The organism is Mycobacterium sp. PTI7, assembly GCF_056679845.1.
Genome location: NZ_CM155252.1, coordinates 2,444,884 through 2,501,783, shown reverse-complemented (window position 1 = coordinate 2,501,783; position 56,900 = coordinate 2,444,884). Strand labels below are relative to the sequence as shown.

Annotated in this window: 52 protein-coding genes, 1 tRNA gene and 1 other RNA gene (2 of these 54 only partly in view); 29 read left to right on the top strand and 25 right to left on the bottom strand. The window is 70.3% G+C overall.

All coding sequences use genetic code 11. The features are described from left to right. Both AC1MEY_RS12060 and AC1MEY_RS12055 read left to right on the top strand, forming a co-directional pair. Window positions 1-25, top strand: the end of a protein-coding gene (locus AC1MEY_RS12060) for an Hsp70 family protein (protein WP_480230849.1). It extends 1,739 nt beyond the left edge of the window; only the last 25 of its 1,764 coding nucleotides appear in the window; its start codon lies off the left edge, out of view; it ends in the stop codon at window positions 23-25. A gap of 10 nt (window positions 26-35) precedes the next feature. Beyond that, window positions 36-1,775: an acyl-CoA dehydrogenase family protein gene (locus AC1MEY_RS12055; protein ID WP_480230848.1), complete on the top strand. Its 1,740-nt coding sequence runs from the start codon at window positions 36-38 to the stop codon at window positions 1,773-1,775. A 22-nt stretch (window positions 1,776-1,797) separates the two neighbouring features. Here AC1MEY_RS12055 and AC1MEY_RS12050 read toward each other — a convergent pair whose 3' ends face one another. Continuing rightward, window positions 1,798-2,889, bottom strand: a complete 1,092-nt coding sequence (locus AC1MEY_RS12050) for a class I SAM-dependent methyltransferase (protein WP_480230847.1) — start codon at window positions 2,887-2,889, stop codon at window positions 1,798-1,800. A gap of 67 nt (window positions 2,890-2,956) precedes the next feature. Here AC1MEY_RS12050 and AC1MEY_RS12045 point away from each other — a divergent pair, with 67 nt between their 5' ends. Next, complete coding sequence (locus AC1MEY_RS12045) at window positions 2,957-3,658, top strand: SHOCT domain-containing protein (RefSeq protein ID WP_480230846.1); 702 nt, start codon at window positions 2,957-2,959, stop codon at window positions 3,656-3,658. A 4-nt stretch (window positions 3,659-3,662) separates the two neighbouring features. On the opposite strand, the gene AC1MEY_RS12040 is transcribed toward AC1MEY_RS12045, so the two are convergent. After that, the gene (locus AC1MEY_RS12040; protein ID WP_480230845.1) at window positions 3,663-4,289 is read right to left on the bottom strand and encodes an MBL fold metallo-hydrolase; all 627 of its coding nucleotides are present in this window, start codon (window positions 4,287-4,289) and stop codon (window positions 3,663-3,665) included. Continuing rightward, on the bottom strand, window positions 4,286-5,371 hold the full coding sequence (locus AC1MEY_RS12035) for an S-(hydroxymethyl)mycothiol dehydrogenase (protein WP_480230844.1): 1,086 nt from the start codon (window positions 5,369-5,371) through the stop codon (window positions 4,286-4,288). The genes AC1MEY_RS12040 and AC1MEY_RS12035 overlap by 4 nt, the downstream gene beginning before the upstream one ends. A gap of 110 nt (window positions 5,372-5,481) precedes the next feature. On the opposite strand from AC1MEY_RS12035, the gene AC1MEY_RS12030 reads away from it, so the two are divergent. Next, window positions 5,482-6,306: a serine hydrolase domain-containing protein gene (locus AC1MEY_RS12030; protein WP_480230843.1), complete on the top strand. Its 825-nt coding sequence runs from the start codon at window positions 5,482-5,484 to the stop codon at window positions 6,304-6,306. Window positions 6,307-6,416: 110 nt separating this feature from the next. After that, window positions 6,417-6,929, top strand: coding sequence for a DUF3145 domain-containing protein (locus tag AC1MEY_RS12025; protein WP_480230842.1), 513 nt, complete (start codon window positions 6,417-6,419; stop codon window positions 6,927-6,929). Between the two features lie 3 nt (window positions 6,930-6,932). Here AC1MEY_RS12025 and AC1MEY_RS12020 read toward each other — a convergent pair whose 3' ends face one another. Both AC1MEY_RS12020 and AC1MEY_RS12015 read right to left on the bottom strand, forming a co-directional pair. After that, complete coding sequence (locus AC1MEY_RS12020; RefSeq protein WP_480230841.1) at window positions 6,933-7,826, bottom strand: diacylglycerol kinase; 894 nt, start codon at window positions 7,824-7,826, stop codon at window positions 6,933-6,935. Next, window positions 7,823-9,403, bottom strand: a complete 1,581-nt coding sequence (locus AC1MEY_RS12015) for an FAD-binding oxidoreductase (RefSeq protein ID WP_480231440.1) — start codon at window positions 9,401-9,403, stop codon at window positions 7,823-7,825. The genes AC1MEY_RS12020 and AC1MEY_RS12015 overlap by 4 nt, the downstream gene beginning before the upstream one ends. A 50-nt stretch (window positions 9,404-9,453) precedes the next feature. Between AC1MEY_RS12015 and AC1MEY_RS12010 the strand changes: the two genes are divergently transcribed. Beyond that, the gene (locus tag AC1MEY_RS12010) at window positions 9,454-10,038 is read left to right on the top strand and encodes a TetR/AcrR family transcriptional regulator (protein ID WP_480230840.1); all 585 of its coding nucleotides are present in this window, start codon (window positions 9,454-9,456) and stop codon (window positions 10,036-10,038) included. Further along, on the top strand, window positions 10,035-11,570 hold the full coding sequence (locus AC1MEY_RS12005; protein ID WP_480230839.1) for a glycerol-3-phosphate dehydrogenase/oxidase: 1,536 nt from the start codon (window positions 10,035-10,037) through the stop codon (window positions 11,568-11,570). Before AC1MEY_RS12010 ends, AC1MEY_RS12005 begins: the two co-directional genes overlap by 4 nt. Before the next feature lie 462 nt (window positions 11,571-12,032). On the opposite strand, the gene AC1MEY_RS12000 is transcribed toward AC1MEY_RS12005, so the two are convergent. The 7 genes from AC1MEY_RS12000 to aceE form a co-directional block, all read right to left on the bottom strand. Then, the gene (locus AC1MEY_RS12000; protein ID WP_480230838.1) at window positions 12,033-13,454 is read right to left on the bottom strand and encodes an acyl-CoA carboxylase subunit beta; all 1,422 of its coding nucleotides are present in this window, start codon (window positions 13,452-13,454) and stop codon (window positions 12,033-12,035) included. A gap of 58 nt (window positions 13,455-13,512) precedes the next feature. Continuing rightward, entirely contained in the window at window positions 13,513-14,766 is a 1,254-nt protein-coding gene (locus AC1MEY_RS11995) for a KasA/KasB family beta-ketoacyl-ACP synthase (protein ID WP_480230837.1), read from the bottom strand. A 36-nt stretch (window positions 14,767-14,802) separates the two neighbouring features. Then, complete coding sequence (gene kasA, locus AC1MEY_RS11990; RefSeq protein WP_480230836.1) at window positions 14,803-16,053, bottom strand: 3-oxoacyl-ACP synthase KasA; 1,251 nt, start codon at window positions 16,051-16,053, stop codon at window positions 14,803-14,805. Continuing rightward, complete coding sequence (acpM, locus tag AC1MEY_RS11985) at window positions 16,050-16,343, bottom strand: meromycolate extension acyl carrier protein AcpM (protein WP_163802061.1); 294 nt, start codon at window positions 16,341-16,343, stop codon at window positions 16,050-16,052. The genes kasA and acpM overlap by 4 nt, the downstream gene beginning before the upstream one ends. Window positions 16,344-16,419: 76 nt before the next feature. Beyond that, on the bottom strand, window positions 16,420-17,328 hold the full coding sequence (locus tag AC1MEY_RS11980; protein WP_480231439.1) for an ACP S-malonyltransferase: 909 nt from the start codon (window positions 17,326-17,328) through the stop codon (window positions 16,420-16,422). A 148-nt stretch (window positions 17,329-17,476) separates the two neighbouring features. Further along, window positions 17,477-18,748, bottom strand: a complete 1,272-nt coding sequence (locus tag AC1MEY_RS11975; protein ID WP_480230835.1) for a PucR family transcriptional regulator — start codon at window positions 18,746-18,748, stop codon at window positions 17,477-17,479. Window positions 18,749-18,796: 48 nt separating this feature from the next. Then, a complete protein-coding gene (gene aceE / locus AC1MEY_RS11970) occupies window positions 18,797-21,586 on the bottom strand; it encodes a pyruvate dehydrogenase (acetyl-transferring), homodimeric type (protein ID WP_480230834.1) in 2,790 nt (929 codons plus the stop codon). Window positions 21,587-21,735: 149 nt separating this feature from the next. Between aceE and AC1MEY_RS11965 the strand changes: the two genes are divergently transcribed. From AC1MEY_RS11965 to AC1MEY_RS11940, 6 genes are all read left to right on the top strand, one after another. Further along, complete coding sequence (locus AC1MEY_RS11965; protein ID WP_480230833.1) at window positions 21,736-22,311, top strand: hypothetical protein; 576 nt, start codon at window positions 21,736-21,738, stop codon at window positions 22,309-22,311. A gap of 92 nt (window positions 22,312-22,403) precedes the next feature. Next, window positions 22,404-22,826 carry a DUF3052 domain-containing protein gene (locus tag AC1MEY_RS11960; protein ID WP_480230832.1) on the top strand — a complete coding sequence of 141 codons (423 nt, stop codon included), beginning with the start codon at window positions 22,404-22,406 and terminating at the stop codon, window positions 22,824-22,826. A gap of 6 nt (window positions 22,827-22,832) precedes the next feature. Next, on the top strand, window positions 22,833-23,294 hold the full coding sequence (locus AC1MEY_RS11955; protein WP_480231438.1) for a redoxin domain-containing protein: 462 nt from the start codon (window positions 22,833-22,835) through the stop codon (window positions 23,292-23,294). A 46-nt stretch (window positions 23,295-23,340) separates the two neighbouring features. Continuing rightward, window positions 23,341-23,415, top strand: a tRNA-Val gene (locus AC1MEY_RS11950). A gap of 585 nt (window positions 23,416-24,000) precedes the next feature. After that, the gene (locus tag AC1MEY_RS11945; protein ID WP_480230831.1) at window positions 24,001-25,815 is read left to right on the top strand and encodes a cellulase family glycosylhydrolase; all 1,815 of its coding nucleotides are present in this window, start codon (window positions 24,001-24,003) and stop codon (window positions 25,813-25,815) included. Between the two features lie 76 nt (window positions 25,816-25,891). After that, window positions 25,892-26,854, top strand: coding sequence for a cobalamin biosynthesis protein (locus AC1MEY_RS11940; RefSeq protein ID WP_480230830.1), 963 nt, complete (start codon window positions 25,892-25,894; stop codon window positions 26,852-26,854). Here AC1MEY_RS11940 and AC1MEY_RS11935 read toward each other — a convergent pair. From AC1MEY_RS11935 to AC1MEY_RS11925, 3 genes are read right to left on the bottom strand one after another with little or no spacing between them, the layout of a single operon-like run. After that, window positions 26,836-27,717: an SURF1 family cytochrome oxidase biogenesis protein gene (locus tag AC1MEY_RS11935; protein ID WP_480230829.1), complete on the bottom strand. Its 882-nt coding sequence runs from the start codon at window positions 27,715-27,717 to the stop codon at window positions 26,836-26,838. The two genes, AC1MEY_RS11940 and AC1MEY_RS11935, sit on opposite strands and share 19 nt — an antisense overlap. Further along, window positions 27,714-28,208, bottom strand: a complete 495-nt coding sequence (locus AC1MEY_RS11930; protein ID WP_480230828.1) for a low molecular weight protein-tyrosine-phosphatase — start codon at window positions 28,206-28,208, stop codon at window positions 27,714-27,716. The genes AC1MEY_RS11935 and AC1MEY_RS11930 overlap by 4 nt, the downstream gene beginning before the upstream one ends. Further along, window positions 28,201-28,848, bottom strand: a complete 648-nt coding sequence (locus AC1MEY_RS11925; protein WP_480230827.1) for an HAD-IA family hydrolase — start codon at window positions 28,846-28,848, stop codon at window positions 28,201-28,203. The genes AC1MEY_RS11930 and AC1MEY_RS11925 overlap by 8 nt, the downstream gene beginning before the upstream one ends. A 42-nt stretch (window positions 28,849-28,890) precedes the next feature. Between AC1MEY_RS11925 and cobC the strand changes: the two genes are divergently transcribed. The 4 genes from cobC to AC1MEY_RS11905 are packed head-to-tail and all read left to right on the top strand — an operon-like array spanning window position 28,891 to window position 32,877. Further along, window positions 28,891-29,901 carry an Rv2231c family histidinol phosphate aminotransferase CobC gene (gene cobC, locus AC1MEY_RS11920; protein WP_480231437.1) on the top strand — a complete coding sequence of 337 codons (1,011 nt, stop codon included), beginning with the start codon at window positions 28,891-28,893 and terminating at the stop codon, window positions 29,899-29,901. Next, window positions 29,898-31,019, top strand: a complete 1,122-nt coding sequence (locus AC1MEY_RS11915; RefSeq protein ID WP_480230826.1) for a Nif3-like dinuclear metal center hexameric protein — start codon at window positions 29,898-29,900, stop codon at window positions 31,017-31,019. The genes cobC and AC1MEY_RS11915 overlap by 4 nt, the downstream gene beginning before the upstream one ends. Continuing rightward, complete coding sequence (locus AC1MEY_RS11910) at window positions 31,016-31,753, top strand: zinc ribbon domain-containing protein (protein ID WP_480230825.1); 738 nt, start codon at window positions 31,016-31,018, stop codon at window positions 31,751-31,753. Before AC1MEY_RS11915 ends, AC1MEY_RS11910 begins: the two co-directional genes overlap by 4 nt. Beyond that, window positions 31,750-32,877, top strand: coding sequence for a bifunctional RNase H/acid phosphatase (locus AC1MEY_RS11905; RefSeq protein ID WP_480230824.1), 1,128 nt, complete (start codon window positions 31,750-31,752; stop codon window positions 32,875-32,877). The genes AC1MEY_RS11910 and AC1MEY_RS11905 overlap by 4 nt, the downstream gene beginning before the upstream one ends. Here the strand turns inward: AC1MEY_RS11905 and AC1MEY_RS11900 are convergent, their stop codons facing one another. Then, complete coding sequence (locus tag AC1MEY_RS11900) at window positions 32,878-33,465, bottom strand: helix-turn-helix domain-containing protein (RefSeq protein ID WP_480230823.1); 588 nt, start codon at window positions 33,463-33,465, stop codon at window positions 32,878-32,880. Window positions 33,466-33,512: 47 nt separating this feature from the next. Between AC1MEY_RS11900 and AC1MEY_RS11895 the strand changes: the two genes are divergently transcribed. Together AC1MEY_RS11895 and rnpB are read left to right on the top strand one after the other, a co-directional pair. Further along, on the top strand, window positions 33,513-35,057 hold the full coding sequence (locus AC1MEY_RS11895; protein WP_480230822.1) for an FAD-dependent oxidoreductase: 1,545 nt from the start codon (window positions 33,513-33,515) through the stop codon (window positions 35,055-35,057). 120 nt (window positions 35,058-35,177) lie between these two features. Continuing rightward, an RNA gene (rnpB, locus tag AC1MEY_RS11890) (RNase P RNA component class A) lies at window positions 35,178-35,589 on the top strand. A gap of 16 nt (window positions 35,590-35,605) precedes the next feature. On the opposite strand, the gene AC1MEY_RS11885 is transcribed toward rnpB, so the two are convergent. Beyond that, entirely contained in the window at window positions 35,606-37,084 is a 1,479-nt protein-coding gene (locus AC1MEY_RS11885; protein ID WP_480230821.1) for a CYTH and CHAD domain-containing protein, read from the bottom strand. A 164-nt stretch (window positions 37,085-37,248) separates the two neighbouring features. On the opposite strand from AC1MEY_RS11885, the gene AC1MEY_RS11880 reads away from it, so the two are divergent. Beyond that, the gene (locus AC1MEY_RS11880) at window positions 37,249-38,028 is read left to right on the top strand and encodes an enoyl-CoA hydratase/isomerase family protein (protein WP_480230820.1); all 780 of its coding nucleotides are present in this window, start codon (window positions 37,249-37,251) and stop codon (window positions 38,026-38,028) included. Here AC1MEY_RS11880 and panB read toward each other — a convergent pair whose 3' ends face one another. Then, window positions 38,029-38,883, bottom strand: a complete 855-nt coding sequence (gene panB / locus AC1MEY_RS11875) for a 3-methyl-2-oxobutanoate hydroxymethyltransferase (RefSeq protein ID WP_480230819.1) — start codon at window positions 38,881-38,883, stop codon at window positions 38,029-38,031. It abuts the gene before it with no gap. A 156-nt stretch (window positions 38,884-39,039) separates the two neighbouring features. Here panB and AC1MEY_RS11870 point away from each other — a divergent pair, with 156 nt between their 5' ends. From AC1MEY_RS11870 to AC1MEY_RS11840, 7 genes are all read left to right on the top strand, one after another. Next, entirely contained in the window at window positions 39,040-40,431 is a 1,392-nt protein-coding gene (locus AC1MEY_RS11870) for a WS/DGAT/MGAT family O-acyltransferase (RefSeq protein ID WP_480230818.1), read from the top strand. Window positions 40,432-40,487: 56 nt separating this feature from the next. Then, entirely contained in the window at window positions 40,488-41,999 is a 1,512-nt protein-coding gene (locus AC1MEY_RS11865; protein WP_480230817.1) for an alpha/beta hydrolase, read from the top strand. Between the two features lie 107 nt (window positions 42,000-42,106). Further along, the gene (locus AC1MEY_RS11860) at window positions 42,107-43,645 is read left to right on the top strand and encodes an alpha/beta hydrolase (RefSeq protein ID WP_480230816.1); all 1,539 of its coding nucleotides are present in this window, start codon (window positions 42,107-42,109) and stop codon (window positions 43,643-43,645) included. 74 nt (window positions 43,646-43,719) lie between these two features. Continuing rightward, complete coding sequence (locus AC1MEY_RS11855; protein WP_480230815.1) at window positions 43,720-45,057, top strand: glutamine synthetase family protein; 1,338 nt, start codon at window positions 43,720-43,722, stop codon at window positions 45,055-45,057. Between the two features lie 47 nt (window positions 45,058-45,104). After that, window positions 45,105-48,080: a bifunctional [glutamine synthetase] adenylyltransferase/[glutamine synthetase]-adenylyl-L-tyrosine phosphorylase gene (locus AC1MEY_RS11850; protein ID WP_480230814.1), complete on the top strand. Its 2,976-nt coding sequence runs from the start codon at window positions 45,105-45,107 to the stop codon at window positions 48,078-48,080. Then, entirely contained in the window at window positions 48,080-48,721 is a 642-nt protein-coding gene (locus AC1MEY_RS11845; RefSeq protein ID WP_480230813.1) for a PaaI family thioesterase, read from the top strand. The genes AC1MEY_RS11850 and AC1MEY_RS11845 overlap by 1 nt, the downstream gene beginning before the upstream one ends. 10 nt (window positions 48,722-48,731) lie before the next feature. Continuing rightward, window positions 48,732-49,592 (top strand): TIGR03619 family F420-dependent LLM class oxidoreductase, encoded by an 861-nt coding sequence (locus tag AC1MEY_RS11840; RefSeq protein ID WP_480230812.1) that lies wholly within the window; start codon window positions 48,732-48,734, stop codon window positions 49,590-49,592. Here AC1MEY_RS11840 and AC1MEY_RS11835 read toward each other — a convergent pair. Next, the gene (locus tag AC1MEY_RS11835; protein WP_480230811.1) at window positions 49,589-50,008 is read right to left on the bottom strand and encodes a DoxX family protein; all 420 of its coding nucleotides are present in this window, start codon (window positions 50,006-50,008) and stop codon (window positions 49,589-49,591) included. The genes AC1MEY_RS11840 and AC1MEY_RS11835 overlap by 4 nt on opposite strands. Window positions 50,009-50,046: 38 nt before the next feature. Beyond that, window positions 50,047-50,469, bottom strand: coding sequence for a DoxX family protein (locus tag AC1MEY_RS11830; RefSeq protein ID WP_480230810.1), 423 nt, complete (start codon window positions 50,467-50,469; stop codon window positions 50,047-50,049). A 68-nt stretch (window positions 50,470-50,537) separates the two neighbouring features. Here AC1MEY_RS11830 and AC1MEY_RS11825 point away from each other — a divergent pair, with 68 nt between their 5' ends. Further along, window positions 50,538-51,605, top strand: coding sequence for a threonine aldolase family protein (locus AC1MEY_RS11825; protein ID WP_480230809.1), 1,068 nt, complete (start codon window positions 50,538-50,540; stop codon window positions 51,603-51,605). A 157-nt stretch (window positions 51,606-51,762) separates the two neighbouring features. Here the strand turns inward: AC1MEY_RS11825 and glnA are convergent, their stop codons facing one another. After that, window positions 51,763-53,199, bottom strand: coding sequence for a type I glutamate--ammonia ligase (gene glnA, locus AC1MEY_RS11820; protein ID WP_480230808.1), 1,437 nt, complete (start codon window positions 53,197-53,199; stop codon window positions 51,763-51,765). Between the two features lie 142 nt (window positions 53,200-53,341). On the opposite strand from glnA, the gene AC1MEY_RS11815 reads away from it, so the two are divergent. After that, window positions 53,342-53,821 (top strand): RDD family protein, encoded by a 480-nt coding sequence (locus AC1MEY_RS11815; protein ID WP_480230807.1) that lies wholly within the window; start codon window positions 53,342-53,344, stop codon window positions 53,819-53,821. A gap of 2 nt (window positions 53,822-53,823) precedes the next feature. Here the strand turns inward: AC1MEY_RS11815 and AC1MEY_RS11810 are convergent, their stop codons facing one another. The 4 genes in view from AC1MEY_RS11810 to AC1MEY_RS11795 are tightly spaced (at most 36 nt apart) and all read right to left on the bottom strand, a layout consistent with a single transcriptional unit that may run on beyond the window. Then, window positions 53,824-54,579 (bottom strand): DUF4191 domain-containing protein, encoded by a 756-nt coding sequence (locus AC1MEY_RS11810; RefSeq protein ID WP_480230806.1) that lies wholly within the window; start codon window positions 54,577-54,579, stop codon window positions 53,824-53,826. A 36-nt stretch (window positions 54,580-54,615) separates the two neighbouring features. Next, window positions 54,616-55,551, bottom strand: coding sequence for a lipoyl synthase (gene lipA, locus AC1MEY_RS11805; protein ID WP_480230805.1), 936 nt, complete (start codon window positions 55,549-55,551; stop codon window positions 54,616-54,618). Continuing rightward, complete coding sequence (gene lipB / locus AC1MEY_RS11800; protein WP_480230804.1) at window positions 55,548-56,246, bottom strand: lipoyl(octanoyl) transferase LipB; 699 nt, start codon at window positions 56,244-56,246, stop codon at window positions 55,548-55,550. The genes lipA and lipB overlap by 4 nt, the downstream gene beginning before the upstream one ends. A 19-nt stretch (window positions 56,247-56,265) precedes the next feature. Continuing rightward, window positions 56,266-56,900, bottom strand: partial view of a TIGR01777 family oxidoreductase gene (locus AC1MEY_RS11795; protein ID WP_480231436.1) — the 3' portion only. The gene runs 235 nt beyond the window's last position; the window shows 635 of its 870 coding nt (coding positions 236-870); its start codon lies beyond the right edge, outside the window — the gene reads right to left on this strand; it ends in the stop codon at window positions 56,266-56,268.

Genomic DNA, 56,900 nt, shown 5'->3' with positions numbered 1-56,900 from the left:
GCCGTTCCAACCGCCGCAGCCCTAGGCTCGGAGGCATGACCGACGGCCTGCTCTTCAACCCCAACACCTACGACCCGAGCGAGTTCGACGCCGAGACGCGCCGCCTGCTGCGGGCCACCATCGACTTCTTCGAGGGCCAGGGCAAGAAGCGCATCCTCGACGACGACCTCAAGGCTCAGTGGCCCGCCGACTTCGTCGACTTCGTCAAGCGCGAGAAGTTGTTCGCGACGTTCCTGACCCCGTCGGAGTTCGCCGACGGCAACCCCGACAAGCGCTGGGACGGCGCACGCAACGCCGCCCTGGCCGAGATTCTCGGCTTCTACGGGCTCACCTACTGGTACACCGAGCAGGTCACCATCCTCGGTCTCGGGCCGGTGTGGCAGAGCGAGAACAAGGACGCCAAGCTGCGCGCGGCCGATGACCTCGACGCCGGCGAGGTCATGGCGTTCGGGCTCTCCGAGCGCGAGCACGGCGCCGACGTCTACAGCACCGACATGATCCTGACGCCGGCCGGTGAGGAGGACCAGGCCAACGGCATCCTCTACCGGGCGTCGGGGGAGAAGTACTACATCGGCAACGGCAACGTCGCGAGCCTGGTGTCGGTCTTCGGCCGGCGCGGGGACGTGGAGGGCCAGGACGGGTACGTGTTCTTCGCCGCCGACAGCCGCCACGAGGACTACCACCTGATCGACAACGTCGTGCACATGCAGATCTACGTCAGCACGTTCCGGTTGGAGAACTACCCGGTGCGCGCCGAGGACATCCTGCACACCGGCGTCGAGGCCTTCAGCGCGGCGCTGAACACCGTCAACGTCGGCAAGTTCAACCTGTGCTCGTCGTCGATCGGCATGACCGAACACGCCTTCTACGAGGCGATCACCCACGCGCAGAACCGCATCCTCTACGGCAACCCCGTCACCGACTTCGGCCACGTCCGGGTGAACTTCGTCGACGCCTACTCCCGCATGGTGGCGATGAAGGCGTTCAGCAGGCGGGCCGTCGACTACTTCCGCAGCGCGAGCCTCGAGGATCGGCGCTACCTGCTGTTCAACCCCATGACCAAGGCCAAGGTCACCATGGAGGGCGAGACGGTGATGCGGTCGCTGCACGACGTGATCGCGGCGAAGGGCTACGAGAAGAACACGATGTTCCGCGAGGTCGCGCAGCTGATCGGCTGCCTGCCGCGGCTGGAGGGCACCGTCCACGTCAACGTGGGGCTGGTGCTCAAGTTCATGCCGAACTACATGCTCAACCCGCGCGAATACCCGGCGATCCCCACCCGCAACGACGCCGCCGACGACGTGTTCTTCTGGCAGCAGGGCCCGACCCGGGGAGCCGGACAGGTCCAGTTCGCCGACTGGACCCCGGCCTACGAGTCTCACGCCCACATCCCCAACGTCGGCCTCTTCTACGAGCAGGCCACGGCGTTTCGCGATCTGCTGCTCACCGCCGCACCCGACGCGGCGCAGTCGACGAACCTCGACTTCCTGCTCAACGTCGGTCACCTGTTCTCGTTGATCGTCTACGGCCAGCTGATCCTGGAGCAGGCGGAGCTGACCGGCCTCGACGACGACATCCTGGACTCGATCTTCGACTTCCAGGTGCGCGACTTCAGCGCGTACGCCGTTGCGCTGCACGGCAAGCCGACCTCCACGCCGGCGCAGCAGGACTGGGCGCTGGGCGCGATCCGCAAGCCGGTGCCCGACCCGGAGCGGTTCGGGCGGGTGTGGGAACGCGTGCGCGCCCATGACGGCGTCTACGAGATGAGGCCCTGAGCCGGGTGCAGGGGCCGGCCGGTCAGTGCTCGGGGCGCGGCGGCTTCTTCTCGATCACGATCAGCGCCAACGGGATCCGCACCTGAGCCGGTGACGCCGCCAGCCGCTCCGCCACACCGGTCTCCAGGGCGTCGCAGAACGCCTCGGTGCCACCCGCGCGGCCCGGCGCGAGCGCCTCGGTCAGCGTGGCGGACAACGCCGCCCGCGCGAAGGCCGCCCACTGCGCACCGAACGCCGCGGCCTTTCCGTCGCTGCGGTACTGCTTGAAGAAGCGGTCCTCGCCGTCGAACAGCCGAAGGTCCGCGATCGACAGCTTCTCGAACGTGCCGGACGGGGCGAACGGCGACTCGAAGTCCTTGGCCGAGCGGCCCACGATCGGGATGGTCATGCCCGCACGCTCGTCCGCGGTGATCACGTTGCGGGCCACCAGTTCCTCGAGCGTCTCGGAGATGGCCCGCACCAGCGGGCCGAAGCCGAGTTGGCCGTCCTCGTCGAGTCCCATCGTCATCGCCACCAGGCGGCCACCCGGGCACAGTTCCCGGCCCCGGAAGGCGACGAACTCGTGCCAGTCGAAGGCCGCCTGCCTGGCGTAGGCGGCGCGGACGGTGGCGTCCCCGGTGTACGCCGCCAGGAGGTGGTCGCTCACCGGCATCGGGACCCGGGCCAGCCAGTGCAGCGCCCACGCCGACCACGCCAGGTTGACGCTGTTGGACGGCAGGATCTGCTTGTAGTACGACCGGCCGACCGCCGAGGCGAACGACGCGTCGTCCCGCTTCAGGTAGCTGTCCGGATCGTGGGCGAGCGTGCGGAACAGCGCGGTGAAGTCGTTGTCCGGGGCGTCGGTGTGCGTCACCAGGATCGAGTGCTCGGGCTGAGTCCGCTTGCGCAACACCGAGATCGCCGAGCAGATGGGCAGGACGGAGTTGTACCCCGTGCCCGCGCCGTAGTCGGCGATGACGATCGGCCGGGGCGAGCGGGGGATCGGCACGCGGGACGCGGCGTCGTCGAAGAGCGTCATCGCCTGTCGCAGCCCGGCGGCCTGCAGCCGCGAGGCGGCGCTGTACCAGCCGCCGTCCGTCGGCTCCGGTCGCACCACCACGCTCGACTCGGGCATGGAGGAAACGGTAACCCCTCGATCTTGATCGTGACAGGTGAAACGGGGCCGTGACACACTGCGTCACATGAGCCGCCGGACCGGGCCCCGAGTCATGACGCGCGCCGCCGTGTTCGTCATGGCGGTGTCGCTGATCGGCTTCGTGCCCGTGCTCGCCCTCAACGCCTTCGTCTTCGACGACTTCGACGCCTACGGCGAGGTGCCGGTGCCCGGCACGAGCAGCCTCGAACTGCCGCAGGGCGAGGTCAACGTCAGCTTCCACACGCTGGTGATCGGCGGAGGCAACGGCGGGCTACCGATCCCGCAGATGTCCATCGGCATCGTCCCACCCGACGGCGTCCCCGACCCGGTGCTCACCGAGGACGTCGGCACCACCACCTCGGTGAACAACGACTCGCGCATCAGGGTGTGGGTTGCCCAGATACCCGTGGCCGGGACCTACGAGGTGACGGCCAACGGCAACGTCGGTCCCTATCTCAATCCGACGCTCGCGTTCGGGCACGGCACGAAATACGGATACTTGCCCTATGTGCTCGGCGCGGTGTTCGGGCTGGCATTGCTGGCCCTCGTGACGGCGCGGGCGTGGGCTGCGCGCACCCGCCCCGCCGTCGCGCCGCGCGGCTACGTCGCACCGGCGGCAACGTTCGTGCCCACCGATCAGGGTGTCCGCCTGCAGGAGCTGACCATGCTTGCCCGCCTACGCGATTCGGGCGCCCTGACCGACGCCGAGTTCGAGGCCGAGAAGAAGCGCGTCCTCGACGGCCGGTGATGCCTCAGTGGCCGCGCGCGACCCACTCGTCGTAGTGGACGAGTTCGTCGCCGATGGTCGTCGTGTCCCCGTGGCCGGTGTAGACCACCGTCTCGCCCGGCAGCATGCCGAGCCGGCCCGAGATGGACTCGAGGATGGTGGGGAAGTCGGAGAACGAGCGTCCGGTGGCGCCCGGCCCGCCGCTGAACAGCGTGTCACCGCTGACGACGGCGTTCAGATCCGGCGCGAACCAGCACACCGAGCCCGGCGAGTGCCCCGGCGTGTGCAGGGCCCGCAACTCCACGCTGCCGGCCCGCAGCACGAGACCGTCCTCGACGGCCTGAAAATCGCTGTCCGGGTGCGTCATCCGCCACAGCACGTCGTCGGCGGGATGCAGGAACACCGGCGCGTCGAGTGCCTTGCCGAGATCCGGCGCGACGGTCACGTGGTCGTTGTGACCGTGCGTGCAGATCACCGCGACCACGTTGCGGCCGCCGACGGCGTCGATGATCGGCTGCGCGGTGTGCGCGGCGTCGAACACGACGACGTCGGACTCGTCACCGACGATCCAGATGTTGTTGTCGACGTCCCAGCTGCCGCCGTCGAGTTCGAACGTTCCGCTGGTGACGACGCGATCGACGTTGGCGCTCACAGGATCACCACCGAACGGAGGACCTCGCCGGCGTGCATCTTGTCGAAGGCGGCCTCGATGCCGTCGAGGCCGATGCGCTCGGACACGAACTTCTCCAGCGGCAGCCGGCCCTGGCGGTACAGGCTGATCAGGGTGGGGAAGTCGCGTTCGGGCAGGCAGTCGCCGTACCAGGAACTCTTCAACGACCCGCCGCGCGAGAAGAAGTCGACCAGCGGCATCTCCAGCGTCATGTCCGGCGTCGGCACCCCCACCAGGATCACGGTGCCGGCGAGGTCGCGGGCGTAGAACGCCTGCTTCCACGTCTCGGGCCGTCCCACCGCGTCGATCACGACGTCGGCGCCGAAGCCGTCGGTGAGGTCCTGGATGGTCTCGACGACGTCGAATTCCTTGGCGTTGATGGTGTGCGTGGCGCCGAAGTCGCGCGCCCAGGACAGCTTCTTGTCGTCGGTGTCGACGGCGATGATCTTCTTGGCGCCCACCAGCGCCGCTCCCGCGATCGCGGCGTCACCCACACCGCCGCACCCGATCACGGCCACGGTGTCGTCGCGGGTGACCGCGCCGGTGTTGATGGCCGCACCGATGCCCGCCATGACGCCGCAGCCGATCAATCCGGCCACGGCGGGGTCGGCCTCGGCGTCGACCTTGGTGCACTGCCCCTCGTGCACCAGGGTCTTGTCGGCGAACGCGCCGATGCCGAGGGCGGGGGTGAGTTCGGTGCCGTCGGTCAGCGTCATCTTCTGGGCGGCGTTGTGGGTGTCGAAGCACAGGTGCGGCCGGCCGCGCTTGCAGGCCCGGCACTTCCCGCACACCGCGCGCCAGTTGAGGACGACGAAGTCGCCGGGTTCGACGTTGGTGACGCCCTCGCCCACCGACTCGACGGTGCCCGCGGCCTCGTGGCCGAGCAGGAACGGGTACTCGTCGTTGATGCCGCCCTCGCGGTAGGTCAGATCGGTGTGGCACACCCCGCAGGCGATGACGTCGACGACCACCTCGCCGGGACCCGGATCCGGGATCACGATGTCCACCAACTCGATGGGCTGTTTCTTGCTCCGGGAGATCACGCCGCGCACTGTCTGACTCATGCCACCAACCTAATGGGTGCACCCCGCGCGAGTGAGTCATCACCCGCCGGTTCCGGGCCACTCGCGCGGTGCGTGATCGGCCGTCTCCGTCGAACTGGTGAGATGGCTGCATGAACGCACTCGAGGTGCTCTCCGACTGGCCGGTGCCCGCCGTCGCGGCGGCCGTCGTCGGGCCGGCCGGCGTGCTGGCCACCCACGGCGACGTCGACCGGAGGTTCGCGTTGGCGTCGGTCACCAAGCCGCTCGTCGCGCGCGCCGTCCACGTGGCGATCGAGGAGGGCGCCGTCGAGCTGGACACCCCGGCGGGGCCGGCGGGCTCCACCGTGCGCCATCTGCTCGCGCACACGTCGGGGCTGTCGATGCGCTCGGCCGACGTGATCGCGCCACCGGGGACGCGGCGGGTCTACTCCAACGAGGGTTTCGCGGTGCTGGCCCGGGCCCTCGAGGCGGAGTCGGGCATCGAGTTCGCCGACTATCTGCGCGAGGCGGTGTTCGAACCCCTCGGGATGGGGTCGAGCGCGCTGGACGGCGGCGCCGACGCGGCGGGCTACGGCGCGTCGTCGACGGTGGCCGATCTCGCGCGCTTCGCGGGCGAGCTGCTGCGGCCCACGCTGGTGTCGGCGGAGTCGGCCGCCGAGGCGATAACCGTCGCCTTCCCGGGCCTCGCGGGAGTGCTGCCGGGGTTCGGCACGCAGCGGCCCAACGACTGGGGGCTGGGCTTCGAGATCCGCGACGGCAAGTCGCCACACTGGACGGGCGCGGACAACTCGGCGCGCACCTTCGGGCACTTCGGCCAGTCGGGCACGTTCCTGTGGGTGGACCCGGTGGCCGACCTGGCGCTGGTGGTGCTCACCGATCGCGACTTCGGCGACTGGACGTACGACCTCTGGCCTGCGATTTCTGATGGAGTCCTGAGAGATTTCGAGGCACACTAGCGCAACATAGGTCCCACAGGGCACAATAGACACGCGCGAAACATCTGCATCTATTCGGTAACGCCAGGCCGTTGGGGAAGACGTCCCAGGTGAGCCCGAAGGAGCAGAGTATGCGTGCGTCGAACCAATTCGCCGACGCGACGACAGGTGTGGTGTACGTCCATGCCTCTCCCGCGGCGGTGTGTCCCCACGTCGAGTGGGCTCTGTCGTCGACCCTTTCGGCGCGAGCCAACCTGAAGTGGACCCCGCAGCCGGCCATGCCGGGGCAACTGCGGGCCATCACCAACTGGCGCGGACCCGTGGGTACCGGCGCCCAGTTGGCCAATGCGCTGCGCGCGTGGTCGGTGCTGCGCTTCGAGGTGACCGAGGACCCCAGTGAGGGCGTCGACGGTCACCGCTGGTGCCACACCCCGCAGCTCGGGCTGTGGAATGGCGCCATGGGTGCCAACGGCGACGTCATGGTCGGCGAGATGCGGCTGCGCGCGCTGCTGGCGTCCGGTGCCGACACCCTGGCCGCCGAACTCGACACCGTGCTCGGCACCGCGTGGGACGAGGCGCTCGAGCCCTGCCGCGGCGGTGGCGACACCGGCGAGGTCAGCTGGCTGAACCGCGGCGTGGGGTAGGAGTCAGCGAGGTCGCAGGACCGTCAGCGCGTCCGGCACCGCCGACACCTCGACCGGCAGCGGGCACACGTACTCGCCGTCGGCGTAGGCGTTGATGCCGGGACAGTCGACCGTGACGACCCGTGCGCGCGCCGTCTGGACCTCGTCGAGGTGGACGTGGGTGCCCTTGAAGACGGTGGGGAACAGCCGGATCAGCTTGCTCCGCGACGCCGATCGGACCATCGTCGCGTCGAGCAACCCGTCGCCGTGGTCGGCGTCCGGGCAGATGAGCATGCCGCCGCCGTAGCTCCGCGTGTTGCCGAACGCGGCCAGCGTGAGGTCGACGACGCGTTCCTCGCCACCGTCGAAGGCGAGGCGGAACGGCAGCAGCCGCAGCTTGGACAGTTCGGCGACCATCGCGACGTTGTAGCGCATCCGGCCGTGCGGCCACGTCATCCGGTTGGTCCGATCGGTCACCAGCGAGTCGAACCCCGCCGCCATCACCGTGCCGAACCACCGGTCCGTTCCGTCGGCGCCGCGGATCCGGCCGAGGTCCACCCGCTCCCCACGACCGTCGATCACGACGTCGGCGGCCGCGGCGGGATTGCCCGTCGGCACGCCGTACTCGCGGGCGTGGTCGTTGCCGGTGCCCGCCGGCACGATGCCCAGCGGGACGTCGCCGAGCGCGAGCGCCTGCAGCGCCACCGAGATGATGCCGTCGCCGCCCACCACCACGACGGCGTCGGTGCCGCGGGCGAGTTCGTCGTCGAGCAGTCGGCGGGCGTGCAGCGCGTCGCTGCCAACGATCTCGCGCACGTCGACGCCGCGCTGCTGGAACCGCGCGACGGCGCGCTCGGCGGCGTGCGGCGCGTGTCCGTGTCCCGATGCGGGGTTGGTCAGGACGGTGACCCGGTTCATGGGATCAGCTTGCCCGGGTTCATGATTCCGGCCGGATCCAGCACGGCCTTGACGGCGCGCAGCACCTCGACGCCGAGGTCGCCGATCTCGTCGCGCATCCACGGCCGGTGATCCGCGCCGACGGCGTGGTGGTGGGTGATGGTGGCGCCGCACCGGACCATCGCCTCCGACGCGGCGACCTTCGCGGCCCGCCACTGCTCGAGGGGGTTGCCGCGCTGGCCGGCGACGACGGTGAAGTACAGCGACGCGCCGGTCGGGTAGACGTGCGAGATGTGGCAGAGCACCAGTGCGGGCGTCCCGGATTCGCCCAGTGACGTCGTCAGCGCCTCGGTGACGGCCGCCTTCAGTGTCGACAGGTTCGACCACGTGGTGGCGGTCTCGAGTGTCTCGCACAGCGCCCCGGCCGACAGCAGCGAGTCGCGCAGATAGGGGGCGCCGAACCGGCCGTGCTCCCAGGCGCGTGCGGGTGCCTCGCCCAGCGACGTGCCACCGCTCGCCTCGAGCAGGGCCCTGGTCTCGGCGTGCCTGCTGGCGGCGTGCGCGGCGGTGCCCTCGAAGAGCGTGATGGCCAGGCAGCCGCCGGTGACGGTCTGCTCGCCGATCGCCTCGGTGGTGGCGAGGTTGACGCCGGTCTCGGCCTCGTCGGACAGCCGGATGACCGTGGGCCCGGTGCCGTTCTGCACCACGGCCCGCAATGCCGCTGCGCCGGTGCCGAAGTCGGGGAACGACCACGCCTCGTAGCGCGTCGTCTCCGGAACGGGGTGCACGCGCACGCGCACCGCGGTGATGACGCCGAAGACGCCCTCGGAGCCGACGATCAGCTGCCGCAGATCCGGCCCGGCGGCCGATGCGGGTGCCCGACCGAGGTCGAGCACGCCGGCCGGGGTGACGACGCGCACGCCCCGGACCATGTCGTCGAAGCGGCCGTACCCCGCAGAGTCCTGGCCCGATGAGCGGGTGGCCGCGAAGCCGCCGATGGTCGCGAACTGGAAGCTCTGCGGGAAGTGCCCGAGCGAGAAGCCGCGTTCGCCGAGCAGTCGTTCGGCGTCCGGTCCGGTGACGCCTGCGCCGAGGACGGCCTCGCCGGACGTCTCGTCGAGCGAGTGCAGGCGGTCCAGACGCCGCAGGTCGAGCGAGACGACGGCCTTGAAGTCGCCGCGCGACGGATCCACCCCGCCGACGACGCTGGTGCCGCCGCCGAACGGGACGACCGCGATGCTGCGCTGGGCGCAGAACGCCAGGACGGCCGCGACCTCGTCGTCGTCGCCGGGCAGCAGCACGGCGTCGGGTGCGTCCTGGACGCCGGTGTCCCTGCGGCGCAACAGGTCCAGCGTCGACTTGCCGCCCGCGCGCAGCAGCCGTCCGTGGTCGTCGGCGATGCAGTGCTCCGCTCCGACGACGTCGCGCAGTCCCGCCGCGTCGGCCGCCGACAGTGCCGAGGGGCGGAGGCGGACCTCGTCGGCGCGCAGTTCGGTCCGTGGCGTGGTGTCGACGCCGAGCGCCTGGTCGAGGAGTGTCCGGATGCCGTCGGACAGCGGCTTCGCGGCGGCGGGGTCACCCCACGCGTTCCAGGCCATCGGAGGCTGCAGGTGGTCGTCGACGTCGGTCATGAGTTACAGTATTACAGATGATGTCAATCAGTAACGCAGCGCCGGCGCAGACGGTCGGGGACCGCATCCTCGACGCCGCGGCGAGCTGCGTGCTGGCCTACGGCGTCGACCGCGTGACCCTCGCCGAGATCGCCCGCCGCGCCGGCGTCAGCCGACCGACCGTCTACCGGCACTTCCCCGACGTGCGCTCGATCCTGGCGTCGCTGCTGACGCTGCGGATCACCCGCACCCTCGACGAGGTGCCGAGCGGGGGCGTCGGTCGCGCCCACCTCGTCGACCGGGTGGTCGGCATCGCGCGGCTGCTGCGCCGGGAACCCGTCATCATGGCCGTCCTGCACCAGGACCCGGACCTGGCGATGGTGTACCTGTCCGAACGGCTCGGCACAAGCCAGCTGATCCTGCTCGACACCGTCGCCGACGAGATCGCCGCGGCGCAGGCCGACGGCAGCGTGCGCGCCGGCGACGTCCGCAAGCTCGCGGCGATGTGCCTGCTCATCGCCCAGTCCACGATTCTGTCCGCCGACCTGGTCACGCCGATCCTCGACGCCGATGCACTGGCCGTCGAGCTGGCCCACGCCCTGAACGGATACCTGACGCCATGACCGACTCGACCGCACTGTCCGCCGGTCGTCGCACCGCCGACCTCGCCGCGCTCGGCGACGGTGCCGCCGTGGACGTCGTCGTGATCGGCGGGGGCATCACCGGTGCGGGCATCGCCCTCGATGCAGCCACCCGCGGGCTGTCGGTGCTGCTCGTCGAGAAGCACGACCTGGCGTTCGGCACCAGCCGGTGGAGTTCGAAGCTGGTGCACGGCGGCCTGCGCTACCTGGCCACCGGCAACGTGGGCATCGCGCGGCGCAGCGCCATCGAGCGTGGAATCCTCATGTCGCGCAACGCCCCTCACTTGGTGACGGCCATGCCGCAGCTGGTGCCGCTGCTGCCGTCGATGAGCACCTCGTCGCGGGCGCTGGTCCGCGTGGGCTTCGCCGCCGGTGACGGTCTGCGGCGGCTCGCCGGTACGTCCGCGGCGGTGCTGCCGCGGTCCCGCCGCATCGACGCCGACCGTGCCGCCGAGTTGTCACCCACCGTCCGGCGCGACGGGCTCGACGGTGCGCTGCTCGCCTACGACGGACAGCTGATCGACGACGCCCGGCTCGTCACCGCCGTCGCGCGCACCGCCGCCCAGCACGGCGCGCGGGTGCTCACCCGGGTGTCGGCGTCCCAGGCGACGGGGACGTCGGTGCGACTGACCGACGAGCTGACCGGCGAGGTCCTCGACGTGGCCGCCCGCGCCGTCGTCAACGCGGCGGGTGTGTGGGCGGGCGAGGTCGACGCGTCGATCCGGGTGCGGCCCAGCCGCGGCACCCACCTGGTGTTCGACGCCGCGACGTTCGGCCACCCCGTCGCCGCGCTGACCGTCCCGATCCCCGGTGAGGTCAACAGGTTCGTGTTCGCGATGCCGCAGCAGTTGGGCCGCGTCTACCTCGGGCTCACCGACGAGGACGCGCCCGGCCCGGTCCCCGACGTGCCGGAGCCGACCGCCGAGGAGGTGACGTTCCTGCTCGACACGGTGAACACTGCGCTTGACGTCGCGGTGACACGCGACGACGTGATCGGCGCCTACGCGGGGCTGCGGCCGCTGATCGACACCGGCGGCGGTCGGACCGCCGACGTGTCGCGCGAGCACGCCATCACCGAGTCGGCCAACGGCGTCGTCAGCGTCATCGGCGGCAAGCTCACCGAGTACCGGTTCATGGCCGAAGACGTCCTCGACCACGTGATCGCGCTGCGCGGACTGGCGGCCACGCCGTGCCGGACCCGCGACATGCCGCTCGTCGGCGCGCCGGCCAATCCCGGCGCCGCGCTGCGGTCGCCGGTCGAACTGCCGCCGTCCCTGGTGGCCCGCTTCGGCGCCGAGGCGCCGAACGTGATCGCCAGCGCGACGTGCGCGCGGCCCACCGAGGCGGTCGCGGACGGAATCGACGTCCTCCGAGCGGAATTCGAGTACGCAGTGACCCACGAGGGCGCGTTGAGCGTCGACGACGTGGTGGACCGTCGGACCCGCATCGGCCTGGTCGCGGCCGACCGTTCCCGGGTGCTGGGCGTCGCCGAGGAGATGTCCGCAGCGCACTGAGGGCTGCGTCCCGTCGTGCGGCGTTCGGATAGCGCTGAGCGTCAACTTCACTCGCACTTTTGTCGCCTGAGCGCTATCTCGACGCAGACCGGCCGCTGGGGCCGGGGATGTCCGCACTCCGGTGCGTCAAGATTCGTTGACGCGTGGGGGAGCGGTGGTGCTTGGGTGGCGGCTTGCTGGGTGTTCGGATAGCGCTGAGGGTCAACCTCACTCGCACTTCTATCGCCTGAGCGCTATCTCGAGGTGGACCGACCGCTGGGCCGGGGTTGTCCGCACTCCGGTGCGTCATCATTCGTTGACGCGTGGGGGAGCGGTGGTGCTTCGCTGGCCGCATCCTGGTGGTTCAAGATCCCCCGACGAGCAGACACGAAATCCCCTCATATCCGAGACATGAGGGGACTTCGTGTCTGCTCGCGGAAAGTGTCCAGCCCCCGCTCGCGGGGGAGGGAACCCAACCCGGGGTTACAGCGGGATGTTCTTGTGGCGGCCGCGGCGGGCGGGCGCCTCGGCCAGCGCCTGGGTCACCACGCTGCGGGTGTGCGCGGGGTCGATCTTCGCGTCGACGACGCCGATCTCGATGGCGCTGTCGACGCCGCCCGCGATCCGCTCGTGCTCGGCAGCCAACTCCTCGTGCAGGGCCTCGCGGTCCTCGGGGGCGGCGGCGGCGAGCTTGCGCTTGTGCAGGATGCCGACCGCGGCCTTGGCGCCCATGACGGCGACCTCGGCGTCGGGCCATGCGAACACCTTGGTGGCGCCCAGCGAGCGGGAGTTCATCGCGATGTAGGCGCCGCCGTAGATCTTGCGGGTCACCAGCGTCACGCGGGGGACCGTCGCCTCACCGAACGCGTGCAGCAACTTGGCGCCGCGGCGAACCACGCCGCCCCACTCCTGGTCGACGCCGGGCAGGTAGCCGGGCACGTCGACGACGACGACGATCGGGATGCCGAACGCGTCGCACAGGCGCACGAAACGCGCTGCCTTCTCGGCACTCTCGGAGTTCAGGCAGCCGCCGAGACGCAGCGGGTTGTTGGCCAGCACGCCGACCGAGCGGCCCGCGAGCCTGCCCAGTCCGACGACCATGGACGGGGCCCACTTGGCCTGGAACTCCTCGAACGGGGCGTCCTCGTCGAGCAGTGCGCCGATCAGCGGGTGCACGTCGTAGGCGCGACGCGGCGAATCGGGCAGCAGCGCAGCGAGATCGGTGTCGCCGGCCTCGGCCTTGGCGCGGTCGAAGTGGCCCTGCTGGCTGAACAGGCCCACCAGGCGGCGGCCACGCTCGTAGGCGTCGACCTCGCCGTCGGCCACGATGTGGCAGACGCCGGACTTCTTGTGGTGCGTGTCGGGCCCGCCGAGCGAGGCCATGTCGACGTCCTCGCCGGTGACGCTGCGGACCACGTCGGGACCAGTCACGAACACGCGGCCCTCGGGGGCCATGATGACGACGTCGGTGAGCGCGGGACCGTAGGCGGCGCCGCCGGCCGCGAAGCCCACCACGATGGAGATCTGCGGGACGAAGCCCGAAGCGCGGATCATCGCCTCGAAGACGAGGCCTACGGCGTGCAGCGCCTTGACGCCCTCGGCCAGACGCGCGCCGCCGGAGTGCCAGATGCCGATGATCGGGCTCTGGTCCTCGATCGCGGTGTCGTAGGCGTCGACGATGTGCTTGCAGCCGTCGACGCCCATGGCCCCACCCATGACCGTGCCGTCGGTGCAGAACGCGACGGTGCGGACGCCGTTGACGGTGCCCGCAGCGGCGAGGACGCCGGACTTGTCGCGCTCGTGCAGCAGTTCGACGGTGCCGTCGTCGAAGAACGTGGCGAGACGCAGCATCGGGTCGCGCGGGTCGAGTGACTCGTCGACTACTTCGGGGGTCATGGTCGTCATCTCAAGTCTCCTGGTTTCGTAGCTCTTCGGTTCGTATCGTGTCGTGCCGTGCGTCGGATCAGTACTTGCCGAAGGCGAGAGCGACGTTGTGCCCGCCGAATCCGAATGAGTTCTTGATCGCGTACGTGAAGTCGCCGCGTCGTGGCTCGCCGGCGACGACGTCGAGGTCGATCTCCGGGTCGAGGTTGCGCAGGTTCAAGGTCGGCGGGACCACTCCGTCCCGCAGTGCCATCACGGTGAGGACCGCTTCGACGGCGCCGACGGCGCCCACGGAGTGGCCCAGCGCCGACTTGGGTGCGTACACCGCAGGCCGGTTCGATCCGAGGGCGTTGTTGATCGCCTTGCCCTCCGCCACGTCGCCCACCGAGGTTCCGGTCGCGTGCGCGTTGACGTGGTCGATGTCGCCGGGGGTGAGGCCGGCGAGCTGGATGGCCCGGGTGATCGCCCGGCCGGCCTGATCGCCGGTGGGGTCGGGGGCCACGATGTGGTAGCCGTCGGAGGTGACGGCCGCGCCCATGAGGCGGGCGAGGATCTTCGCGCCGCGCGCCTTGGCGTGCTCCTCGGTCTCGATGACCATCAGTGCGCCGCCCTCGCCGAACACGAACCCGTTGCGGTCCTTGTCGAACGGACGGCACGCACCGGGCGGATCATCGTTGGTGGTGGACAGCACGATGCGCATCTGGGCGAACGCGGCGATCGGCACCGCTTCGATGCGGGTCTCGACGCCACCACAGATCGCGACGTCGGCCTCACCGAGTGCGATGCTGCGCCACGCGTTCGCGATGCCCTCCGAGCCCGACGCGCACGCCGAGACGGGGGTGACGACGCCGGCCCTGGCGTTGCGTTCCAGGCCCACCGCGGCGGCGGGCGAGTTGGGCATGTACGTCTGGACGGCCAGCGGGGAGACGCCTTCGACGCCCTTCTCGCGCATGCCGTCGTAGGCGTACAGGAGTTCCTCGCTCGAGCCCATGCCGGTGCCGATCGACACCATGAGGCGCCGCGGATCGACGTCGGGCGAATCGGCGTTCTCCCACGCGCGACGGCCCAGCACGGTGGCCATCTTCTGCAGGTAGGACAGCCGTCCCTGCTCCTCGGGCGTCAGATCGCCGTTGAAGTCCTCCAGAAGATGTCCACCGATGCGGACGGGTAGGTCGTAGAGGTCGATGAAGTAGTCATCCAGCGTGCGGATGCCACTCTGCCCGTCGAGCAGACGCTTCCAGGTGCTGTCGGCGTCGGTCCCCAACGCAGTCGTCATGGCGAAACCGGTGACGACCACGTTGGGCAAACCGTTGCCCGAGGACATCCGCGTCATTACTGCTCGAACACTCCCTCTCGGTCTGGCTATCGGTCAGTAGCGACCGAATGCCAGAGCGACATTGTGTCCACCGAAACCGAACGAGTTGTTGATGGCGTACTGGTAGTCGCCATATCGAGGCTCACCCGCGACGACATCGAGATCGATCTCGGGGTCGGGTGTCTCGTAGTTCAGTGTCGGTGGGATGACGCCGTCGCGCAGTGCGAGCACCGTCAGGATGGACTCCAGCGCACCGACCGCACCGATGGAGTGGCCGAGCGCCGACTTCGGTGCGTACACCGCGGCGTTCTGCACACCGGCGTTCCGGATGGCGTTGGCCTCGGCGACGTCGCCGATCGGGGTGGCCGTCGCGTGGGCGTTGACGTGGTGGATGTCCGAGGGGGACAGCCCCGCCGTCTCGATCGCACGCTTCATCGCGTATCCGGCGCGCAGGCCATCGGGTGCGGGCGCCACCATGTGGTAGGCGTCCGACGAGATGCCCGCGCCCATCAGCCTGGCCAGTGGCTTGGCGCCACGGGCCAGGGCGTGCTCCTCGGTCTCGATGATCATCAGCGCGCCGGCCTCACCGAAGACGAAGCCGTCCCGGTTCTTGTCGAACGGACGCGACGCGGCCTCGGGATCGTCGTTGCGGGTCGACATGGCACGCATCATCGAGAACGCCGCGATGGGCAGCGCCTCGATCATGCCTTCCACGCCACCGCAGACGGCGAAGTCAGCGTCACCCATGACGATCTGGCGCCATGCGTGAGCGATGGCCTCCGAGCCCGACGAACAGGCCGACACCGGCGTGATGACACCGGCGCGGGCGCCGAGTTCCAGGCCGACGACGGCAGCAGCACCGTTGGGCATGACCATCTGAACGGCGAGCGGCGACACCTTGCGGGGGCCGCCCTCGTTCATCGCGTCGTACATCTCGACGATCTTCTCGCCGCCACCGAGGCCGGTGCCGATCACGACCGAGAAACGATCGGGATCGACATCCGGCTTACCGGCGGACTCCCACAGCTGGTTGCCGACGTACTTCGACATGCGCTGCACGTAGGACATCCGTCGCAGTTCCAACCGGCTCATCAGCGGATCGAGGGGCTCCTTGAGGTGCCCACCGATCTTGACGGCCAGGTCCCACTTGTCGACGAACGGATCGTCGAGTTCGCGGATCCCGCTCTCGCCGGCCAACAAACCCTTCCACGTGCTGTCGATGTCCGCCGCCAGCGACGTGGTCGCGGTGACCGCAGTCACCACGACGTTGGGGAAGTTGCCGTTAGCAGTGGAAGGGCGGGTCACGAGGTGAACTTGTCGCGGAGTGCGGCGGCAGCCTCGGGGTTCTCTTCCTCGAGCTTCTGGATGTAGGCGACGACGTCACCGACGGTGCGCAGACCGGCGAGGTCCTCGTCGGGGATCTTCACGCCGTACTTGTCCTCGGTCTGCACGGCGATCTCCACCATCGACAGCGAGTCGATGTCCAGGTCGTCGACGAACGACTTCTCCGGGGTGACCTCGGAAGGCTCGATACCGGTGACCTCTTCGATGATCTCGGCGATGCCGGCGATGATTTCTTCCTGCGTAGCCACGATGGCTCCTTCTATTCGGTGATCGGCACGCCGGATTCGGCGTGCCCGGTGGGAACGTGCTGGTACGGGTGCTACTGGACTAGTACTCGGCGAGGCCGTCCAGGTCTGCGGGGGTCTTGACGGCGTGCGTCGGAACGCCCCGAAGTTCTCGTTTGGCGATGCCGGCCAGCGCCCCGGCGGGCGGGAACTCGACGATCGCGGCGACGTTCCGCTCACGCAACGTCGCGGAGCACAGATCCCAGCGGACCGGCTTGGTCAGCTGCGACACCAGCTTGGTCATGGCGTCGGCGGCGGAGGCGACCGGCTGGCCGTCGGCGTTGGACAGCAGCACGGTGGTGGGCTCGGACGTGGTGACGCTCTCGGCCGCGGCGGAGTAGCCGGGCAGGGCGGAAGCCATGAAGTGGGTGTGGAACGCCCCGGCGGTGGCCAGCTTGCGGACGCGCGCCTTCTCCGGCGGATCCTCGGCCAGCTTGTCCAGCGCCGACTGCGCTCCGGCGGCGACGATCTGGCCGGCGGCGTTGCGGTTGGCGGGCACCAGGTCGAGCGCCTCCAGGCGGGCGAGGACCTCGGCCTCGTCGCCACCCAGGACGGCGGCCATGCCGGTGGGCTCGGCCGCGCAGGCCTTGGCCATCTCTGCGCCGCGGGTCGCGGCGAGCTTCACCGCGTCGTCGGCGGAGATGACGCCCGCGATGGCGTAGGCGGCGATCTCGCCGACCGAATGACCGGCCACGACGGTCTGGGCTCCGGTGAGCAGGCCGCGGCGGGTCAGTTCCTCGTGGGCGAGCAGCGTGGCCGCGACGACGAGGGGCTGGGTGACCGCGGTGTCGGTGATCTCCTCGGCGGTCGCGGTGGTGCCGAGCGCGCTCAGGTCCAGGCCGCTGATCTCCGACCACGTCGCAAGACGGTCGGCCGCACCCGGCAGTTCCACCCACGGCAGCAGCATGCCCGGGGTCTGGGAACCTTGGCCCGGAGCGAGCAGCGCGAGCACGGCGTTTTGTGGCACGGATTAAGAGAACACTGTGAGTACGGCTTTACGCGGTGTAAGAGATTATGAACCTCGTCTTATGTTTTTGTGGGGAGTCCACAAAACAGCACGTGACGGGACCGCACCGTGATCGGAATGCGACGATTTATCCTCAAAGCGAAGCGGCCTGACCGGGCGGACGGGCTGTCAGCTGGATCACACCGGCATTTGTCGTGCTGGCATGCGTCGTCTGCCGACCGAGCCTGCCCAGGGTGGTGGCCACCCGCAGGATGTAGGCGTCGCGGGGGACCGTCGGATCGCGGCCCGTGAAGTCGGTGACCCGCTTGAGGCGGTACCGGACGGTGTTTGGATGAACGAACAGTTTGCGAGCACACGCCTCGATGGCACCCCCCGAGTCGAGATACGCGTCGAGCGTCTCGGCGAGCGCCGGACCCGCGTCGGCGAGGGGCCGCATGACCTCCGTCTGCAACACCGCGATCGCCGACCGGTCACCTGCGAGCGCGCGTTCGGGCAGCAGTTCGCGTGCCGGCACCGGCCGCGGCGCACCACTCCAGCCGGCCACTGCGTTCATGCCCGCGATCGCCTCGCTGGCGCTGTAGTGCGCGCCGGACAGCGACGTCGCGACGGGGCCCACCACCACCGGTCCGTCGCCGAACGCCTCCATCAGGTCGGCCAGGAACCTGTCGGTCGGTGACAGCTGGCCCGACACGATGGCCACCAGCCACGTGCCGTGCACGTCGGTCAGGGCGACGCGGTCGTGCCGGTTGACGATGGCGTGCACGTCTTCACTGGTCAGTTCGAGGCGCGCCGGGTTGGGCAGGCCGACGACCACCGTCGCGGGCGCCGTGGCGTCCCAGTTGAGCGCAGCCGCCTGCGACTGCAGTTCGGGTCCGATGTCACCGCGTACGACGGCGTCGACGACGTTGGCCTCCATGCGGGTGTCCCAGGCGCCGCGCGCCTCCGCGGCGTCGGCGTAGCCCGATGCGGCGGCGAACGCGAGGTTGCGGCTGTAGCGCAGGATCCCGACGGTGAGCGCCGTCATCTGCTCCGGGTTGCGCGCCAGCAGCGGCACGGCCTCCTCGAAGTGCTCCATGGTCACGCGCACCATGTCGACCGTCTGCCGCAGCGCGATGCGCCGGGTCAGCTCCTGGGGGACCAGCGCGAAGGCCTCGGCGGTGTAGCCGACGTCGCCGCCGGGATTGCGCATCCACTCGGCGAAGTTGACCAGCGCGGTCTGGACGACCAGCTGGACGCTGGCCCGCTGCGACGCCTCGAGTTCGGCGAAGAACGGCAACCGTTCGCCCATCACGTGGACGGCCTCGGTGGCCAGCCGCCCGGAGTGCTGCTTCACGCGTCGCTGCAGCGACTCCGGGACGGACGCCACCAGTTCCAGTGGCGTCCGTCCGGACGAGTTGTCGGTCACTCCTAAAAGCTACGCCGTTCTTATGGCACTAGTCCACAAACGGATCGCTCAGGCGCTCCCGGTGTCCTTGAACGAGACGCCCGCGGCCATGACGTCGTCGATCTGGTACTGCTTGGCCGCGGTCACCGCGACCGACGGGTCGATCTCACCGTCGCGTGCCAGCGCCGCGAGTACCGCCACCACGACCGACTCGGCGTCGGTGTTGAAGTAGCGGCGTGCGGCGGGCCGGGTGTCGGAGAACCCGAAGCCGTCGGTGCCGAGCGTGACGTAGGTGTTGGGCACCCACGGCCGGATCTGCTCGGGCACCGCCCGCATCCAGTCCGACACGGCCACCACGGGGCCCGCCGTGTCGGCGAGCACCTTGGTGACGTACGCCTGACCGGCCTGCTTGTCCGGGTGGCGCAGCGCCTCCCGGTCGAGCGCGACGCCGTCGCGGTTGAGTTCGCCCCAGCTGGTCACCGACCACACGTCGGCCGCGACGTCCCAGTCGGCGGACAGCAGGTCCGCGGCCCGCAGCGCCTCCGGCATCGCGACGCCGGAGGTGAGGATCTGCGCGACGTTGCCGCGCTTCTCCTTGGCCGCCCGGTAGCGGTAGATGCCGCGCAACAACCCGTCGGGATCGAAGTCCTCCGGCTCGGCGGGCTGGACGTAGGGCTCGTTGTAGATGGTCATGTAGTAGAAGACGTTCTCCGGCTCGTCGCCGTACATGCGTCGCAGACCCTCTTCGACGATGTAGGCGATCTCGTAGGCGAACGCCGGGTCGTACGTGACCACGGCCGGGTTGGTCGACGCGAGCAGCAGCGAGTGTCCGTCCGCGTGCTGCAAGCCCTCGCCGGTCAGGGTGGTGCGGCCGGCGGTGGCGCCGAGCACGAAGCCCTTGGCCATCTGATCGGCGGCGGCCCACAGACCGTCGCCGGTCCGCTGGAACCCGAACATCGAATAGAAGATGTACACCGGGATCATCGGCTCGTCGTGCGTCGCGTACGACGTGCCGACCGAGGTGAACGACGCCGTCGACCCTGCCTCGTTGATGCCCTCGTGCAGGATCTGGCCGATCTCACTCTCCTTGTACGCCAACATGAGTTCGGCGTCCACGGCGGTGTACAGCTGACCGTTGCGGTTGTAGATCTTCAGGCTCGGGAACCACGAGTCCATCCCGAAGGTGCGGGCCTCGTCCGGGATGATCGGCACGATCCGCTTGCCGATGTTCTTGTCGCGCAACAACTCCTTGAACGTGCGGACCGTCGCCATGGTGGTGGCGACCTCCTGGTTGCCCGACCCCTTCTTGAGCGCCTTGTACGTGTCGCGCGGCGGCAGCACGAGCTTCTTCATCTTCGTGCGCCGCTCCGGCAGGAACCCACCGAGCGTGCGCCGCCGGTCGAGCAGGTAGCGGATCTCGGGGGCGTTGGGCCCCGGGTGGTAGTACGGCGGCAGGTACGGGTTCTCCTCGAGCTGCGCGTCGTCGATCGGGATGCGCTGGGCGTCGCGGAAGTCCTTGAGGTCCTGCAGCGCCAGCTTCTTCATCTGGTGAGTGGCGTTGCGGCCCTCGAAGTGCTTGCCGAGCGTGTAGCCCTTGATCGTCTTGGCCAGGATGACGGTCGGCTGGCCCTTGTGCTCCATCGCGGCCCGGTAGGCGGCGTACACCTTGCGGTAGTCGTGCCCGCCACGCTTGAGGTTCCAGATCTCGGCGTCGGTCATCGGCTCGACGAGCGCCTTGGTGCGCGGGTCGCGGCCGAAGAAGTGGTCTCGGACGTAGCTGCCGTCGTTGGCCTTGTAGGTCTGGTAGTCGCCGTCGGGCGTGGTGTTCATCAGGTTCACCAGTGCGCCGTCGCGGTCGGCGTGCAGCAACGCGTCCCACTCGCGGCCCCAGACGACCTTGATGACGTTCCAGCCGGCGCCGCGGAAGAACGACTCGAGTTCCTGAATGATCTTGCCGTTGCCGCGGACCGGTCCGTCGAGGCGCTGCAGGTTGCAGTTGACGACGAAGGTCAGGTTGTCGAGCCCCTCGTTGGCGGCGACCTGGATCAGGCCGCGCGACTCGGGTTCGTCCATCTCGCCGTCGCCGAGGAACGCCCACACGTGTTGATCGGTGGTGTCCTTCATGCCGCGATCGGCCATGTAGTGGTTGAACCGGGCCTGATAGATGGCGTTCATGGGCCCCAGGCCCATCGAGACCGTCGGGAACTCCCAGAAGTCCGGCATCAACCGGGGGTGGGGGTAGGACGGCAGTCCGCCACCGGGATGGCTGTGCTCCTGACGGAAACCATCCAGTTGGTCGGCAGTTAGCCGGCCCTCGAGGAAGGCGCGCGCGTAGATGCCGGGGGAGGCGTGACCCTGGATGAAGATCTGGTCGCCGCCGCCGGGATGGGACTTGCCGCGGAAGAAGTGGTTGAAGCCGACCTCGTACAGCGCCGCCGACGACGCGTACGTCGAGATGTGGCCGCCCACACCGACTCCCGGCCGCTGCGCGCGGTGCACCATGATCGCGGCGTTCCACCGGATCCAGGCGCGGTACCGCCGCTCCACGTCCTCGTCACCGGGGAACCAGGGCTCCATCTCGGTGGGGATCGTGTTCACGTAGTCGGTCGACGTGAGCGCCGGAATGGCGACGCGCTGTTCGCCGGCACGCTCCAGTAGACGCAACATCAGGTATCGGGCGCGCGCCGGACCGGACCGGTCGAGCAACGCATCGAACGATTCCAGCCATTCGGCCGTCTCGTCCGAGTCGATGTCGGGCAGATACGATGCGACGCCTTCGCGGATGACGCGAACGCGATCGGGTTCCTTTGTGCTGCTTGAGTTTTGAGCCAGGTCTTGGCGCGCGAACTCGGTGGTCAACTTCCGCTCCTCGGTAGGCGGGTGTTCGGGCTCGTGGCCCTCGTGAACTGCAGGTCCATCGTCCTCCATCCTGCCTGAACCCGGGCACCTGGGTCGGCGTAGTGCGATGACCGGCGACGACTACCCGACCGGAGTAACGTCTGGTGACCGTGACCGGTCCACGGCTGCGGGCGCGAGGCCTGCGTGCCACGAGCGTCGCGGCCGGTGCCGTCGCCGCCGGGGCGATGATCGTCGTGGGCTGCCAGAGCATCACCACCGGCTCGCCGAGCCTGGACGCCGCCGACGTCCCCCTCTACCGCGCGTCGACGTCGTCGTCGCTCGCGGCGTCCTCGTCGAGTTCGGCGGCGCGGGAGTCGCAGCGCCAGGAGGCGGCGGTCAAGGAAGCCGTCCACACGTCGTGCGAGGCGCTGAGTTCGAGCAGCGTGGACGCGATCGCCGCCGTCAACGCCTACGTCGACGCGGTCAACCAGAACTCCGTGGAACTGGTGGCCAGGGCCGGTCCCGCGGTGGACGGACTCAACCGCACCGCCGACGTCGTCGCCGCCAGCATGACCGACCCGCTGAGCCAGGAACTGCGCGACGCGCTCAACGAATGGGTGGACTCGGCACGGGCCCTGTCCGTGGCCATCGGCAGCGATGCGCCGATGTCGGAGTTCAACGTTTCGATCGAGCGCGTGAACGTTTCACAGGACCGCGCGCTCGACCTCTGCGACGCCTTGTATTGACCAACTCGCGCGCCAGGCACGTGTGCTCGGCAGTAGCGTGCAAGTATAGGCCGACGAACCGGGGCGATCCCGCTGGCTGAAGGAGGACGACGGTGGTTGCGGCGGATTCGCCGAACTACGCCCGAAGGCTGGGCATCGACAAGGACCATGCCATCCAAGAACTTGGGTGGGACGAAGACACCGACGACGACATCCGGGCCGACATCGAGGAAGCCATCGGTGGCGAACTCCTCGACGAGGACGCCGACGAGGTGGTCGACATCGTGCTGCTGTGGTGGCGCGACGACGACGGCGACCTGGTCGACCGACTGATGGATGCGATCACGCCGCTGGCGGACGAGGGCATCGTCTGGGTGGTGACACCGAAGACCGGCAAGCCCGGCCACGTGCAGCCCGCGGAGATCGCGGAGGCTGCGCCGACCGCCGGGCTGGTGGTGACGTCGTCGGCCAATCTGGGCGACTGGATTGCCAGCCGACTCGTGCAGCCGAAGTCGAAGGCCGCCCCCAGGAGGTGACCGGCGCTGCTTGAGGCGGGCGTGCAGGCGCCGGACTTCACCATCAAGGATCAGTTCGGTCAGCCGGTGACGCTGAGCGCGTTCCGCGGGACGAACGTCCTCCTGGTGTTCTTTCCGCTCGCGTTCACCGCGGTGTGCCAGGGCGAGCTGTCCGAGATCCGGGACCATCCGGCGCGCTATCGGACCGACGACACGGTCACGCTGACGGTGTCGGCGAGCCCGCCGCCGGTGCACCGGGTGTGGGCCGAGCGGAACGGCTTCGACTTCCCGGTGCTGTCCGACTTCTGGCCGCACGGGGCCGTCGCATGCTCCTACGGGGTGTTCGACGCCGGCAGCGGCCTACCCAACCGCGGCACGTTCGCCGTCGACGGGGCCGGGACCATCGCGTTCGCCGAGATGAAGCAACCGGGCGAGCGGCGCGATCAGACCGCGTGGACCGACGCGCTGGCCGCCCTGCGCGCCATCTGAGGGATTTCCGCTGGGGCATCGGCGGCGTGTAAGTTGCCCCGAGCACGGGCGCGTAGCTCAGGGGTAGAGCTCTGGTTTTACACACCAGCGGTCGGGGGTTCGAAACCCTCCGCGCCCACCACCCTCGCCGTGTCGACGTCGGCGACGTAGCCCGTTTCACGGGTGCGCCCGTGCAGGCAAACCGCGACCAAATTGCGGAAGACGCCGCCAATCGTTTGCCAGATTGCGAGTGAACACTCGTTCGCCGGTTCTTCATTTCCTGGACTCCTGCGCCGATCTTGGTGCCCGTTGCACGGATGTCTCAGATATTTGACTACAGGGTCTAAGCAAACTGATGTCGTGCGTGAACGGCGTCACATCCGTCCCCAGACGGTAAACACACGACTTTGCCAGTTATGCATGATCTTGTCGAAAACGCTGCCATCCTGCACTGGTGTGGTCGGTAAACGAGCTGTTCAAGCTATATTTTTTCGTGCCCGTCAGGGTTAACGCTCGCGATACCTGGCTACCTAACTCGTGCAGGACTCTCCGTCGGGGGGGAGTCGAATGAGGACCACGAGCAAGGGACTGTGTCATGTGGCAAAGCAAAAATAATCGTTCGGACCGACCTGGCCAACCGCGCCTGGCGAAGCTCGTCGTCGTCGGCGTCAGCGCGGTCGCGGTATCCGCTCTCGGGGTCACGACGCTGATGCCTGGTTTGCAGCCGGTGAACCTCGACGTTGCCGAGGTGGCGGCGATCGACGATTCGAGCACGACCATCGGATTCGCCGACTCCGATCTCTACGGGATGACCCCCGCGCAGATCGACGCCCATCTCGACCAGATGCAGGCGATGGGCGTCAACAACGTTCGGGTCATGATCCCGTGGGCGGGCGTGGAGTTCTATCCCGGCTACTACAACTGGAGCACCGTCGACTACATGGTCAACGCAGCGGACTCCCGCGGGATGGGCGTCCTGGGCGTGCTCAACTCGACGCCCTACTGGGCGGTCACGCCGGGGACGCCACCGCTCAGCGGTGCCCCCGCGTCGCCCGCGGCCTACGGCGACTTCGCCGGCCTGGTCGCCGAGCGCTACGCCGGCAAGGTGGGTGCCTACGAGATCTGGAACGAGCCGAACGGGCAGATGTTCTATGCCCCCAAGCCCGATCCCGCCGGCTACACCGAGCTGTTGAAGGCCGCCTACCCCGAGATCAAGGCCGCCGATCCCGACGCCACCGTCGTCGGCGGCGTGACCGGCGCCGTGGTCGACTACGGCGACTTCACGATGAACCCCGTAACGTTCATCGAGGGCGTCTACGACGCAGGCGGTGCCGACTACTTCGACGCCCTGTCCTTCCACCCGTACCTGTACTCGCTGCCGTTCTCGGAGGGCACGCCCTACCCGGAGTCGCCGATCACCCAGCTCGAGCGGATGCGCGCCGAGATGGTCGCCAACGGTGATGCCGACAAGCTGATCTGGGCAAGCGAGTACGGCCAGCCGACCTCCGAGGTCGACGAGGCCACCCAGGCCGCGTATCTGCGCGACATGCTGACCACGTGGAGCGACCTGGGCTACACGGGGCCCGCGTTCGTGTGGACGCTGCAGGACCGCGCCACGGGGAGCACCGACCCGGAGGACACCTTCGGGGTGATCCGCTCCGACGGCACCTGGAAGCCGGCGGCCTACGTAATCCGCGATTTGGCGACGTCGGCGTCGACGACGCCCGAGGTGGCCCGGATGGCGCTGACGATGCCGAACGTCGAACAGACCGCGGCCCCGGAGGATCTCGCCATGCTGACGAGTCTCGCCGCGACGGCACCGGCCGAGCCCGCGACCGCTGCGTCGCTCGCACCCGTGACGCCGATGGACGCGATGATGAACCTGGCCGCGTCATCGCTCGATGCGAGTGTGCAGGCGGCTGCGACGTCGCTGGCGCAGTTCGGCCAGGCGGCGGCCACCCAGCTGGCGCAGATGAATGCCATGGTCGCGACCGCGATGGAGCCGACGCCGACCGTGTCGCCCGCCGATCCGTCTCCGTCGTCGATTCCCGCGACGTCGCCGACCTTGGACGGCCTGCGCGCCGCGTCCCCGGTCGAGGCCACGCCCACGGAGTCCGCCGCGCGCGCCGTGTCGCCCGCCGATGCCATTCCGACGCAGGGCATCTCGGACAGTGCGGCGCCGGAGAGCGTGCTCGAGACGACGGGGCCGGAGTCCGACGTGGAGACGGGTGACGCTGCGGCGGCGGCCGCAGCAGAGGCGGCGACCTCGGCAACGCCCGCCAGCTCTGCGGCACCTGCGACGCCCGCCACCCAGGCGAAGCCCGCGACACCTGCGACGCCCGCCACCCCGGCGAAGCCCGCGACACCTGCCACAGAGGGCGCGGGTACCGCGACCGCCGGGCAACCGTCGTCGACCCGTGCCGAACGTCAGCAGGCCCGTGCCGACCGGCAGCAGGCGCGCCAGGACCGCCAGCAGGCGCGACAGGACCGGTCGTCCGATCGGAAGGCTCCGGAGCGGAAGCGCGCCGACCGCGTGCGGTGACGCCCTCGGCACCGGGGCAGGCGGGTCGACGACCCGCCTGCCCCGGTGTGGGTACGCCTCGTGAGACGCTGCCGGGGTGTTCGGACAGAGGAATCGAGGTCGCGCCGCAGGCCTCGCCCTCGGTTACCTGGCCGACGTGGCGTTCGGCGACCCGCGGCGCGGGCACCCCGTCGCCCTGTTCGGCAGTGCGGCGGCAGCGCTCGAACGCATCACGTATGGGGATCGGCGCGACGCGGGCGTTGCACACACCGGGGCGCTCGTCGGCGTGCTGCTGGCGGCAACGGTGGTCGCAGACCGGGCCGCTGCGCGACGGGGACCGGAGTGGACCGCGCTGCTGACCGCACTCGCGACGTTCACCGCACTCGGCGGAACCTCGTTGGCGAGAACGGGTTCCGAGATGTCCGGCCGCGTGGTCCGCGCCGATCTGGACGGCGCCCGCGACCTCCTGCCGTCGCTGTGCGGGCGCGATCCGGCGTCACTCGACTTCTCCGGCATCACGCGCGCAGCCCTCGAGTCGGTGGCCGAGAACACCTCCGACGCCACGGTCGCCCCGCTGTTCTGGGGAGCCGTCGCCGGCGCGCCGGGAGTGCTGGCCTACCGGGCGGCCAACACGCTCGACGCGATGGTCGGATACCGGTCACCGCGCTATCTGCGATTCGGTTGGGCCGCAGCGCGACTCGACGACGTCCTCAACTACGTGCCGGCCCGGCTGTGCGGAGTGCTGGTGGCCGCGTGCGCGCCGCTGACCGGAGGGTCGGTGCGCGGTGCGCTCGGCGCGTGGCGCCGCGACGCGGCACGACATCCGAGTCCGAACGCCGGCGTGGTCGAGGCGTCCTTCGCGGGCGCGCTGGGTGTCCGACTCGGTGGACCCACGCAGTACGCGCACCGTCTGGAGATCAGGCCGACGCTCGGCGACGGCCGCGTCCCCGAGGTCCGCGACCTCGAGCGCTCGGTGCGGCTGTCCCGGGCCGTCCAGGCCGCCACGGCGGCCGTGGTGGTGCTGGCGACGGCCGGACTGGCTCAGCCGCGACGGCCGTAACGGTCGGCCAGCTTCTCGTCGGTGGTGAGGGGCTTCGGCGGATCGTCCGGATCCGGCGGCGACGCCGATCCGCCCGGGCGACCGGCCTTCTCGAGGCGACGCTGCTTGTACTCGGCGAGCACGAAGTAGCCCACTCCGACCGGCGCCACGATGCCGAAGGCGATCCACTGGATGCCGTACGACAGGAACGGCCCCGAGTCCAGATGGGGCAGCGGGATGACGCCGAGGCCACCCGGCTGGTCCTCGACCAGCTGCAGATAGGACCCCGTCAGCGGCGTGCCGGTGACGTCACTGATCTGGGCGGTGTTGATCGAGTAGACCTGCAGCGTGCCGCCCTCGCGGAAGGGCGCCTTGCCCAGGGCGAGCAGCTCGGAGTCGCGCAACCGGGCGGTGATGCCGACCGTGCCGGTCGGTGCCGCGGCGATCTCGGGCACCTCGTTGCCCTTCTCCGGCTTCACGTACCCGCGGTCGACCAGCACGGTGGGGCCGCCGTCGACGGCGAACGGCACCAGCACCTCGAAGGCGGGTTCCCCGTCGATCGACCGCAACCGGGCCAGGACCTGCCGGTCCGGCTGGTATCTGCCGGTCGCGGTCACCCGCTTCCAGGCGTCGTCGGGTGCGGCCGAATCCTGCTGCGGCAGAACCGACGTCACCGGCACCGAGTCGGCCGTCAGGGATGCCGAGATCTGGGCGTTCTCGCGGGTGGTCTTCGTGTTCTTGCCGAGCTGCCACGGCGCCAGAACGGTGAAGCAGAGGTAGGCGAACCCGATGACGACGACGTAGAGCGCCAGCCACTGGGGCCGCAGGAGGAAGGCGAAGCGGCGGGCAGGAGCGAAGCGACCCGGGGAGTGGGCCGGCCTCACGCGGTCACCCGCTCGGCGAGCCGCTCGTCGACCCAGGCGTGCAGGCCGGGCAGCGACGTCTCGATGACCGCGAACACGTCCTCGAAGTCGACGAGCGTTCCGTAGTACGGGTCCTCGACGTCGTCGGGGTGGGCCGCCGACCGTGGGTCGAACGACCGCAGCATGCGCAACCGCTCCGGCGGCACGCCCAGGTCCTGGAGGATCCGGGTGTGGTTGCGACCCATCGCGACCACGAGGTCGGCGGCGAGGTGGTCGTCGTCGAGTTGAGCGGCGCTGTGGGTGGACGGGTAGCCGCGGTCGACGAGGACCTGCGCGGCGCGACGGTCGGCGCCGTCACCGGCGTGCCACCCACCGGTGCCCGCACTGCTCACCCGGACGACGCCGGCGAGCCCCCGCTCGTCGATCTGGTGGGCGAACATCTTCTCGGCCATCGGCGAGCGGCAGATGTTGCCCGAGCAGACGAACGTCACGTGCAGGACCGGATCAGACACCGAGCACCTCGCGCAGGTCCTCGACCGTCGACACCCGACCTGCGGGCTGCATGGCGTCGGGGTGGTCGAAGTCACCCGATCCGTACCCCCACGACACCACGATCGTGTCGATGCCGTGCGCCGCGGCGCCCATGACGTCGTGGTCGCGGTCACCGATCATCAGCACGCTGTCGGGTAGCGGCCCGAGCTGTGCGAGGGCGTGGGCGACGACGTCGGCCTTCGAGGACCGCGTACCGTCCACGCTGGCGCCCGCGACGACCTCGAAGTGGCCGTCGAGGCCGAAGTGCTCGACGATCCTGCGCGCCATCGGTTCGGACTTCGACGTGGCCACCGCCAACCGGACGCCCTTGGCCCGCAGGTCCGCGAGCAGGTCGGGGATGCCGTCGTACACGCTGTTGATGGACCATCCGCGGGCCGTGTAGTCGGCGCGGTAGGCGGCGAACGCCTCGTCGGCGCGGTCACCGAGACCCATCCCCGACAGCGTGACGTGCATCGGAGGGCCGACGATCAGCGACGCGAGGTCGCCGTCGGGCACGTCGGCGCCGATCTCGCCGAGGGCATGGCGGAAGCTCGCCACGATGCCGCCGGCCGAATCGGTCAGCGTGCCGTCGAGGTCGAAGATCACCAACTGGGGACTCACGCCTCCATTGTCGCCGACTAGGGTCGTGCTGTGGCAAGGCAGATGCGCACGGCGGCGCGCTACCACGGCGATGAGGCCGCGGGGCACGGCATGCTGGACTTCGCCGTCAACGTCCGCGGCGCCGCCCCGCCGCCCTGGCTGACCGAGCGGCTGGCGGCCCGATTGCACGAGCTGGGCCGCTACCCGAGCGCCGAGGACGTGCGTCGCGCCACCGACGCCGTCGCCGCGCGGCACGGCCGCCCCCGCGACGAGGTCGCTCTGCTCGCCGGCGGTGCCGAGGGCTTTGCGCTGCTGCCCAACCTGCGGCCTCGACGGGCGGCGCTGATCGCGCCGTCGTTCACCGAACCCGAGGCGGCGCTCGCCGCGGCCGGCGTGCCGATCGACCACGTCGTGCTCGAGGCGCCCTTCACCCTCGACGCGGCGCGCGTACCCCGGCAGGCGGATCTGGTGGTGGTCGGCAACCCCACCAACCCGACGTCGGTGCTGCATCCCCGCGAGCAGGTGCTGGCGTTGCGCCGGCCGGGCCGGATCGTGGTGGTCGACGAGGCGTTCGCCGACGCGATCCCCGGCGAGCCCGAGTCGCTGGCCGCCGAGAGCCTGCCCGACGTGGTCGTGCTCCGCAGCCTCACCAAGACCTGGGCGCTCGCGGGCCTGCGGGTGGGCTACGCGCTCGGTCACCCTGACGTGCTCGCCCGACTGACGGCCACCCGGCCGCACTGGCCGCTGGGCACGCTGCAGCTCGAGGCCATCGCCGCCTGCAGCAGTGACACCGCCGTGGCAGAGGCCCGGCACGGTGCCGCGCGCCTGCTGGCCCTGCGGTCGGAGATGGTGGCGGGTTTCACCGCGGCGGGCATCGACGTCGTGGCCGGCAGCGCGCCCTTCCTCGCGTTCACCGTCCCCGACGCCGAGCTGGTGCGAAAGCGGCTAAATGGCAACGGCATCGCGGTGCGGCGCTGCGACACGTTCGTGGGAATGGACGATCGGTACCTGCGGGCGGCGGTCCGCCCCGAGTGGCCGGTGCTCCTCGAGGCGATCGTCGAGGCGATGCGATGAGCGTCCGGCTGGGCGACGTCATCGACGTCCTCGACGACGCGTACCCGCCCGCGCTGGCCCAGGACTGGGATTCGGTGGGCCTGGTGTGCGGTGATCCGGACGAACCGGTCGAGTCCGTCACCGTCGCCGTGGACGCGACCGCGGCCGTCGTCGCCGACGTCCCCGAGGGCGGGCTGTTGCTGGCACACCACCCGCTGCTGCTGCGCGGCGTCGACACCGTCGCCGCGGACACCGCGAAGGGCGCGCTGCTGCACCGCCTGATCCGTTCGGGCAGCGCGCTGTTCACCGCCCACACCAACGCCGATGCGGCTGCCCCCGGGGTGTCCGACGCGCTCGCCGAGGCGCTCGGCCTGGTGGTCGAGGGCGTCCTCGACCGGGAATCCGACGGTCGCCGACTCGACAAGTGGGTGTTCTACGTGCCCGGCGCGAGCGCCGACGCGGTCCGCGAGGCGGTCTTCGCCGCCGGGGCGGGCCGGATCGGCGACTACTCGCACTGCTGCTGGACCGTCGAGGGCACCGGTCAGTTCCTGCCGCACGAGGGTGCATCGCCGGCGATCGGCACCGTCGGCGCGGTCGAACGCGTCGCCGAGCAGCGCATCGAGGTGATCGCACCGGCCGGTGTACGCGCCGCCGTCCTGGCGGCGATGCGCGCCGCCCATCCCTACGAGGAACCGGCGTTCGACGTCCTTCCCCTCGCGCCGCTGCCCACCGGCACCGGGATCGGCAGGGTGTGCGCGCTGCCCGATCCGGAACCGTTGTCCGCCTTCGTCACCCGCGCCGCCGGGGCGCTGCCCCGCACGACGTGGGGCGTGCGCGCCGCCGGCGACCCGGACGCGCTGGTGTCCCGGGTCGCGGTGTGCGGTGGTGCCGGCGACTCGCTGCTGGACGCCGCGGACGCCGCGGGTGTGCAGGCGTACCTCACCGCCGATCTGCGGCACCACCCCGCCGACGAATACCGGCGGGCGTCGGACGTGGCACTGATCGACGTCGCGCACTGGGCCAGCGAGCAGCCCTGGTGCGGGCAGGCGGCGGACATCCTCGAACGACACTTCGGCACGGCACTTCCGGTGCGGGTGAGTTCCATCCGCACCGACCCCTGGAACATCGGAGAGCAATGAAGGCAGATGTTTGGCAACAACACTCGTTGGTGGAGTTGACCGCACTCGACGCCGAGATCGGTCGTCTGGACCACCGCGCGAAGAACCTGGCCGAGCAGCAGGCGCTCGACGCCGTGGCCGCCGAGCACCAGGAGGCGAGCGACAAGCTGGCCCTCGTCGGGATCGCGTTGGAGGACCTCGACGGCGAGGTGGCGAAGTACGAGTCCGAGATCGCGTCGGTGCGCCAGCGGGAGGACCGCGACCGCACGATGCTGCAGTCGGGCACGGTGAACTCCAAGCAGCTCACCGATCTCCAGCACGAGCTGGAGACGCTGGAGCGCAGACGGGCCAGCCTCGAGGACGACGAACTCGAGGTGATGGAACGCCGCGAGCGGCTGCAGGAGGAGCAAGCCGAGAAGCAGGGCGGGGTCGACGAACTCCGGCAGGCCGTCGACACGGCACGCGTCGCCCGCGACGAGGCGCTCGTCACGATCGACGTGGCCCGGCAGAAGGCCCTCGACCGGCGGGGCGAGATCGTCGGCGGCATCGACGCGGCGCTGCTCGCGGTCTACGAACGTCAGCGCGCCAACGGTGGACCCGGCGCCGGGGTGCTGCAGGCCCGCCGCTGCGGTGCCTGCCGCATCGAGATCGACCGGACCGACATGGCGCGCATGTCGGGACTGCCCGAGGACGAGGTGCTGCGGTGCCCGGAGTGCAACGCGATCTTGCTGCGGCAACCCGGCTCGTTCTCGTGAAGGTGATAGTCGAGGCCGACGGGGGATCGCGTGGCAATCCCGGTCCGGCCGGATACGGCGCCGTGGTGTGGTCGAAAGGCCGCGACAGCGTGCTGGCCGAGCGCAAGGAGGCCATCGGCACCGCGACCAACAACGTCGCCGAATACCGTGGCCTGGTCGCAGGATTGGAGGCGGCCGCCGCGGTGGGCGCCACCGACGTCGCCGTGTCGATGGACTCGAAGCTCGTCGTCGAACAGATGTCCGGCCGCTGGCGGGTCAAGCACCCGGACATGATCCCGCTCAACGAACGGGCCCGCGCGGCCGCGGCGGGATTCGATCGCGTGACCTACTCGTGGATCCCGCGCGAGAAGAACTCGCACGCCGACGCACTGGCCAACGCGGCCATGGACGAGGCCGCGGGCATCGCCCGGCCGGACGCGGTGGCACCAGCCGACGGCGGGGCGACCGTCACCGACCCCGTCGTCACGTCCACCGCGGTGCGGACCTCGCCCGCGGGCTGGACCGGCGCGAGCGGCGCGCCGACCCGCTTCCTGCTGCTGCGCCACGGGCAGACGGCGCTGTCGGTGCAGCGGCGCTACTCCGGCCGGGGCAACCCCGCACTCACCGAACTCGGCCGCGCCCAGGCCGACGCGGCAGCGGCCTACCTCGGCGAGCGGGACGACATCGCCGCGGTGATCAGCTCGCCGCTGCAGCGCGCCCTCATCACGGCGGACGCGGCGGCGCGCCGGCTCGGCCTCGAGGTGACCGTCGACGACGACCTGATCGAGACCGACTTCGGCGACTGGGAGGGACTGACCTTCGGCGAGGCCGCCGAGCGTGATCCCGAGTTGCACCTGCGCTGGCTGCGCGACACCAGTCTGCCGCCACCCGGCGGGGAGAGCTTCGACGACGTCGCCGTCCGGGTGCGCCGGGCGCGCGACCGGATCATCGCCGAGTACGGCGACGCCACCGTGCTCGTCGTCTCCCACGTGACGCCCATCAAGACCGTGCTGCGCCTCGCGCTGGACGCCGGCGAGGGCATCCTCTACCGGCTGCACCTCGACCTGGCGTCGCTCTCGGTGGCCGAGTTCTATCCCGACGGTGCGTCGTCGGTGCGCCTGGTGAATCAGACGTCGTACCTGTAGTCAGGTCCGCACGTGCATGCGCTCGCCGTGCGGACCGAACAGCGCGATGGCCTCCACCGGACCGTCGACGACGCCGAACCAGTGCGGCGTCCACGTCGAGAACTCTGCTGCCTCACCGGGTTTGATGACGAAGTCCTGATCGCCGAGGACGAGCCGCAGGTTGCCCGAGAGCACGTAGAGCCACTCCTGGCCGTCGTGCACGGGTAGCTCCTCGGGCGGGGTGCGGCGGCGCGCGCTGACCCGGATCTTGAACGCGTGGAGTCCACCTGCCGGGCCGCCGCGGGTGAGCGGCCAGTACGTGACGCCGTGGGCGGTGTGGGACGCCCCGCGCACCCGCGGATCCTCGGCCTCGGGCGCGCGCATCAGCTCGTCAGTGGTGACCGACAGTGCCGACGCCAGCCGTGGCAGGTGATCGAGTGCGAGCCTGCGCTTCCCGGACTCCAGGCGGCTGAGCGTCGAGACGTCGATGTCGGCGCGGGTCGCGACGTCCTCGAGCGTCAGTCCGCGCTGGGTGCGGATCTCGCGCAGTCGGCGTCGTACCCGGAGGTCGACGTCGTCCGTGGTCTTCGTGGGGCCGCTTGCCTGCATGGCAAATCAGCTTGGCATCGATCGCGGGAGTCGGCAAGCTCGAACCCATGGAAGCGCAGTGGGATTGCATCGTGGTCGGTGGTGGCGCCGCAGGGTTGAGCGCCGCCTTGGTCCTGGGTCGTGCGCGGCGCCGCACGCTGGTGGTGGACGCGGGCGCACCGAGCAACGGCGCGGCCCACGGGATCGGCGGGCTCCTGGGCTCCGACGGCCGTCCCCCCGCCGAGCTGTACGCGAGGGGACGCGCCGAACTCGGCGCCTATCCGTCGGTGGAGGTCCGCAGCGGCGAAGTCGTCCGAGGGCGAGCCGGTTTCGTCCTCGAGCTGGCCGACGGGACCACCGAACGGGCCCGGACCGTACTGCTCGCCACCGGAATGGACTACGAGACGCCCGACGTCCCCGGTCTGGCACCGCTGTGGGGCCGATCGGTGTTCCACTGCCCGTTCTGCCACGGCTGGGAGGTGCGCGACGCACCGGTCGCGGTGCTGGCGACGGGGGATCGCGCAGTGCACTCCGCGCTGCTGCTACGCGGTTGGACCGACGACGTCGTCGTCCTCGCGGGGGAGTCGGAACTCGACGACCACCAGCGTGGCCGGCTCGCCGCGGCGGGAGTGACGGTGGACCACCGGTCCGTCGCGGGCGTCGTCGCGCAGGACGGCGAGCTGGCCGCGATCGCCTTCGCCGACGGCAGCCGGCTGCCGCGACGAGGTCTGCTGGTCGCGACCACGCTGCACCAGAGATCGCCGCTGGCCGAGCAGCTCGGTGCGGCCGTCGAACCGAACCGGCTCGCCGCCGATGCGCTGCGCGTCGACGAGTTCCAGCGCACGTCGGTGCCCGGCCTGTTCGCCGCAGGCGACGTGGCGGCGCAGATGCCGCAGGTGGCGGCCGCGGTGGCGGCGGGCAGCCTCGCCGGAGCCTCGGTGGTGCAGAGCCTGCTCGGGGAGGACGTCGGACTCCCGGTCCCGCCGTGGCCGGTGCCGCCCGCGGACGAGTTCTGGGAACGGCACTACGGCCAACGCGACCGCGTGTGGAGCGGCCGCGTCAACGCCCAGCTCGCGACGATCGCTGCCGATCTGCCGGCGGGGCGGGCACTGGACCTGGGCTGCGGCGAGGGCGGTGACGCCGTGTGGCTTGCCGAGCAGGGCTGGCAGGTGACGGCCGTCGACATCTCGGCGACCGCCCTGGAACGGGCCGCCGAGGAGGCGACCGCCCGCGGCGTCGCCGACCGGATCGACTTCGCCCGGCACGACCTCTCCGACGACTTCCCCTCCGGCACCTACGACCTCGTCTCGGCCCAGTTCCTGCACTCGACGGTGCGACTGGAACGGCCGAGGATCCTCTCCGACGCCGCGCGGGCGGTGGCCCCGGGCGGGCACCTGGTCGTCGTCGACCACGGCTCCGTGCCGCCGGGGTCGACCAAGGTGCCACACGATCACCCGTTCCCCGGCACCGACGAGGTGCTGGCCGGGCTCGATCTGCCTGCCGCGGAGTGGGACCGGGTCAGGGTCGAGGCGGTCGACCGGGAGGTGACCGGACACGACGGCGAGGTGGTCACGATCGCCGACAACGTGATGGTGTTGCGCCGGCGGGAGTGAGCTGGTCGCCGAGCCTACGGTTGGTGACGGAAATCAGCCGACATCCGTCACCAACTGTCGTCTCGGCGAAAGGCGAGGTGGTAGCCGACGCACCGACCGGAGTACGGTGATCGGCGCGGACGAGTTGGCCGGGCGGCCGCGGACCACGGGTTCGCCCGTAGTTCGAGGAAAGTCCGGACTTCACAGAGCAGGGTGATTGCCAACGGCAATCCGAGGTGACTCGCGGGAAAGTGCCACAGAGAACAGACCGCCGCCGCCGGCCTTCGGGCCGGTGGAGGTAAGGGTGAAACGGTGCGGTAAGAGCGCACCAGCATTCCGGGTGACCGGAGTGGCTAGGCAAACCCCACCCGAAGCAAGGCCAAGAAGGCCGCAACCTGGTTGCGGCTGCGCAGGCGTCCGAGGGCTGCTCGCCCGAGTCTGCGGGTAGGCCGCTCGAGGCACCCGGTGACGGTGTGTCCAGATGGATGGTCGCCGCCCCGGCACCGGCAACGGTGGCGGGGAACAGAATCCGGCTTACAGGCCAACTCGTCCGCCCGCCACCGGCTCGGTCAGCCGGCCGCCTTGCGCAACCGCTTGAGCACGTCGTCGAGCTGATCCTCGGCGGACCGCGCGACCTGCTCCTCGCTGCTGAACAGCAGCCCGTAGGTGAAGGTGTCCTCGCCCGCGACGTGCGCGGCGGTGGCCTCGTGCAGCAGGTGCTTGCGGCTGACGACGCTGTCCTGGTGATCGCCGAGCAGCGACTGGATGGCTTTCGCGCCGTCGGCCACGTCACCCTTGCCGGTGGCGGCCGCGGTGTAGCGAAGTCGCTTCGCGCTCTTGCGTATACGGTGTAGCGCCTCGTCCTTCTCCTCGGGGGAGAGATCGGGATCGGCCTTCGCCTGCTCCGCGACCTTGGCCGCCTTGCGCACCTTGCGGTACGCGGACTCGACGGTGGTCTGCTTGGGGGGCTCGCCGGACTCCGACGTCACCGGCTCGGCCGACGCCAGCGCGTCGAGCGCGTCGAGCATCCGGAAGTACCGCTCGGAGCGCATCGCGGTCAGCGACCGCCGCCAGCCGGCCTCGTAGCGCCGCTTGGCGCCGTCGATCAGCCGGGTCCGGACGGGCCCACGGACCAGGTGGTCGGGCAGGGCGTCGAGCGACTTCTCGTAGCGCTCGGCGAGCACCTCGGCGTCGCGCGCCACGCCCAGCACGCCGGCGAGCAGCTTCAACTCCTCGAGCACGAACGCGTCGTCGTTCAGGCCGAAGGACTCCTCCGACCCCTTGACCAGGCTGCGGATCTTGCGGGTCGTCACCCGCATCTGGTGCACGGAGTCCCAGGCGTCGGTGCGGACCGCGCGGTCCCACACCAGCAGTTCCTCGATCTGCTCGGCGACCGCCCGGTGCACCGGGTCGTCGCTCGGCGGCCGTCGCTCCGGCGCCGTGGCCGCCAGCACCTTGCCCACCTTCGATCCGTGGCCGGCCGGTGTGGCACCGGCGTCGAGCAGCCGCGCGGCGAGCCGCTCCAGCAGCCCGGGATCGGCGCCCTCGGCGAGTTCGAGTTCCCACTCGCGCCACGTCTGCTCGTCCCCGCCGACCGCCGACGCCGTCACCTGGTCGTCACAGAACTCGGCCACCGGCGACCCCGACTGGTCGAACAGGACGTCGACGGTGCGGACCGTCGAGATGCGTGCAACGGGGACGAGGTCGCGGTCGCGGACGATGGCGAGCACCACGTCGCGCAACTCGTCGGGCACGGCGTCGCCGTCGCCCAGCGGCAGCCGCACCTCGGTGCGCGCGTCGGCCCCGGCGGGCAGCTTGAGATGCCAGCCCGCGTCGGGTCCGCCCGTGCGCCGTCGCAGCGTCACGCGGCGTTCGCCGAGGTGCTGGCCCTCGGTGTCGTAGTAGACGGCGTCGAGGTGCTGGGGCTCCGACCGGTCCACCCGTCCGATCACGGACAGGCCCTGGAAGGACGGGGACACGGTCTCACCGGTGACGGCGAACTTGCGTTCGATCTCGGTGTGGCGGGACGCCTTGCGCTTGTCGGCCATCTTCACCTTCGGTCGGGGGGGAACGGTGGGCTCAAATCCGTGAACAGGGTGCCACATTCAGGTGAACGGACGGCACCGCCGCGGTCCGGCCCGCAGGGGCGGCACCAGGGCGGACGTTACACATGCTCCGTGGCCCGTAAGGAGGGTGCGATACCGTGCTGCGCATGCCCGAATTCGAGACGCTGACGTTCACCGAGACCGGCCCGGTCACCACCATCGTGCTCAACCGGCCCGACGCCGCCAACGGCATGAACGACGTCCTCACCCGCGAACTGGCCGTCGCCGCCGCCCTCTGCGACACCGCGGCGACCAAGGTCGTGACGATCACCGGTGCCGGACGGTTCTTCTGCGCCGGCGGCGACCTCAAGGCCATGGCCGCCGCCCCCGACGCGGGGACCTTCGTCAAGGGCATCGCCGCCGACCTGCACCGCGCGCTGTCGACCTTCGCCCGGATGGACGCCGTCGTGATCACCTCGGTCAACGGCACGGCCGCCGGCGCCGGGTTCAGCCTCGCCGTGACCGGCGACCTGGCGATCGCGGCCGAGTCCGCGAAGTTCACGATGGCGTACACCAAGGCCGGTCTGAGCCCCGACGGCAGCTCGTCGTACTACCTGCCCCGCCTGATCGGCATCCGTCGCACCCAGCAGCTCATGCTGGCCAACCGCACGCTCACCGCCGCCGAGGCACTCGACTGGGGCCTGCTCACCGAGGTGGTCCCGGACGCCGATCTCGGCGCGCGCACCGAGGAGCTGGCCGGGCAGATGGCAGCGACGTCACGCACGTCCAACGCCGCGGTGAAGCGGCTGCTGCTGGACACCTTCTCGAACGGCATCGAGAGCCAGATGGAGCTGGAGGCGCGCTACATCGCCGACTGCGCGCGTTCCGCCGACGGCCAGGAGGGCATCGCGGCCTTCGTCGGCAAGCGTGCGCCGACGTTCGGGTAGCTAGAAGGAGTGCTCCTCGGCCGGGAACGCCCCGGTCGCCACGTCGCGGGCGTACTCCGTTGCGGCACGGCGCAATTCGTCGCCGACGTTGCCGAAGCGCTTGACGAACTTCGCGGTCCGGCCCGCGGTCATGCCGGCCATGTCCTGCCACACCAGCACCTGGGCGTCGCAGTTCGGGCCCGCGCCGATGCCGACCGTGGGGATGGTCAGCTTGCCGGTGATCTGGGTGGCCAGCTCGGCGGGCACCATCTCGAGGACGACGGCGATGGCGCCTGCCTCGGCGACGGCGATCGCGTCGTGGACGGTCTGCTCGGCGGCATCTCCGCGGCCCTGCACCCGGAACCCGCCGAGGCCGTTGACGCTCTGCGGCGTGAAGCCGATGTGGGCCACCACCGGGATGCCGGCCTGGGTGAGCGTGGCGATCTGAGCGGCGACCCGCTCACCGCCCTCGAGCTTGACCGCCGCCGCGCCGGTCTCCTTCATGAAGCGCGTCGCGGTCTCCAGCGCCTGCTGCGGTCCGGCCTCGTAGCTGCCGAACGGCAGGTCGGCGACCACCAGCGCATGGGGTGCGCCGCGCACCACGCCGCGGACCAGCGGGATCAGTTCGTCGATGGTGACGGGGACCGTGGTGTCGTAGCCGTAGACCACGTTGGCCGCGGAGTCGCCGACCAGCAGGACCGGGATCTCGGCGTCGTCGAAGACGCGCGCGGTGGAGAAGTCGTACGCCGTGAGCATCGCCCACTTGTGGCCTTCGGACTTCCACTTCAGGAGGTGATGGGTGCGCACCTTGGTGCGGGGCTTGGCCGCTGCGGGGGCCGGATCGGTGGCAGCACCGTAAATCGTCTGCTCAGACATCATTGTCCCTATCTGGTCGGGCGTCCTCGAGGCCCGATCTCGGGTCCCCGGGTCGTACTGACCCCACAAGTGTGGCACCCGGGGCGCCGAAGATGAACCGCGGGTGAAGTGGATTTCCTCACACCTCGCGTGCCACCCCGGCCTACCATCGGCGACATGCAACGGCTGAGCGGTCTCGACGCGAGTTTCCTGTACCTCGAGACACCCGCGCAGCCGCTGCACGTCTGCTCGGTGCTGGAGATCGATCCCGCGACCATTCCCGGCGGCTATTCGTTCGACCGGCTGCGCGACGCGCTCGCCATCCGCATCAAGGCCATGCCCGAGTTCCGGGAGAAGCTCGCCGACAACCGGCTCAACCTGGATCACCCGGTTCGGGTGGAGGACAAGGACTTCGACCTCGAACGTCACCTGCACCGCATCGGACTGCCGTCGCCCGGTGGTCGCGCCGAACTCGCCGAGATCTGCGGGCACATCGCGTCGCTGACCCTCGACCGCAGCCGGCCGCTGTGGGAGATGTGGGTCATCGAGAACGTCGCGAGCCTCGACGGCGAGGGGGAGGACCGGCTCGCGGTGCTCACCAAGGTGCACCACTCCGGCGTCGACGGCGTCACCGGCGCCAACCTGATGTCGCAGCTGTGCGCCACCGAACCCGATCCGCCGCCGCCGGACCCGGTGGCGGGCGTGGGACAGGCGTCGGACCTGGAGATCGCGATCGGCGGTGCCATCCGGTTCGCCACCCGCCCGATGAAGCTCGCGAACGTGCTGCCCGCCACCGTGTCGACGGTGGTCGACACCGTGAAGCGGGCCCGCAACGGCCAGTCGATGGCGGCGCCGCTCAACGCCCCGAAGACGCGGTTCAACGTCAACGTCACCGCCCGGCGCAACGTCGCCTTCGCCCAGTTGGACCTCGACGACGTCAAGATGGTGAAGAACCACTACGGGGTCAAGGTCAACGACGTCGTGATGGCACTGGTCTCCGGGGTGCTGCGGCGCTTCCTGCTCGACACCGACGAGCTGCCCGACAGCTCGCTCGTCGCGATGGTGCCCGTGTCGGTCCACGACAAGTCCGACCGGCCGGGGCGCAACCAGGTCTCCGGCATGTTCGCCAGCCTGCAGACCGACATCGAGGATCCGGGACAGCGCATCAAGGCCATCTCGGAGGCCAATTCACTTGCGAAGCAACACAGTACGGCGATCGGTGCCACGCTGCTGCAGGACTGGGCGCAGTTCGCCGCGCCCGCGGTGTTCGGGGTGGCGATGCGCGTATACGCCCGCAGCAACCTCAGCGGGGCCCGCCCCGTCCACAACCTCGTGGTCTCCAACGTGCCGGGGCCGCAGGTGCCGCTGTACTTCCTGGGCGCCGAGGTCAAGGCCATGTACCCGCTGGGCCCGATCTTCCACGGCTCCGGCCTCAACATCACGGTGATGTCGCTGACCGGCACGCTCGACGTCGGCCTGATCTCCTGCCCGGATCTGCTGCCCGACCTGTGGGACATGGCCGACGACTTCCGCGTCGCTCTCGACGAGTTGGTGGCCTCCACGAAGTAGGCGCGCGCGTACGCCCTCAGCTGCGCCGATGTCGGGTCATGGCAGCATGGGCAGCCATGAACCTCAAGAGCGGGGTCCTCGCGGCCGCCATGGTGATGATCGTGGTGGCCGGCTGCAGCAAATTGGTCGACGGGCGCGCGATCGTGGGCGCCCCGCCGCCGGGGTCGCCCGTCCAGTGGTCGCAGTGCGAGACCGACGAGTCCGCCGACGTGCCGATCCCGTCGAGCGCCCAGTGCGGCATGCTGTCGGTCCCCGTCGACTACGCCAAGCCCGACGGCGACGTCGCCCAGCTCGCCCTGATCCGCTTCCCCGCCACGGGAGACAAGATCGGATCCCTCGTCGTCAACCCCGGCGGCCCCGGCGAGTCCGGTGTGACCGCGGCGGCCTCGGTGGTGGGCAGCCTGCCGCAGCAGGTGCGGGAGCGCTTCGACCTCGTCGGCTTCGATCCGCGCGGCGTGGGCAAGTCGACGCCCGCGGTGTGGTGCAACTCCGACGAGGACAACGACCGTCTGCGGGCCGACCCGCAGGTCGACTACACCCCCGAGGGCGTCGCGCACATCGAGTCCGAGACGAAGGCTTTCGTCGACCGCTGCGTCGAGAAGATGGGCGACGAGTTCCTGGCCAACGTCGGAACTGCCAGCGTCGCAAAGGATCTCGAGGCCATCCGCGTGGCCGTCGGAGACGACAAGCTGAGCTACCTCGGCTACTCGTACGGCACCCGGATCGGCGCCGCCTACGCCGAGGAGTTCCCCGACAAGGTGCGCGCCCTGATCCTCGACGGCGCCGTCGACCCCAATGCCGACCCGCTCGAGGCGGACATCCGCCAGGCCGCGGCGTTCCAGACCGCGTTCAACGACTACGCCGCCGACTGCGCGAAGAGTCCGGACTGCCCGCTGGGCACCGACCCGACGAAGGCCGTCGACGTCTACAAGACGCTCGTCGACCCACTCGTCGCCGCGCCCGCCGAGACCAGGGACCCGCGCGGGCTCAGCTACGGCGACGCGATCATCGGCACCATCCTGCCGCTGTACTCGCCGAACCTGTGGCGCCACCTCACCCAGGCCCTCTCCGAACTGAAGGCGGGCCGCGGCGACACGATGCTCGCGCTCGCCGACCTGTACATGGGCCGCGACCCCGAGGGGCACTACAACAACTCGACCGACGTCCGCGTCGCCGTGAACTGCGTCGACGAGCCGCCGGTGACCGACCGCGCGAAGATCATCGAGCAGGACCGGCGGGCGCGGGAGGTGGCGCCGTTCATGAGCTACGGGCAGTTCACCGGCAACGCCCCGATGGGGACGTGCGCGTTCTGGCCCGTACCGCCGACGTCGACGCCCCACGAACTGAAGATCGACGGGCTGCCGCCCACGCTGGTGGTGTCCACCACCAACGACCCGGCCACGCCGTACCAGGCGGGTGTGGACCTGGCCAAGCAACTCGGCGGCGCGCTCCTGACGTTCGACGGCACGCAGCACACCGTGGTGTTCCAGGGCGACCGCTGCGTCGACGACATCGCGACCCGCTACCTCATCGACGGCGCCGTGCCGCCGGCCGGGGCTCGTTGCTGACCGTTCGCTGACGCGCCGGTCGGCAGGTCACCGAAGCATCACCGTCCGGTTGCCGACCAGTCACCGCTGCACAGCGGATGCGGCCGCGAAGCCCGTTGCGTGCGAGCATGATCGCCATGTGGCGGGTGGCAAGACGAATTCTGGTACCGCTCGTCATCGGAACCATGGCGGTCGTCGGCGTCATGGCGGGTCCGTCGGCGTCGGCGGCGCCCGAGGGCGAAGCGGTGCAGGCCTACGGCCAACCGCCGCTGTGGGGGAGTTGCGCCGCGCTGGTCGGTGACGCCGCAGCCATCCCCACCGCACAGTGCGGCACGGTCGGCGTACCCGTCGACTACGCGAATCCCACGGGCCCGCAGGCCCAGTTGGCGGTCGTCCGCGTGCCGGCCACCGGCGACCGGATCGGGGTGCTGATGGTCAACCCGGGCGGACCGGGCGCGTCGGCCGTCGAGACCGTCGCCGGGATGGCCGCCGGGCTCGCGGGCACCGAGATCACCCGCCGCTTCGACCTCGTCGGGTTCGACCCACGCGGCGTCGCGCACTCCACCCCGCAGGTGCGCTGCCGCAGCGACGCCGAGTTCGACGCCTACCGGCGCGAGCCGATGGCCGACTACAGCCCGGCGGGCGTCGCCGCGATCGAATCCGTCTACGCCACGATGATCCAGGGCTGCCTCGACAAGTCGGGCCGGGACTTCCTCGCCAACGTGGGGACCGCGTCCACCGCTCGGGACATGGACGTCGTGCGCGCCGCGCTGGGCGAGAACCAGATCAACTACCTCGGCTTCTCCTACGGCACCGAACTCGGTGCGCGCTACGCCGAGCTGTACCCCGAGCGCGTGCGCGCCATGGTGCTCGACGGCGCCGTGGACCCCGGCTCGAATCCGATCGCCGAGAACATCCGTCAGCTCGCGGGCTTCCAGCAGGCCTTCGACGACTACGCCGCCGACTGCGCCCGGTCCACCGACTGCCCGCTCGGGCAGGACCCGAGCCAGTTCGTGGCCCGCTACCACCAGCTCGTCAACCCGCTCGTCTACGGGCCGGCACCCACCAGCGACCCGCGTGGGCTGAGCTACTCCGACGCGATCACGGGCACCGTCAACGCGCTGTACACGAAGCGGTACTGGAAGTACCTCACCAGCGGACTGCTCGGCCTGTCCCGCGGCACCGATCCCGGCGACCTGCTCCTGCTGGCCGACGACTACCAGGAGCGCGACGCGGCGGGGCACTACACGAACCAGCAGGACGCGTTCACCGCGATCCGCTGCGTCGACGCGCCGTACCCCACCGACCCCGCCGTGTGGGCCGACGCCGACCGCCAGGCCCGCGCCGCCGCGCCGTTCATGGCCTACGGGGAGTTCACCGGCTACGCGCCGCGCGACCCGTGCTCGATGTGGCCGGTGCCCGCGACCTCGCAACCGCACGACGTCGCGTCCCCGGGACCGGGCAAAGTGGTGGTGGTCTCGACCACGCACGACCCGGCGACGCCGTACCAGGCGGGCGTCGACCTCGCCCGGCAGCTCGACGCCTCGCTCATCACGTTCGACGGCACGCAGCACACCGTGGTGTTCAACGGCGACGCCTGCGTGGACCCGGCGGTCGTGACGTTCCTGGTCGACTCGACGCTGCCGCCGGCGGGCCTCCGCTGCTGAGCGGAACACCGCGAAATGGAACGGGTTTCCAGCACGTAACACGGATTTAACAGCCGGTGCATACGCTTCCGCACATGGACCGGCAGAAGGAATTCGTGCTGCGCACGCTGGAGGAACGCGACATCCGGTTCGTCCGTCTCTGGTTCACCGACGTCCTCGGATACCTCAAGTCGGTCGCGATCGCGCCGGCCGAACTCGAGGGCGCGTTCGAGGAGGGCATCGGCTTCGACGGATCGTCCATCGAGGGCTTCGCCCGGGTGTCCGAGGCCGACATGGTGGCCCGCCCCGACCCGTCCACGTTCCAGGTCCTGCCGTGGACGACGAGCGGCGGCAAGCACCACTCGGCGCGCATGTTCTGCGACATCACGATGCCCGACGGGTCGCCCTCCTGGGCCGACTCGCGGCACGTCCTGCGCCGTCAGCTGGCCAAGGCCAGCGACCTCGGCTTCTCCTGCTACGTGCACCCCGAGATCGAGTTCTTCCTCCTCAAGCCCGGCCCCGACGACGCGACGCCGGTGCCCGCCGACAACGGCGGCTACTTCGACCAGGCCGTGCACGACTCGGCGCCCAACTTCCGCAGGCACGCCATCGACGCGCTCGAGCAGATGGGCATCTCGGTCGAGTTCAGCCACCACGAGGGCGCGCCGGGCCAGCAGGAGATCGACCTGCGCTACGCCGACGCCCTGTCGATGGCCGACAACGTGATGACGTTCCGCTACGTCGTCAAGGAGGTCGCGCTGACCGAGGGCGTGCGGGCGTCGTTCATGCCCAAGCCCTTCGCCGAGTATCCCGGCTCGGCCATGCACACCCACATGAGCCTGTTCGAGGGCGACACCAACGCCTTCCACGCCTCCGACGACCCGCTGCAGCTGTCCGACGTGGGCAAGGCGTTCATCGCCGGCATCCTCGAACACGCCACCGAGATCAGCGCCGTCACCAACCAGTGGGTGAACTCCTACAAGCGACTCGTGCACGGCGGCGAGGCCCCGACGGCGGCGTCCTGGGGTGCGGCGAACCGCTCCGCCCTGGTGCGGGTGCCGATGTACACGCCGCGCAAGGCGTCGTCGCGCCGCATCGAGGTGCGCAGCCCCGACTCCGCGTGCAACCCCTACCTCGCCTTCGCGGTGCTCCTCGCCGCAGGACTGCGTGGCGTCGAGAAGAACTACCAGCTGGCACCCGAGGCCGAGGACAACGTCTGGACCCTCACCCCCGAGGAACGCCGCGCCATGGGCTACAAGGAACTGCCCGGCAGCCTCGGCGTCGCGCTCACCGAGATGGAGAACTCCGAGCTGGTGGCCGAGGCGTTGGGGGAGCACGTCTTCGACTTCTTCCTGCGCAACAAGCGGACCGAGTGGGAGAACTACCGCAGCCACGTGACGCCGTTCGAGCTGAAGGCGTACCTCTCGCTGTAGGGCGTCTGCCCGTCCGAGGCGGACCCGCCGTGCGATAACGTCGGGTCGTGCCCAAACCCGCCACGCAGCGCCCCACGCTGCCCGGTGTCGGGCGGCTGGGACTGGTCGCACCGACGGCCCGCGACGACCTCGACCGGCTCGGCTGGACCACCGACGCGCACGTCGAACTGCTCTGGTCGCTCTCACGCGCCCCCGACGCCGACGAGGCCTTGCGTGCCATCGTCCGCATCGCCGACGAACTGGGTGACGGCTGGCGGGAACTCGGCGACGCGCTGATCGTGGACAAGGCGCTGCGCGGCAGGCTCTTCGGCGTCCTCGGATCCTCGCTGGCGCTCGGCGACCACCTCGTCGCGCAGCCCGAGTCGTGGCACCTGCTCGCCGGGCCCGTCGACCTGCCGTCGGCCGCCGACCTGCGCGAGACCTTCCTCGCCGCCGCCGAAAGCGCCACGGAGACAACGGCACTGCCGACGCTGCGCAGCCTCTACCGGGACCGGCTGCTGGTGCTGGCCGCGCTGGACGTCGCACCCACCGTCGAGAACGAGCGCGTCCTGGCCTTCACGACGGTCGGCGAGCACCTCGCCGATCTCGCCGACGCGGCACTGGAGGCGGCCCTGCTGCTGGCCCGGCGCAAGGTGTGCGGCACGGACACCCCACCCCGGCTCGCCGTCATCGCGATGGGCAAGTGCGGGGCGCGGGAACTCAACTACGTCAGCGACGTCGACGTCATCTTCGTCGCCGACGACGCCACCCAGTCGGGCCTCACCCTCAACATCCGCGTCGCCGGTGAGCTGATGCGGTTCGCGAACGACGCCTTCTTCGAGGTGGACGCGGCGCTGCGGCCGGAGGGCAAGCAGGGTCAGCTGGTCCGCACCCTGGAGGCGCACGTCGCCTACTACGAGCGGTGGGCCAAGACCTGGGAGTTCCAGGCGTTGCTCAAGGCCCGCCCCGCCGTCGGCGACCTCGACCTGGGCGCGGAGTACGCCGCGGCGCTGATGCCGATGGTGTGGACGGCGTGCGAGCGCGAGGACTTCGTCTCCGACGTGCAGGCCATGCGCAGGCGCGTCGAGGAACTCGTCCCCGCCGGCGTGCGGGCCCGCGAGATCAAGCTGGGCACCGGCGGCCTGCGCGACGTCGAGTTCGCCGTCCAGCTGCTGCAACTGGTGCACGGCCGCACCGACGACTCGCTGCACGTCTCCTCCACGGTGGACGCGCTCGCCGCCCTCGCCGCCGGCGGCTACGTGGGCCGCGACGACGCCGCCAACCTGACCGCGTCGTACGAGTTCCTGCGGCTGCTCGAACACCGGCTGCAGCTGCAGCGGCTCAAGCGCACGCACATGCTGCCCGAGGCGGGCGACGAGGAGGCCATGCGCTGGCTGGCCCGCGCCGCGCACATCCGGCCCGACGGCAGCCACGACTCGCTGGGCGTGCTGCGCGAGGAGCTGAAGCGGCAGAGCCTGCGCGTCTCGCGACTGCACGCGAAGCTGTTCTATCAGCCGCTGCTCGAGTCGGTGGGCGGAGCGTCGGTGGACCTGGCCGCGGCGGGCATGTCGACCGAGGCCGCCGAGCGTCAGCTCGCCGCACTCGGCTACGAGAGCCCGCAGAGCGCGCTGACCCACCTCGCCGCGCTCTCCACCAACGGCGGCCGACGCGGTCGCGTGCAGCAGGTGCTGCTGCCGACGCTGCTCGACTGGCTCTCCGACACACCGGATCCGGACGCGGGGCTGCTGGCCTACCGCCGGATCAGCGAGGAACTGATCGAGCAGCGGTGGTACCTGGCGGCGCTGCGCGACGAGGGTGCGGTGGCCAAGCGGCTGATGCGGATCCTCGGCACGTCGGCCTACGTGCCCGACCTGCTGATGCGGTCGCCCGAGGTGATCCGGCAGTACGCAGACGGGCCCAACGGCGCCAAGCTGCTCGACGTACAACCGGACGGCTTCGCGAAGGCGCTCGTGGCGTCGGCGGGCAGGTACTCCGATCCCGTGAAGGCGATCGCCGCCGCGCGCACGCTGCGGCGCGGGGAACTGGCCCGCATCGCGTCGGCCGACCTGCTCGGCATGCTCGACGTGACCGAGGTGTGCACCGCGCTCACCACGGTCTGGGTGGCGGTGCTGCAGGCTGCGCTCGACGTCGTCACCCGGGCCAACACCCCGGCGGGCGGGCCACCGGCCACGATCGCCGTCATCGGCATGGGCCGCCTCGGCGGGCTCGAGCTCGGCTACGGCTCGGACGCCGACGTCCTGTTCGTCTGCGAGCCCGTCGGGGGCACCGACGAGGCCGTCGCCGTGAAGTGGGCCGTGAGCATCGCCGAACAGGTCCGCGCCCGGCTCGGGACCCCCAGCGCCGACCCGCCGCTCGAGGTCGACGCCAACCTGCGACCGGAGGGCCGCAGCGGCCCGCTGGTGCGCACGCTGTCGTCCTACCGCGCCTACTACGCGCAGTGGGCGCAGGCCTGGGAGGTGCAGGCGCTGCTGCGCGCGCACTGCGTCGCCGGCAATGCCGAACTGGGACAGCGGTTCCTGCTGATGATCGACGACATCCGCTACCCGCCGGACGGGGTGTCGGGTGACGCCGTCCGCGAGATCCGGCGCATCAAGGCCCGCGTCGACGCCGAACGGCTGCCGCGCGGCGCGGATCCGAACACGCACACCAAGCTCGGCCGCGGCGGGCTCGCCGACATCGAGTGGACCGTGCAGCTGCTGCAGCTGCGCCACGCCCACCGCATCCCCGCACTGCACAACACGTCGACGCTGCAGACGCTCAACGCCATCGGCGCCGCCGAGCTGATCGCCGAGGGCGACGTGGACCTACTGCGGCAGGCGTGGCTGACCGCCACCAAGGCCCGCAACGCGCTGGTGCTGGTGCGCGGCAAGCCCACCGACCAGCTGCCCGGCCCGGGCCGGCAGCTCAACGCGGTGGCCGTGGCGGCGGGCTGGCCCAACGGCGACGGCGGCGAATTCCTGGACAACTACCTGCGGGTCACGCGTCGTGCGAAGACCGTGGTGCGCAAGATCTTCGGAGCCTGATGACGGCCAGTGAGTTCCCGTTCGACCTGATCGCCGCCGACGAGTACGACCGTCTGCGCGCCCTGTACGAGCCGCTCACCGAGTCGATGCGCAGGCTGATCGACGCGGGCATCCGCACCGGCGTCGACGACCGGGCCATCGGCGAGGCCCGGGCCGCCATCGACTCGGCGACCGAGACCCTGGAACGCGTGCGCCGCGACACCACGTCCACGCTGCGTCACGCGGGGACGGGCCGGCCGCTGGCGTGGGCCAACCCGGCGGTGGGACTGCGCAACGCGATCGCGCCGCCGATGCGCATCCAGCACGCGGGCGAGAACGGCCGGTGCTGGGCGGAATTCACGCTGGGCGCCGCCTACGAGGGCCCGCCGGGACTCGTGCACGGCGGCATCTGCGCGCTGGTGCTCGACCACCTGCTCGGCGAGGCGGCCAGCGACGGGCTCACCAAGCCGCTGTTCACCGGGACCATCACGCTGCGCTACCTGCGTGGGACGCCGCTGGGCCCGGTGCGGGCGGAGGCGTTCATCGAGCGCACCGAGGGCATCAAGACCTATGCGCGCGGCTACCTCGGCGACGCGGACGGCTGGACGGTGGAGGCGGACGGGGTGTTCATCAGGCCGGCGTGGGCGAGGGATGCCGGATGAGGTTCCTGTCGTGAAGTTCTACGTGAGCACCGCGTTCCTCGACGTCAAGGAGGTCGTCGACGTCGCGAAGGCCGCGGACGACCTCGGCTACGACGGGATGGGCATCCCCGACCACGTCGTGAACCTCGAGACGCTCGCGACGCCCTACCCGTACACGAAGGACGGTTCGCGGCGGTGGGAGGCGTTCACCCACTGGCCCGACCCGTGGGTGATGATCGGCGCGATCGCCCTGGTGACCGAGCGGCTGCGGTTCGTCACCACCGTGTACCTGCCCGCCATGCGGGACCCGTACTCGGCGGCCAAGGCGATCGGCACCGCCGCGTGCCTCGCCGAGGGCCGGCTGGAACTCGGCATCGGCGTGGGGTGGTGCGAGGAGGAGTTCACCCTGATGGGGCAGCGCTTCGACCGCCGCGGCAAGCGCACCGACGAGATGCTCGAGCTGATGCGCGCGCTGTGGCAGCCAGGCTGGACCGAGTTCGCCGGCGAGTTCTACACGACGCCGCGCCTGGAGATGGAGCCGACGCCGCCGCACATCCCGATCTACGTCGGGGGTCTGTCGGACGTCGCTCTGCGGCGGGCGGCGCGCAACGACGGCTGGATCGGGGACCTGATCGACACCGCCCGCGCGATCGAATCGGTCGAGAAGATCCGCGGTCTGCGCGCCGATCGGGGACTGACGATGGACGACTACACCGTCATCACGCCGCTCACCGACGCCTTCACGCCCGAGCACTTCGCCCGCGCCGAGGCCGCCGGGATCACCGGCATCATCACGATGCCGTGGATGTTCTACTCGGGCCCGCAGGCGACGTTCGCGGAGAAGGTCGACGGCATGAAGCGGTTCCGCAGGGACCTCGCCCTCGACGGCTAGGCCGTGCGTCGACGGCCGAGCATCGAGTCCAGCGCGTACGCGCCGCCGCCGGTGAACACCAGCAGGAAGAACCCGAAGCAGAAGAGCACCGCCGACTCGCCGCCGTTCTCCAACGGGTGCAACGCCTCTGGCTGATGCTTCCAGAAGTAGGCGACCGCCATCATGCCCGACGAGATGAACGCCGCGATGCGGGTGAACAGCCCGGACATGATCAGCACGCCCGCGACCAGTTCGATCAGGCCCGACCACCACCCCGGAAACGAGCCGATTGGGAGTGCCCCGCCGCCCATGTCGATCGGCCACGCGAACAGCTTGGACGCGCCGTGCACGGTGAAGAGCAATCCGAGCACCACGCGGAACAGGGTGAGGGCCACGGGAGCAAAGGACGTCAGGCGCTGCTCGACGGGTTGCGTCATGTCACCAACCGTACCGACGTACCACTCCCGCGTGGGGGCTAGCGCTTGCGCACCGTCCGCTGCCGCATCGCGTCGAGGGCGTACGCGCCACCGCCGGTGAACACGAGCAGGAGCAGGCCGAAGCAGTAGAGCACCGCCAGCTCGCCACCATTCTCGATGGGCCACAACGCCGTTGGCTGATGCTGCGTGAAGTAGGCGAACGCCATCTCGCCCGAGCCGACGAACGCCGCGAGACGCGTCACCAGACCGATCAGCAGCAGCACGCCGACCACGAGTTCGATCAGGCCGGCAAACCAGAACGGCCACGTACCAACGGGCACGGCACCGCCACCGGCGGCAGCGACCGGCCAGGCGAACAGCTTCTGCGTCCCGTGGATGGTGAACAGCAGGCCGAACACGATGCGGAACACGCTCAGGATCGCCGGTGAGACGGCGGACAGCTTGGCTTCCAGTTTGTTCATGCGTGCAACCTACTATGCGGACTTCGGTCCAGATAGCTGCGGGCGGTCGTGTCGGGAAGACTGGAACCGTGACCGACCGCCCGCTGCGCCTGCACGATCCCGACGACCGCGGCTTCGCCAGCGACAACTACGCCGGCGCCCATCCCGAGGTGCTCGCCGCCATCGCGGCCGCCAACGACGGCCACCAGGCCGCCTACGGGGGCGACGCCTACACCGCCCGCCTGCAGGAGGTGATCGCCGGCCACTTCGGCCCCGACGCGCGCGCCTACCCGGTGTTCAACGGCACCGGGGCGAACGTCGTCGGACTGCAGTCGATGCTGCCGCGCTGGGGTGCGGTGATCTGCACGTCCACCGCACACATCCACACCGACGAGAACGCCGCCCCCGAGCGCGTCGCGGGCCTCAAGCTGCTCACCGTGCCGACGCCCGACGGCAAGCTGACCCCCGACCTCGTCGACCGCGAGGCGTGGGGGTGGGGCAACGAGCACCGCGCTCAGCCGCTCGCCGTGTCCATCACGCAGACAACCGAACTCGGCACCGCCTACACCGCCGCGGAGGTGCGCGCGATCGCCGACCACGCCCACCAGCGGGGGATGAGGCTGCACATGGACGGCGCCCGCATCGCCAACGCCGCCGCCCACCTGGGGTCGGGGCTGCGCGACTTCACCAGCGACGCCGGCGTCGACGTGGTCTCGTTCGGCGGCACGAAGAACGGCCTGCTGTTCGGCGAGGCCGTCGTCGTCCTCGACCCGGCGGCCACCGAGGGACTGGACTACCTGCGCAAGCTCGACATGCAACTGACGAGCAAGATGCGGTTCGTCTCGGCGCAACTCGTCGCGCTGCTCACCGACGACCTCTACCTGCGCTCCGCGGCGCATGCGAACGCGATGGCGCTGCGGCTCCGCGACGCGGTCGCCGGCCTGCCCGGGCTGACGATCACCCAGGAGACGCAGGCCAACGCCGTCTTCGCGATCCTGCCCCCGGGCGTCGCCGACCGGCTCCGCGAGCGCTTCCGCTTCTACGACTGGGACGCCGCGACGGGGGAGGTGCGGTGGATGTGCGCCTTCGACACCACCGAGGCCGACGTCGACGCGTTCGCCGCCGCGGTGCGCGCGGAGTTGGCGTCCCCGGCCTGAGCCCTGCCCGTCGTACGTGCGAGTACGGCGGGGAATCGGCCGGAATCCCGCCGTACCCGCACGTACGCGGGGCCGGGAGAAGCCGGTGAACGCAGACCACCCCGCCCGGCGAACCGGACGGGGTGGCAGCGACGAATCGGCAGAGCCGATCAGCTGATCAGACGTCGTAGTACAGCGAGAACTCGTACGGGTGCGGGCGGATCTGGATCGGCATGATCTCGTTCTCACGCTTGTACGAGATCCAGGTGTCGATCAGGTCCTCGGTGAACACGCCACCCTCGGTGAGGTAGTCGTGATCCTCCTCGAGACGATCGATGACCGCGGACAGCGACGTCGGCGCCTGGGGGATGTTCGCGGCCTCCTCGGGAGGAAGCTCGTAGAGATCCTTGTCCACGGGCGCCAGCGGCTCGATCTTCTTCTTGATGCCGTCGATGCCGGCCATCAGCATCGCCGCGAACGCCAGGTACGGGTTGCCCGAGCTGTCCGGGCAGCGGAATTCGAGGCGCTTGGCCTTCGGGTTGTTGCCGGTGATCGGGATGCGCACGCACGCCGACCGGTTGCGCTGGCTGTACACCAGGTTGATCGGCGCCTCGTAGCCCGGCACCAGACGCTTGTACGAGTTCACCGTCGGGTTGGTGAACGCCAGCAGCGACGGCGCGTGGTGCAGGATGCCGCCGATGTAGTGACGCGCCAGATCCGACAGACCGGCGTAGCCCGACTCGTCGTGGAACAGCGGCTTGCCGTCCTTCCACAGCGACTGGTGGGCGTGCATGCCCGAACCGTTGTCACCGAAGAGGGGCTTGGGCATGAAGGTGACGGTCTTGCCGTTCTTCCACGCCGTGTTCTTGATGATGTACTTGAACAGCAGTACGTCGTCGGCCGCTGCCAGCAGCGTGTCGAACTTGTAGTTGATCTCGGCCTGACCGGCGGTGCCGACCTCGTGGTGGCCGCGCTCCAGGATGAACCCGGCGTTCTGCAGGTTGGTGGCCATCTCGTCGCGCAGGTCGACGTAGTGGTCGTACGGCGCGACGGGGAAGTAGCCGCCCTTGGGCCGGACCTTGTAGCCCAGGTTCGGGCTGCCGTCGGCCTCGAACGGCTCACCGGTGTTCCACCAGCCTGACTCGGAGTCGACCTCGTAGGAGGTGCCGTTGATCTTCGAGTCGAAGGTCACCGAGTCGAAGATGTAGAACTCGGCCTCGGCGCCGAAGAAGCAGGTGTCGGCGATGCCCGTGCTCGCCAAGTAGTTCTCGGCCTTGCGGGCCACGTTGCGCGGGTCGCGGGAGTAGGCCTCGCGCGTGAACGGGTCGTGCACGAAGAAGCTGAGGTTGAGCGTCTTGGCGTGCCGGAACGGATCGATGCGCGCGGTGTTGGGGTCCGGCAGCAGCATCATGTCGGACTCGTGGATGGACTGGAAGCCGCGCACCGACGAACCGTCGAACGCCAAGCCGTCCTCGAACACGCTCTCGTCGAACGCCGAGGCGGGGATCGAGAAGTGCTGGACGACGCCCGGCAGATCGCAGAAGCGAATGTCGACGTACTCGACGTTCTCGTCCTTGATCAGCTTGAAGATGTCGTCTGCAGTCTTTTCTGGCACTGAGAATTCTCCTTTGACTGGTAACCCGCCGACTGACGCTATGGACATCATGTTGCACGCCAGTCAAGCGGATGTTGCGCCGACGTTACGCGTGCGGCCTTCTCGGGCACTCGCCGAACTGCACTGACCATATGCTGGTGGCATGGCGCGCACCTTCGGTTCCTGGCTCTCCGGTCCGCCCCCCGCCGACGCGGGTGGGTCCGGTCAGGGCACGAACACCTATGCCGGTGAGCGCCTCGGGCTGCCCGAGCACGGCGCCGGGTCGATCGCCCGCTTCGGCCGGCGCGTCGGCGCGCTGGTGATCGACTGGCTGATCAGCTACGGCCTGGCCGCGCTCGCGATGACGCTGGGCTGGGTGTCGCTCGGTGCCCTGTCGACCGCGGTGCTGGTGATCTGGTTCGTGCTCGGCGTCGCGTCGGTGCGGTTGTTCGGCTTCACACCGGGACAGCTGATGCTCGGCCTGATGGTGGTACCCGTCGACGGCAGCGACCACGTCGGGGTCGGCCGCGCGCTGGTGCGCGGCGCCCTCACCGCGTTCGTCATCCCCGCGCTGTTCACCGACACCGACCATCGCGGCATCCACGACCTCGCGTCGAAGACCGCCGTGGTGCTGCGCCGCTAGACCTACTTGCGGCGCACCGTGCGCTGCACGCCGCGCATCTTCGCGTTGCCCGGCATCGGACCCTTCGGCATGGCCGCGGGGCCGACCCGCGAACCGAGCGCAGCCAGCCGGGACTCCAGCGAGTCCATCTGCTTGACGGTGATGTTCGCGGGCAACTTGGTCAAGTGGCGCTCCAGCTTCGACAGCGGCACCTCGCCCTCGCCGTTGCCCACCACGATGTCGTAGATCGGGGTGTCGCCGATGAGCCGCGCGGTGCGCTTCTTCTCCTGCGCCAGCAGCGGCTTGACCCGCGTGGCCGAGCCCTCGCCGACGAAGATCACGCCGGGCCGGCCGATCACGCGGTGCACGGCGTCGAAGTGACCGGTCGCGGCGACGCCGGGTGTCACGCGCCACTTGCCGCGCAGATTGTCCAGCGCCCATGCGGCCGCACCGGTCTGGCCCTCGGCCTTGCGGTACACCGACTTCTGCGCGCGCCTGCCGAAGATGATGAACGCGACGAGCGCACCGAGCAGGATGCCCAGCGGGATCAACGTGATGAGCGTAAAGGTGCTGCCGCTGAGCACACCGACGACCACCGCGACCGCGACGATCAGGACCAGGGCCCCGATCATGTACGGCAGGAGACGCTTGTCTTCCTTGCGCTGGATCTGGAACGCCTGCCACAGCTGGCTGCGGCGCTGCTTGGAGGCCGCCTTGCGCGTGGCCTTCGCCTCGGCCTTCGCGGCCTTGGTGGCGGCGGTGTTGCGTGTCTTCGCCATGCGATCAGGATACGGGTGACGAAGCCCGGCCCGACATCAGGAAGCGGAAGCCGCCCGGATGCGAGCCGCCTCGGCGTACAGCCGTCCCGCCCGGTAGGACGATCGCACCAGCGGACCGGCCAGGACACCGGTGAAGCCGAGGCCCTCCGCGTACGCGGCGTGCTCGACGAACTCCTCCGGCTTGACCCACCGCTCCACCGGATGGTGGCGTAGCGACGGGCGCAGGTACTGGGTGATCGTGATGATGTCGCAGCCCGCCTCGTGCAGGTCGACGAGCGCCTCCCGGACCTCCTCGGGCGTCTCGCCCATGCCGAGGATCAGGTTGCTCTTGGTGACCAGGCCGAAGTCGCGCGCCGCGGTGATGACGTCGAGGCTGCGCTGGTAGCGGAACGCCGGCCGGATGCGCTTGAAGATGCGCGGCACCGTCTCGACGTTGTGCGCGAACACCTCCGGGCGCGACTCGAAGACCTCTTCGAGCTGCTCGGGGATCGCGTTGAAGTCGGGGGCCAGCAGCTCGACGCCGGTGTTCGGGTTGAGCAGCTTGATCTGGCGGACCGTCTCGGCGTAGAGCCACGCCCCGCCGTCGGGCAGATCGTCGCGCGCGACGCCGGTGACCGTCGAGTAGCGCAGGCCCATCGCCTGGACGCTCTCGGCGACGCGCCGCGGCTCGTCACGGTCGAGTTCGGCGGGCTTGCCGGTGTCGATCTGGCAGAAGTCGCAGCGCCTGGTGCACTGCTCGCCGCCGATCAGGAAGGTGGCCTCGCGGTCTTCCCAGCACTCGTAGATGTTGGGGCAGCCCGCCTCCTCGCACACCGTGTGCAGGCCCTCTCGGCGCACCAGCGCCTTGAGTTCCTTGTACTCGGGGCCGGTCTTCAACGTCGTCTTGATCCACGGCGGCTTGCGCTCGATGGGGGTCTCGGCGTTGCGGACCTCGAGACGCAGGAGCTTGCGGCCGTCGGGGGCGATAGTCACTGGACTGATTCTACGCGCGCGGCCGACGAGGCGCCGATCGCGATGCGGCCGTCGAGCGCGCCGCGGACGGCGGCGGCCACCCGGTCGGCGACCTCGTCGACGGTCACGCGCCGGCCCAGTTCGGCGGACAGCGACGTCACGCCCGCGTCGGCGATGCCGCAGGGCACGATCGCCTCGTAGGCGGCGAGATCGCAATCACAGTTGAGGGCGAAGCCGTGCAGGGTGGTCGCACGCGCCACGCGGATGCCGATCGCCGCGATCTTGCGGTCGGGCCGGGCGCCGTCGCCCCTCACCCACACCCCGGACCGGCCCGCCACGCGGCCCACGGGTACGCCCAGATCGGTGCACACCCCGATGAGCGCCTCCTCCAGCCGGCGCACGAATTCGACGACGTCCATCGGCTCGACCAGACCCACGACGGGATATCCGACGAGTTGGCCGGGACCGTGCCAGGTGATCTTGCCGCCGCGGTCGGTGTCCACCACCGGGGTCCCGTCGGCGGGACGCTCGTGGTCCTCGGTGCGCTTGCCCGCGGTGTAGGTCGGGGGATGCTCGAGCAGCAGCAGGGTGTCGGACCCACCGGCGATCCGCTCGTCGGCCAGATCGCGCTGCAGCTGCCACGCCTCGCGGTAGTCGACGGTGCCGAGGCGGCGAACCTCGACCGGCAGCGGCGAGGAGCGGACCGAGGCGGACACGACGTCCACGGTACGCCCGCTACGCGTCGTCCTTCGAGGCCGTCGCGTACGCCAGCGCCTCGCCGATCGTGTTGTGGTGGAACTCGAATCCGGCCCGCTCCAGCACCGCCGGGATCGCGCGCTGCCCGCCGAGCAGTCCCTCGTCGGCGAACTCGCCCAGCACGGTGCGCAGCGCGAACGCGGGCGCCGCGAGTGCCGTCGGCCGGTTGACCGCGCGTCCCACCGCGGAGGTGAACTCGGCGTTGGTCACCGGCGCCGGACCGGTCAGGTTGACCGCCCCCGACACGTCCTCGTCGATGGTGAACAGCAGCGCACGCACCTGGTCCTGGAGGCTGATCCAAGGCATGTACTGCCTGCCGTTGCCCAGCCGCGTACCCAGGCCGAGCTTGAACAGCGGCAGTAGGCGGCCGAGCACCCCGCCCGAACGTCCCAGCACCAGACCCGTGCGCACCAGCACCACGCGGGAACCGGCGGCCTGCGCCACCACGGTCGCGGCCTCCCAGTCGACGCACAACCGGGCCAGGAAGCCGTCGCCCGGCGGAGCGGTCTCGTCGGTGACGCGGTCGCGCGTGTCGCCGTAGTAGCCGACCGCGCTCGAGTTGACGAGAACCGGCACGCCGGCCTCGGCGACCGCGTGGGACAGCACCTCGGTGG

Coding starts and splice junctions, on each gene's coding strand:
- AC1MEY_RS11885 (WP_480230821.1), bottom strand. CDS start 37,084: ATGGCCGACAAGCGCAAGGCGTCCCGCCACACCGAGATCGAACGCAAG.
- AC1MEY_RS12020 (WP_480230841.1), bottom strand. CDS start 7,826: ATGAACCGGGTCACCGTCCTGACCAACCCCGCATCGGGACACGGACAC.
- AC1MEY_RS12050 (WP_480230847.1), bottom strand. CDS start 2,889: ATGCCCGAGTCGAGCGTGGTGGTGCGACCGGAGCCGACGGACGGCGGC.
- AC1MEY_RS12045 (WP_480230846.1), top strand. CDS start 2,957: ATGAGCCGCCGGACCGGGCCCCGAGTCATGACGCGCGCCGCCGTGTTC.
- panB (WP_480230819.1), bottom strand. CDS start 38,883: ATGTCTGAGCAGACGATTTACGGTGCTGCCACCGATCCGGCCCCCGCA.
- AC1MEY_RS11830 (WP_480230810.1), bottom strand. CDS start 50,469: ATGAACAAACTGGAAGCCAAGCTGTCCGCCGTCTCACCGGCGATCCTG.
- AC1MEY_RS11855 (WP_480230815.1), top strand. CDS start 43,720: ATGGACCGGCAGAAGGAATTCGTGCTGCGCACGCTGGAGGAACGCGAC.
- AC1MEY_RS11870 (WP_480230818.1), top strand. CDS start 39,040: ATGCAACGGCTGAGCGGTCTCGACGCGAGTTTCCTGTACCTCGAGACA.
- AC1MEY_RS12035 (WP_480230844.1), bottom strand. CDS start 5,371: ATGAGTCAGACAGTGCGCGGCGTGATCTCCCGGAGCAAGAAACAGCCC.
- AC1MEY_RS12005 (WP_480230839.1), top strand. CDS start 10,035: ATGACCGACTCGACCGCACTGTCCGCCGGTCGTCGCACCGCCGACCTC.
- AC1MEY_RS11845 (WP_480230813.1), top strand. CDS start 48,080: ATGACGGCCAGTGAGTTCCCGTTCGACCTGATCGCCGCCGACGAGTAC.
- AC1MEY_RS11915 (WP_480230826.1), top strand. CDS start 29,898: ATGAGCGTCCGGCTGGGCGACGTCATCGACGTCCTCGACGACGCGTAC.
- cobC (WP_480231437.1), top strand. CDS start 28,891: ATGCGCACGGCGGCGCGCTACCACGGCGATGAGGCCGCGGGGCACGGC.
- AC1MEY_RS11835 (WP_480230811.1), bottom strand. CDS start 50,008: ATGACGCAACCCGTCGAGCAGCGCCTGACGTCCTTTGCTCCCGTGGCC.
- AC1MEY_RS11865 (WP_480230817.1), top strand. CDS start 40,488: ATGAACCTCAAGAGCGGGGTCCTCGCGGCCGCCATGGTGATGATCGTG.
- AC1MEY_RS11895 (WP_480230822.1), top strand. CDS start 33,513: ATGGAAGCGCAGTGGGATTGCATCGTGGTCGGTGGTGGCGCCGCAGGG.
- AC1MEY_RS11995 (WP_480230837.1), bottom strand. CDS start 14,766: ATGACGCGGATGTCCTCGGGCAACGGTTTGCCCAACGTGGTCGTCACC.
- AC1MEY_RS11810 (WP_480230806.1), bottom strand. CDS start 54,579: ATGGCGAAGACACGCAACACCGCCGCCACCAAGGCCGCGAAGGCCGAG.
- AC1MEY_RS12055 (WP_480230848.1), top strand. CDS start 36: ATGACCGACGGCCTGCTCTTCAACCCCAACACCTACGACCCGAGCGAG.
- AC1MEY_RS11910 (WP_480230825.1), top strand. CDS start 31,016: ATGAAGGCAGATGTTTGGCAACAACACTCGTTGGTGGAGTTGACCGCA.
- AC1MEY_RS12000 (WP_480230838.1), bottom strand. CDS start 13,454: ATGACGACCATGACCCCCGAAGTAGTCGACGAGTCACTCGACCCGCGC.
- AC1MEY_RS11815 (WP_480230807.1), top strand. CDS start 53,342: ATGGCGCGCACCTTCGGTTCCTGGCTCTCCGGTCCGCCCCCCGCCGAC.
- AC1MEY_RS12030 (WP_480230843.1), top strand. CDS start 5,482: ATGAACGCACTCGAGGTGCTCTCCGACTGGCCGGTGCCCGCCGTCGCG.
- AC1MEY_RS11880 (WP_480230820.1), top strand. CDS start 37,249: ATGCCCGAATTCGAGACGCTGACGTTCACCGAGACCGGCCCGGTCACC.
- AC1MEY_RS12025 (WP_480230842.1), top strand. CDS start 6,417: ATGCGTGCGTCGAACCAATTCGCCGACGCGACGACAGGTGTGGTGTAC.
- AC1MEY_RS12010 (WP_480230840.1), top strand. CDS start 9,454: ATGATGTCAATCAGTAACGCAGCGCCGGCGCAGACGGTCGGGGACCGC.
- AC1MEY_RS11860 (WP_480230816.1), top strand. CDS start 42,107: ATGATCGCCATGTGGCGGGTGGCAAGACGAATTCTGGTACCGCTCGTC.
- AC1MEY_RS12015 (WP_480231440.1), bottom strand. CDS start 9,403: ATGGCCTGGAACGCGTGGGGTGACCCCGCCGCCGCGAAGCCGCTGTCC.
- AC1MEY_RS11900 (WP_480230823.1), bottom strand. CDS start 33,465: ATGCAGGCAAGCGGCCCCACGAAGACCACGGACGACGTCGACCTCCGG.